Annotated in this window: 53 protein-coding genes and 4 tRNA genes (2 of these 57 only partly in view); 36 read left to right on the top strand and 21 right to left on the bottom strand. The window is 69.5% G+C overall.

The features are described from left to right. Positions 1 to 1,246, bottom strand: the 5' portion of a protein-coding gene (locus OG842_RS16450) for a sensor histidine kinase (protein WP_266730441.1). It extends 110 nt beyond the left edge of the window; the window shows 1,246 of its 1,356 coding nt (coding positions 1–1,246); it begins with the start codon at positions 1,244 to 1,246; its stop codon lies beyond the left edge, outside the window. A gap of 193 nt (positions 1,247 to 1,439) precedes the next feature. Then, entirely contained in the window at positions 1,440 to 2,675 is a 1,236-nt protein-coding gene (locus OG842_RS16445) for a sensor histidine kinase (protein ID WP_266730440.1), read from the bottom strand. 182 nt (positions 2,676 to 2,857) lie between these two features. Between OG842_RS16445 and OG842_RS16440 the strand changes: the two genes are divergently transcribed. The 12 genes from OG842_RS16440 (at position 2,858) to htpX (ending at position 14,494) form a co-directional block, all read left to right on the top strand. After that, complete coding sequence (locus OG842_RS16440; protein ID WP_266733627.1) at positions 2,858 to 3,256, top strand: NADH-quinone oxidoreductase subunit A; 399 nt, start codon at positions 2,858 to 2,860, stop codon at positions 3,254 to 3,256. Further along, positions 3,247 to 3,879, top strand: a complete 633-nt coding sequence (locus OG842_RS16435; RefSeq protein WP_266730438.1) for an NADH-quinone oxidoreductase subunit B — start codon at positions 3,247 to 3,249, stop codon at positions 3,877 to 3,879. The genes OG842_RS16440 and OG842_RS16435 overlap by 10 nt, the downstream gene beginning before the upstream one ends. After that, positions 3,876 to 5,060, top strand: a complete 1,185-nt coding sequence (locus OG842_RS16430; protein ID WP_266730437.1) for an NADH-quinone oxidoreductase subunit C — start codon at positions 3,876 to 3,878, stop codon at positions 5,058 to 5,060. Before OG842_RS16435 ends, OG842_RS16430 begins: the two co-directional genes overlap by 4 nt. Further along, entirely contained in the window at positions 5,057 to 6,025 is a 969-nt protein-coding gene (locus OG842_RS16425; protein ID WP_266730436.1) for a complex I subunit 1/NuoH family protein, read from the top strand. The genes OG842_RS16430 and OG842_RS16425 overlap by 4 nt, the downstream gene beginning before the upstream one ends. Then, complete coding sequence (locus OG842_RS16420) at positions 6,025 to 6,630, top strand: NuoI/complex I 23 kDa subunit family protein (RefSeq protein ID WP_266730435.1); 606 nt, start codon at positions 6,025 to 6,027, stop codon at positions 6,628 to 6,630. Before OG842_RS16425 ends, OG842_RS16420 begins: the two co-directional genes overlap by 1 nt. Next, on the top strand, positions 6,627 to 7,235 hold the full coding sequence (locus tag OG842_RS16415; RefSeq protein WP_401873467.1) for an NADH-quinone oxidoreductase subunit J family protein: 609 nt from the start codon (positions 6,627 to 6,629) through the stop codon (positions 7,233 to 7,235). Before OG842_RS16420 ends, OG842_RS16415 begins: the two co-directional genes overlap by 4 nt. After that, positions 7,235 to 7,645 carry an NADH-quinone oxidoreductase subunit NuoK gene (gene nuoK, locus OG842_RS16410; RefSeq protein ID WP_266730434.1) on the top strand — a complete coding sequence of 137 codons (411 nt, stop codon included), beginning with the start codon at positions 7,235 to 7,237 and terminating at the stop codon, positions 7,643 to 7,645. The genes OG842_RS16415 and nuoK overlap by 1 nt, the downstream gene beginning before the upstream one ends. Next, positions 7,642 to 9,642, top strand: a complete 2,001-nt coding sequence (locus OG842_RS16405) for an NADH-quinone oxidoreductase subunit 5 family protein (RefSeq protein ID WP_328512290.1) — start codon at positions 7,642 to 7,644, stop codon at positions 9,640 to 9,642. Before nuoK ends, OG842_RS16405 begins: the two co-directional genes overlap by 4 nt. Positions 9,643 to 9,669: 27 nt before the next feature. Then, a complete protein-coding gene (locus OG842_RS16400) occupies positions 9,670 to 11,217 on the top strand; it encodes a complex I subunit 4 family protein (RefSeq protein WP_266733625.1) in 1,548 nt (515 codons plus the stop codon). Between the two features lie 101 nt (positions 11,218 to 11,318). Continuing rightward, positions 11,319 to 12,866 carry an NADH-quinone oxidoreductase subunit N gene (locus tag OG842_RS16395; RefSeq protein WP_266733624.1) on the top strand — a complete coding sequence of 516 codons (1,548 nt, stop codon included), beginning with the start codon at positions 11,319 to 11,321 and terminating at the stop codon, positions 12,864 to 12,866. 94 nt (positions 12,867 to 12,960) lie between these two features. Continuing rightward, positions 12,961 to 13,416 carry a large conductance mechanosensitive channel protein MscL gene (locus OG842_RS16390; protein ID WP_266730430.1) on the top strand — a complete coding sequence of 152 codons (456 nt, stop codon included), beginning with the start codon at positions 12,961 to 12,963 and terminating at the stop codon, positions 13,414 to 13,416. A gap of 214 nt (positions 13,417 to 13,630) precedes the next feature. Then, a complete protein-coding gene (gene htpX, locus OG842_RS16385) occupies positions 13,631 to 14,494 on the top strand; it encodes a zinc metalloprotease HtpX (protein WP_266730428.1) in 864 nt (287 codons plus the stop codon). A gap of 50 nt (positions 14,495 to 14,544) precedes the next feature. Here the strand turns inward: htpX and OG842_RS16380 are convergent, their stop codons facing one another. After that, entirely contained in the window at positions 14,545 to 14,946 is a 402-nt protein-coding gene (locus tag OG842_RS16380; RefSeq protein ID WP_266730427.1) for a YccF domain-containing protein, read from the bottom strand. A 292-nt stretch (positions 14,947 to 15,238) separates the two neighbouring features. Between OG842_RS16380 and OG842_RS16375 the strand changes: the two genes are divergently transcribed. Continuing rightward, on the top strand, positions 15,239 to 15,511 hold the full coding sequence (locus tag OG842_RS16375) for a GlsB/YeaQ/YmgE family stress response membrane protein (RefSeq protein WP_266730426.1): 273 nt from the start codon (positions 15,239 to 15,241) through the stop codon (positions 15,509 to 15,511). Here OG842_RS16375 and OG842_RS16370 read toward each other — a convergent pair. From OG842_RS16370 to OG842_RS16360, 3 genes are all read right to left on the bottom strand, one after another. Beyond that, on the bottom strand, positions 15,472 to 16,185 hold the full coding sequence (locus OG842_RS16370; RefSeq protein WP_266730425.1) for an alpha-ketoglutarate-dependent dioxygenase AlkB family protein: 714 nt from the start codon (positions 16,183 to 16,185) through the stop codon (positions 15,472 to 15,474). The genes OG842_RS16375 and OG842_RS16370 overlap by 40 nt on opposite strands. Before the next feature lies 1 nt (position 16,186). After that, positions 16,187 to 16,687, bottom strand: coding sequence for a methylated-DNA--[protein]-cysteine S-methyltransferase (locus tag OG842_RS16365; protein WP_266730424.1), 501 nt, complete (start codon positions 16,685 to 16,687; stop codon positions 16,187 to 16,189). 160 nt (positions 16,688 to 16,847) lie between these two features. Continuing rightward, positions 16,848 to 17,336: a YajQ family cyclic di-GMP-binding protein gene (locus OG842_RS16360; protein WP_072485575.1), complete on the bottom strand. Its 489-nt coding sequence runs from the start codon at positions 17,334 to 17,336 to the stop codon at positions 16,848 to 16,850. 378 nt (positions 17,337 to 17,714) lie between these two features. On the opposite strand from OG842_RS16360, the gene OG842_RS16355 reads away from it, so the two are divergent. Both OG842_RS16355 and OG842_RS16350 read left to right on the top strand, forming a co-directional pair. Then, positions 17,715 to 17,796 (top strand) — tRNA-Tyr (locus tag OG842_RS16355). Positions 17,797 to 17,894: 98 nt separating this feature from the next. Further along, positions 17,895 to 18,344: a DUF523 domain-containing protein gene (locus OG842_RS16350; RefSeq protein WP_266730422.1), complete on the top strand. Its 450-nt coding sequence runs from the start codon at positions 17,895 to 17,897 to the stop codon at positions 18,342 to 18,344. Between the two features lie 22 nt (positions 18,345 to 18,366). Here OG842_RS16350 and OG842_RS16345 read toward each other — a convergent pair whose 3' ends face one another. Continuing rightward, complete coding sequence (locus OG842_RS16345; protein ID WP_266730421.1) at positions 18,367 to 19,023, bottom strand: SDR family oxidoreductase; 657 nt, start codon at positions 19,021 to 19,023, stop codon at positions 18,367 to 18,369. Positions 19,024 to 19,057: 34 nt separating this feature from the next. After that, on the bottom strand, positions 19,058 to 20,359 hold the full coding sequence (locus tag OG842_RS16340) for an amidohydrolase family protein (protein WP_266730419.1): 1,302 nt from the start codon (positions 20,357 to 20,359) through the stop codon (positions 19,058 to 19,060). Between the two features lie 301 nt (positions 20,360 to 20,660). On the opposite strand from OG842_RS16340, the gene OG842_RS16335 reads away from it, so the two are divergent. The 6 genes from OG842_RS16335 to OG842_RS16310 all read left to right on the top strand — a co-directional run bounded on the left by OG842_RS16335 (position 20,661) and on the right by OG842_RS16310 (position 23,344). Next, positions 20,661 to 20,733, top strand: a tRNA-Thr gene (locus OG842_RS16335). A 46-nt stretch (positions 20,734 to 20,779) separates the two neighbouring features. Further along, a tRNA-Met gene (locus tag OG842_RS16330) sits at positions 20,780 to 20,852 on the top strand. Between the two features lie 89 nt (positions 20,853 to 20,941). Beyond that, positions 20,942 to 21,106: a 50S ribosomal protein L33 gene (rpmG, locus tag OG842_RS16325; protein WP_003956487.1), complete on the top strand. Its 165-nt coding sequence runs from the start codon at positions 20,942 to 20,944 to the stop codon at positions 21,104 to 21,106. 123 nt (positions 21,107 to 21,229) lie between these two features. Beyond that, complete coding sequence (locus OG842_RS16320) at positions 21,230 to 21,682, top strand: MaoC family dehydratase N-terminal domain-containing protein (protein ID WP_266730418.1); 453 nt, start codon at positions 21,230 to 21,232, stop codon at positions 21,680 to 21,682. Continuing rightward, complete coding sequence (locus tag OG842_RS16315) at positions 21,682 to 22,110, top strand: MaoC family dehydratase (protein WP_266730417.1); 429 nt, start codon at positions 21,682 to 21,684, stop codon at positions 22,108 to 22,110. The genes OG842_RS16320 and OG842_RS16315 overlap by 1 nt, the downstream gene beginning before the upstream one ends. Before the next feature lie 178 nt (positions 22,111 to 22,288). After that, on the top strand, positions 22,289 to 23,344 hold the full coding sequence (locus tag OG842_RS16310; RefSeq protein ID WP_266730416.1) for a UDP-N-acetylmuramate dehydrogenase: 1,056 nt from the start codon (positions 22,289 to 22,291) through the stop codon (positions 23,342 to 23,344). Positions 23,345 to 23,365: 21 nt separating this feature from the next. Here OG842_RS16310 and OG842_RS16305 read toward each other — a convergent pair whose 3' ends face one another. After that, complete coding sequence (locus tag OG842_RS16305; protein ID WP_266730414.1) at positions 23,366 to 24,001, bottom strand: NAD(P)-dependent oxidoreductase; 636 nt, start codon at positions 23,999 to 24,001, stop codon at positions 23,366 to 23,368. A gap of 87 nt (positions 24,002 to 24,088) precedes the next feature. Here OG842_RS16305 and OG842_RS16300 point away from each other — a divergent pair, with 87 nt between their 5' ends. Next, complete coding sequence (locus tag OG842_RS16300) at positions 24,089 to 24,694, top strand: TetR/AcrR family transcriptional regulator (RefSeq protein ID WP_266730412.1); 606 nt, start codon at positions 24,089 to 24,091, stop codon at positions 24,692 to 24,694. A 17-nt stretch (positions 24,695 to 24,711) separates the two neighbouring features. Here OG842_RS16300 and OG842_RS16295 read toward each other — a convergent pair whose 3' ends face one another. Together OG842_RS16295 and OG842_RS16290 are read right to left on the bottom strand one after the other, a co-directional pair. Further along, positions 24,712 to 25,734 carry an adenosine deaminase gene (locus OG842_RS16295; RefSeq protein ID WP_266730411.1) on the bottom strand — a complete coding sequence of 341 codons (1,023 nt, stop codon included), beginning with the start codon at positions 25,732 to 25,734 and terminating at the stop codon, positions 24,712 to 24,714. Between the two features lie 120 nt (positions 25,735 to 25,854). Continuing rightward, the gene (locus tag OG842_RS16290; protein WP_266730410.1) at positions 25,855 to 27,081 is read right to left on the bottom strand and encodes a pyridoxal phosphate-dependent aminotransferase; all 1,227 of its coding nucleotides are present in this window, start codon (positions 27,079 to 27,081) and stop codon (positions 25,855 to 25,857) included. A 225-nt stretch (positions 27,082 to 27,306) separates the two neighbouring features. Between OG842_RS16290 and OG842_RS16285 the strand changes: the two genes are divergently transcribed. The 10 genes from OG842_RS16285 to OG842_RS16240 all read left to right on the top strand — a co-directional run bounded on the left by OG842_RS16285 (position 27,307) and on the right by OG842_RS16240 (position 40,638). After that, a tRNA-Trp gene (locus OG842_RS16285) sits at positions 27,307 to 27,379 on the top strand. A gap of 106 nt (positions 27,380 to 27,485) precedes the next feature. Then, a complete protein-coding gene (gene secE / locus OG842_RS16280; protein WP_266730408.1) occupies positions 27,486 to 27,773 on the top strand; it encodes a preprotein translocase subunit SecE in 288 nt (95 codons plus the stop codon). A 73-nt stretch (positions 27,774 to 27,846) separates the two neighbouring features. Beyond that, positions 27,847 to 28,725, top strand: a complete 879-nt coding sequence (nusG, locus tag OG842_RS16275) for a transcription termination/antitermination protein NusG (protein WP_266730407.1) — start codon at positions 27,847 to 27,849, stop codon at positions 28,723 to 28,725. A 177-nt stretch (positions 28,726 to 28,902) separates the two neighbouring features. Then, positions 28,903 to 29,337: a 50S ribosomal protein L11 gene (gene rplK, locus OG842_RS16270; protein ID WP_006126872.1), complete on the top strand. Its 435-nt coding sequence runs from the start codon at positions 28,903 to 28,905 to the stop codon at positions 29,335 to 29,337. 82 nt (positions 29,338 to 29,419) lie between these two features. Beyond that, positions 29,420 to 30,142 carry a 50S ribosomal protein L1 gene (gene rplA, locus OG842_RS16265; protein ID WP_072485562.1) on the top strand — a complete coding sequence of 241 codons (723 nt, stop codon included), beginning with the start codon at positions 29,420 to 29,422 and terminating at the stop codon, positions 30,140 to 30,142. Between the two features lie 162 nt (positions 30,143 to 30,304). Continuing rightward, entirely contained in the window at positions 30,305 to 31,204 is a 900-nt protein-coding gene (locus tag OG842_RS16260; RefSeq protein ID WP_266730406.1) for a hypothetical protein, read from the top strand. A gap of 274 nt (positions 31,205 to 31,478) precedes the next feature. Then, a complete protein-coding gene (gene rplJ, locus OG842_RS16255) occupies positions 31,479 to 32,009 on the top strand; it encodes a 50S ribosomal protein L10 (RefSeq protein WP_093540771.1) in 531 nt (176 codons plus the stop codon). 111 nt (positions 32,010 to 32,120) lie between these two features. Further along, entirely contained in the window at positions 32,121 to 32,504 is a 384-nt protein-coding gene (rplL, locus tag OG842_RS16250; RefSeq protein WP_114246089.1) for a 50S ribosomal protein L7/L12, read from the top strand. 619 nt (positions 32,505 to 33,123) lie between these two features. After that, on the top strand, positions 33,124 to 36,609 hold the full coding sequence (rpoB, locus tag OG842_RS16245; protein ID WP_266730405.1) for a DNA-directed RNA polymerase subunit beta: 3,486 nt from the start codon (positions 33,124 to 33,126) through the stop codon (positions 36,607 to 36,609). A gap of 129 nt (positions 36,610 to 36,738) precedes the next feature. Beyond that, a complete protein-coding gene (locus tag OG842_RS16240) occupies positions 36,739 to 40,638 on the top strand; it encodes a DNA-directed RNA polymerase subunit beta' (protein ID WP_266730404.1) in 3,900 nt (1,299 codons plus the stop codon). 92 nt (positions 40,639 to 40,730) lie between these two features. Here OG842_RS16240 and OG842_RS16235 read toward each other — a convergent pair whose 3' ends face one another. From OG842_RS16235 to OG842_RS16210, 6 genes are all read right to left on the bottom strand, one after another. Beyond that, positions 40,731 to 41,675, bottom strand: coding sequence for a M48 family metalloprotease (locus OG842_RS16235; RefSeq protein WP_266730403.1), 945 nt, complete (start codon positions 41,673 to 41,675; stop codon positions 40,731 to 40,733). Between the two features lie 123 nt (positions 41,676 to 41,798). Then, positions 41,799 to 42,308, bottom strand: a complete 510-nt coding sequence (locus OG842_RS16230; RefSeq protein WP_266730401.1) for a Pycsar system effector family protein — start codon at positions 42,306 to 42,308, stop codon at positions 41,799 to 41,801. Continuing rightward, positions 42,305 to 43,810 carry a hypothetical protein gene (locus tag OG842_RS16225; RefSeq protein WP_266730399.1) on the bottom strand — a complete coding sequence of 502 codons (1,506 nt, stop codon included), beginning with the start codon at positions 43,808 to 43,810 and terminating at the stop codon, positions 42,305 to 42,307. Before OG842_RS16225 ends, OG842_RS16230 begins: the two co-directional genes overlap by 4 nt. A 35-nt stretch (positions 43,811 to 43,845) precedes the next feature. Next, complete coding sequence (locus OG842_RS16220) at positions 43,846 to 46,020, bottom strand: hypothetical protein (RefSeq protein WP_266730397.1); 2,175 nt, start codon at positions 46,018 to 46,020, stop codon at positions 43,846 to 43,848. Then, a complete protein-coding gene (locus OG842_RS16215) occupies positions 46,017 to 46,799 on the bottom strand; it encodes a hypothetical protein (protein WP_266730396.1) in 783 nt (260 codons plus the stop codon). The genes OG842_RS16220 and OG842_RS16215 overlap by 4 nt, the downstream gene beginning before the upstream one ends. A gap of 153 nt (positions 46,800 to 46,952) precedes the next feature. Further along, positions 46,953 to 47,699 carry a Crp/Fnr family transcriptional regulator gene (locus tag OG842_RS16210; protein WP_328512289.1) on the bottom strand — a complete coding sequence of 249 codons (747 nt, stop codon included), beginning with the start codon at positions 47,697 to 47,699 and terminating at the stop codon, positions 46,953 to 46,955. Positions 47,700 to 48,080: 381 nt separating this feature from the next. Between OG842_RS16210 and rpsL the strand changes: the two genes are divergently transcribed. The 4 genes from rpsL to tuf all read left to right on the top strand — a co-directional run bounded on the left by rpsL (position 48,081) and on the right by tuf (position 52,444). Next, the gene (gene rpsL / locus OG842_RS16205; RefSeq protein ID WP_003948652.1) at positions 48,081 to 48,452 is read left to right on the top strand and encodes a 30S ribosomal protein S12; all 372 of its coding nucleotides are present in this window, start codon (positions 48,081 to 48,083) and stop codon (positions 48,450 to 48,452) included. 2 nt (positions 48,453 to 48,454) lie between these two features. Then, positions 48,455 to 48,925 (top strand): 30S ribosomal protein S7, encoded by a 471-nt coding sequence (gene rpsG, locus OG842_RS16200; protein ID WP_072485550.1) that lies wholly within the window; start codon positions 48,455 to 48,457, stop codon positions 48,923 to 48,925. Between the two features lie 38 nt (positions 48,926 to 48,963). Next, positions 48,964 to 51,090, top strand: a complete 2,127-nt coding sequence (fusA, locus tag OG842_RS16195) for an elongation factor G (RefSeq protein ID WP_114246098.1) — start codon at positions 48,964 to 48,966, stop codon at positions 51,088 to 51,090. Between the two features lie 160 nt (positions 51,091 to 51,250). Beyond that, a complete protein-coding gene (tuf, locus tag OG842_RS16190) occupies positions 51,251 to 52,444 on the top strand; it encodes an elongation factor Tu (RefSeq protein WP_093540766.1) in 1,194 nt (397 codons plus the stop codon). 113 nt (positions 52,445 to 52,557) lie between these two features. Here tuf and OG842_RS16185 read toward each other — a convergent pair whose 3' ends face one another. From OG842_RS16185 to OG842_RS16170, 4 genes are all read right to left on the bottom strand, one after another. Then, complete coding sequence (locus OG842_RS16185) at positions 52,558 to 54,624, bottom strand: PIG-L family deacetylase (protein ID WP_328512663.1); 2,067 nt, start codon at positions 54,622 to 54,624, stop codon at positions 52,558 to 52,560. Between the two features lie 202 nt (positions 54,625 to 54,826). After that, on the bottom strand, positions 54,827 to 55,285 hold the full coding sequence (locus OG842_RS16180) for a GNAT family N-acetyltransferase (RefSeq protein WP_328512288.1): 459 nt from the start codon (positions 55,283 to 55,285) through the stop codon (positions 54,827 to 54,829). Between the two features lie 59 nt (positions 55,286 to 55,344). After that, positions 55,345 to 56,085 (bottom strand): DISARM system phospholipase D-like protein DrmC, encoded by a 741-nt coding sequence (drmC, locus tag OG842_RS16175; protein WP_266730389.1) that lies wholly within the window; start codon positions 56,083 to 56,085, stop codon positions 55,345 to 55,347. Then, a protein-coding gene (locus OG842_RS16170) for a DUF1998 domain-containing protein (RefSeq protein ID WP_328512662.1) crosses the window boundary here: on the bottom strand, positions 56,082 to 56,158 show its 3' end. It continues 1,735 nt past the right edge of the window; 77 of the gene's 1,812 nt are visible here — the last part of the coding sequence; its start codon lies off the right edge, out of view; its stop codon occupies positions 56,082 to 56,084. Before OG842_RS16170 ends, drmC begins: the two co-directional genes overlap by 4 nt.

Here is a 56,158-nt window from a genome sequence, read left to right as displayed (position 1 = left end):
CACTGCCCGCCGCCGCGTCGGCGCCGCCGCGCCCGTCGTCGGTGACCTGGAGCATCAGCCGGTCCGCCGTCCGCCACACGTCGACCGAGGCGCGGGTCGCCCGTGCGTGCTTGCTCACGTTCTGCAACAGCTCGGAGACCGTGAAGTAGGCGATCCCCTCGATCGCCTGGGCCGGACGCCCCGGCAGGTCCACCTCGACCGTGACGGGGACGGTGCAGCGGGAGGCGATGGCGGAGAGTGCGGCGTCGAGTCCGCGGTCGGTGAGGACGGCGGGGTGGATGCCGCGGGCGAGGTCGCGGAGTTCCTGGAGGGCGACCTTGACCTCGCCGTGGGCCTCGTCGACCATGCGGGCGGCGGCTTCGGGGTCGTCGGTCAGTTTCTCCTTCGCCAGGCCCAGATCCATGGCGAGGGCGACGAGGCGGGCCTGGGCGCCGTCGTGGAGGTCGCGTTCGATGCGGCGGAGGTCGGCGGCGGCGGTGTCGACGACCACCCCGCGGTCCGACTCCAGCTCCGAGACGCGGGTCGCCAGCCGGGACGGCCCGAGCAGCCCGGCCACCAGCACCCGGTCCACGCTCGTCAGGCCCCGGATGATCCACGGCGTGACGAGGACGAGCACCAGTCCGAACGCACTGGTCAGCGCCATCTCGACGGAGGAGTCGAGCCGCACCTCGTGGCCCCGGTCGCTGTACAGCTGAATGCCGTTGCTGCCCACGTACGCCGGGAAGACCCACCGCCACAGCGGATAGGTGAACGCGGTCCACCCCCACGTCCAGAACGTCACCGAGACAACGAAGGCGAAGGTCGCCCACGGGAGGTACAGCAGCGAGTAGAGCAGGTGGCGCCAGGACGCCCCGCTCTTGAGGGCCGCACCCATCCAGGACATCAGGCCGCCGGTCCTGCCGCGTACCGGCGCCGGGGCCGCCACGTCCAGCTTCAGCAGGCCGCGCGCCCGTGCCCGCTCCAGCGCCCCGAAGCCGCGGCACATCGCCAGCGAGCCGGCCAGGATCGGCACCCCGAGGAAGGTGATCAGCATGCCGACGCCCAGCGTCGTCAGGGTGATCGAGAGGACGAACAGGACCAGGCCGATCGGGAGGCCCAGCAGCAGATAGGAGAACTCGCGCCAGGTCCTGCCCTCGACGGGCGCGCGCAGCGCGGCGGGGAAGAAGTGCTTCACCGGGGGATGGTCCCCGAAACCGGCTCCGGACCGCTGGTGGTCCCGAGTGTCCGGTCCGTATGCCGTGGCCATGGGTGCTTTCCGTTTCGGTGGTCTGCGGGTGCTGGGTGCTGCGTACCGGGCCGGGCCGGGTGGCTGGTGCTCGGTGCCTGCTCCGGCCGCTACTGCAAGGATGCTGATTCGCGGGCCGCCACACCATGAGGGGGGTATCCCTCTTCGACCGGGGGTTTTCCCCACCCCCGCGGGCCGGACCCCGCGCCCTGCTTCACTTCTGCACGCGAGTCCGCTCACGCTTCTGTTCACGAGTCCGCTCAAGCTTCTGCTCGCGCTTCTGCTCACGGTCCCGCCAGGGCAGTTCCGCCGTGACCGTCGTGGGTCCGCCGACCGGTGAGTCGAGGACGAACAGCCCGTCGACGGCGCCCAGTCGCTCGGCCAGCCCCGCCATTCCCGTACCGCCGTCCATCCGGGCCCCGCCCTTGCCGTCGTCGGTGACCTGGACCAGCAGCCGGTCCCCGGAGCGCCACACCTCGACGGACGCCGATCGCGCCGCGCTGTGCTTGCTCACGTTCTGCAACAGCTCGGAGACCGTGAAGTACGCGATCCCCTCGATCGCCTCCGCGGGACGCCCCGGCAGGTCCACACGCACGGTCACCGGGACGGTGCAGCGGGAGGCGATGGCGGAGAGTGCGGCGTCGAGTCCGCGGTCGGTGAGGACGGCGGGGTGGATGCCGCGGGCGAGGTCGCGGAGTTCCTGGAGGGCGACCTTGACCTCGCCGTGGGCCTCGTCGACCATGCGGGCGGCGGCTTCCGGGTCGTCGGTCAGCTTCTCCTTCGCCAGGCCGAGGCCCATGGCGAGGGCGACGAGGCGGGCCTGGGCGCCGTCGTGGAGGTCGCGTTCGATGCGGCGGAGGTCGGCCGCGGCGGTGTCGACGACCACCCCCCGGTCCGCCTCCAGCTCGGCGATCCGGCGCTCCAGCTCGTCGGAGGGCGAGAGCAGCCCGCGCACCATCGCCCGGTCCCCGTTGCTGAGGAGCCGGGTGATGTGGGGGAGCAGCGGCCACAGCACGATGAAGCTCACGAGCGTCACCGTGAAGGTGAGTACGCCCCACGGCAGCCGGACGAAGGAGTACAGCACCGCCCGCCAGCCCACCGGATCCTTGAGGCTCGACCACAGCCAGGAGAAGAACCCCTTCTCCCGGCGGGACAGAACCACCGGGCTCGGCTCGTCGATCCGCACCCCGAGCATCGCCCGCGCCCGGCCCCGCTCGGCCCTGCCGATCAGCCGCGCCCCGTGCAGCCCGGCGGCGAGCAGCGGCAGACCGATCACCGTGACCGCGAGTCCCACGCCGACGCCGATCATGAACACGGTGTAAACAAACCCGACCAGGGCCATGGGCAGATCGGACAGGAGATGGCCGATCTCCTTCCAGGTCCACCGGTCGGGGATGCTGCGGGCGGGCGGTGGCCGGTCGTTGTCCGGCACCAGGGGGCTCATGGTCATACGCCCCAGCCTGCCGGGCCGGACCGGCGCACGCCATGGGGCTCGTGGGTGGGGTGGAGTGGGGATAACCCCACCCTGTATCCGACACGGCTGCTTACCCTCTCTTTAACAGGGCCTAGACTCCCGTGCGTACGGATCACCGGACGGATTCGAGGGAGCGAGGAGCGGACGTGGCGGACGTGATGGACCTGCCGGAATCGACCGTTCTCGCGTCGGACTACTTCCACGGCTATTCAGTGGTCGGACTGCTCGCCGTGATCGGTGTGCTGTTCGTCGCCGTCGCCTTCGGGGCCGGCCGACTGCTGCGCCCCGTGGTCCCGACGCCGGAAAAGCTCCTGACGTACGAGTGCGGCGTGGACCCGGTGGGTGAAGGATGGGCACATACCCAGGTCCGTTATTACGTCTATGCCTTCCTGTACGTGATCTTCGCCGTCGACTCGATCTTCCTGTTTCCGTGGGCGACGGTATTCGCCGCACCCGGATACGGGGCGACCACGCTCGTCGAAATGTTCATCTTCCTCGGTTTCCTGACCGTAGGACTGCTCTACGCATGGAAGAAGGGCGTCCTCGAATGGACGTGACCAGCCCGCAGGGCGACGAGGGTTTCGAACCCCAGCCCGTGCCGACCTTCCTGCCGGAGCCCAAGCGGCTCGGCGTCCTGTCGCGCCTGGCGCCTGAGCCGATGAAGGTGGTCCTGAACTGGGGCCGCCGCTACAGCCTCTGGGTCTTCAACTTCGGGCTCGCCTGCTGCGCCATCGAATTCATCGCCGCCTCCATGGCCCGGCACGACTTCATCCGGCTCGGCGTGATCCCGTTCGCGCCCGGCCCGCGCCAGGCCGACCTCATGATCGTTTCCGGCACGGTGACCGACAAGATGGCCCCGGCCGTGAAGCGGCTGTACGAGCAGATGCCCGAGCCCAAGTACGTCATCTCCTTCGGCGCCTGCTCCAACTGCGGCGGCCCGTACTGGGACTCGTACTCCGTGACCAAGGGCGTCGACCAGATCATCCCGGTCGACGTCTACGTACCCGGCTGCCCGCCCCGGCCGGAGGCGCTCCTCCAGGGCATCCTCAAGCTCCAGGAGAAGATCGCCCGGGAGTCGCTTGGCGAGCGCTACGCGACCGGCGGCGCCCGTCCCTCCACCACCGCACTGCGCAGCGGCCTGGTCGCCGCCCCGCCGGCCCCGGGGAAGGGCGACGCATGACCACCACTCCGACTCCCGGCGAAGCCCCCGACGCCTACGACCGCCTGCCGGACGCCGCCGCCGAGCTCTTCGGCGAGGGCGCGACGGCGGAGTACGCGTACGACCTGCTGACCGTCGACGTACCCGCCACCTCCTGGATCGCCGCCCTCGAAACGGCCCGCGACCAGCTGGGCTGCACGTATTTCGACTGGCTGAGCGCGGTCGACGAACCCGGCACCGGCTTCCGGGTCTGCGCCCATGTCGCGGCCCTGGCCGAGGGCCGGGTCCGCCGGCTCCTGGTCCGTACGACCGTTCCGCACGAGGCGGCGACCCTCCCCACCGCCATCGACGTCTACGCGGGCGCGGCCTGGCACGAGCGCGAGACGCACGAGATGTTCGGCATCGGCTTCGACGGCCATCCGCACCTGGTGCCGTTGCTGCTCCCCGAGGGCTTCGAGGGCCACCCGCTGCGCAAGGACTTCGTGCTGGCGGCACGCGTCGCGAAGGCATGGCCCGGCGCGAAGGAGCCGGGCGAGTCGGAACACGGCGGACCGAAGCGGCGCACGATGCTGCCGCCCGGCGTCCCCGACCCGAACGAATGGGGCCCCCTGAAGGGCCAGCTCCCACCCGCCCCCTCCCGCCCGGCCCGCACCCCGCGCGCGGCCGGCGACCGCCCGGTACGCCGTACCCGCAGCGCGAGCGAGGGCTCGGCCGCCCAGCGCACGGCAGCGGCCCAGGCGACCCCGGTGACCGCGACGGCCCCGGACGCGGAGCCGGGAGCAGGCACGGGCACGGAGCCGACGCCCCGGGCCACGACCCCGCGCCGCACCCGCAGCGCGTCCCAGGGTTCGGCGAGCCAGCAGCCGCAGACACCGGAGCCGGAGCCGGGCGCGGAGTCCGGGACCGGGGCGCGGACGGTGCCGGAGCCCGAGGCCAGGACCGAGCCCGAGGCCAGGACCGAGCCCGCGCCAGGGGCCGCGAAGCCGGGCCCCGAGGCCGCGACCGGCGACGCCCCGTGGCACCACGCCCGCCCAGCCTTCGACGCGGGTACCGACACCGAAGCCGACGGCACCCCCGCTGCCGACGCCACCCCCGCGCCCGACTCCCCGGAGACCCGGGAGACGAGCGAAGCCCCAGAAGCCCCAGCAACCCCAGAAGCCCCAGAGACTCCCGACCACCCCGCCGGAGGCGATCCCGCGTGAACGACGTACTGGACGTCGCCCTCCGCCTCGTCATCGTCTTCGCCGTGTTCATGGTCCTCCCGCTCGTCGTCGGGCAGACCGAGCACAAGGTGATGGCCCACATGCAGGGCCGCCTCGGCCCCATGTACGCCGGCGGCTTCCACGGCTGGGCCCAGCTCGTCGCGGACGGCGTGAAATTCGCGCAGAAGGAAGACATCGTCCCGGCCCAGGCCGACCGCCGGATCTTCCAGCTCGCGCCGGCCGTCGCGCTGCTCCCCTACCTCCTCGTGCTCGTCGCCATCCCGATCGGCCCCAGCGAGGGCGCGGTCGGCCAGGTCGTCGACGCGGGCATCTTCTTCGTGCTCGCCGTCATGGGCGTCGGGGTGCTCGGCTCGCTGATGGCCGGCTGGGCCTCGGCGAACAAGTTCTCCCTTCTCGGGGGCCTGCGCACCGCCGCCCAGCTGCTCGCGTACGAGCTGCCGATGCTGCTCGCCGCCGCCTCCGTCGCAATGGCGGCCGGCACCGTCTCCCTCCCGGGCATCCTCGACGCCTTCGAGTGGTGGTGGCTGCCCTGGCAGATCGTCGGCGCACTCGTCTTCTTCGTGGCCGGACTCGCCGAGCTCCAGCGCCCGCCGTTCGACATGCCGGTCGCCGACTCGGAGATCATCTTCGGCGCGTACACCGAGTACACCGGCCTGCGCTTCGCGCTCTTCCTGCTCGCCGAGTACGCGGGCATCGTCGTGCTGTGCGGACTGACCACCGTTCTCTTCCTCGGTGGCTGGCACGGCCCGTTCGGCGCCGACGGACTCGGCTGGGTCTGGACGCTCCTCAAGACCGCGGTCCTCGCCTTCGTCGTCATCTGGCTACGGGTGTCCTACCCCCGGCTCCGCGAGGACCAGTTGCAGAAGCTCGCCTGGACCACGCTCATCCCGCTCGCTCTCGCGCAGATCGCGCTCACCGGCATCGTGAAGGTGGCGATCAGTTAATGGCCGCGTCGCCCCCGCCCTCCCGCCCCCGCATCCCCGGCTCCGGCCTGGCCAAGGGCCTGGCCGTCACCCTGCGGACGATGACGAGGAAGACGGTCACCGCGCAGTACCCGGACGTCCAGCCCGAACTGCCGCCCCGCTCCCGGGGCGTCATCGCGCTGTTCGAGGAGAACTGCACGGTCTGCATGCTCTGCGCCCGCGAGTGCCCCGACTGGTGCATCTACATCGACTCCCACAAGGAGACGGTGCCCGCCGCCACCCCGGGCGGCCGCGAGCGCAGCCGCAACGTCCTCGACCGCTTCGCGATCGACTTCTCGCTCTGCATGTACTGCGGTATCTGCATCGAGGTGTGCCCCTTCGACGCGCTCTTCTGGTCGCCCGAGTTCGAGTACGCGGAGACGGACATCCTCGAACTCACCCATGAGCGCGACAAGCTCCGCGAATGGATGTGGACGGTGCCGGAACCGCCCGCGCTCGACCCGGGCGCCGAGGAGCCGAAGGAGATCGCCGCCGCCCGCAAGACGGCGGAGAAGCTCGAAGCCCAGCGCGCCCAGGAAGCCCAGCAGAACCAGGAAGCCCAGCAGAAAGCAGAGGGGGAGGAGTGACACTCGCAGCCACCGCGGCCACCGCGGCGCACTCCGCCCATTCCGTCCTCGCCGCCCGCCCGGACGCCCCGGCCCCCTCCGGCTTCCTCTCCCCGACCGGCATCGAGATCGCCTTCGTCCTCGTCGGCATCGCCACCCTCGGCGCGGCCCTCGTCACCGTCACGACCAAGCAGTTGGTGCATGCCGCCCTCTGGCTGGTCGTGGCGCTCGGCGGGCTCGCCGTCGAGTACCTCCTGCTCACCGCGGAGTTCATCGCCTGGGTGCAGGTACTGATCTACGTCGGTTCCGTCGTCGTTCTCCTTCTCTTCGGGCTGATGCTCACCAGGGCCCCCATCGGCCGCTCCCCGGACGCCGACTCGGGCAACCGCTGGGCGGCCCTCGCCGTGGCGGTCGCCGCCGCCGGCGCGCTCGTCTGGGTCGTCGCCGACGCCTTCCGCACCACCTGGATCGACCTGGACGGACCGGCCCAGGGCTCGACCGAGGCGACCGGCTCCTTCCTGTTCCGGCACTGGGTGCTGCCCTTCGAAGCGCTCTCCGTCCTGCTGCTCGCCGCCCTCGTCGGCGCGATCGTCCTGTCCCGCAAGCGCGGTAAGGAGCAGAGCTGATGCACCTCGCCTATCCCGCCGTGCTCGCCGCCCTCCTCTTCTGCACCGGGCTGTACGGAGTGCTCGCCCGCCGCAACGCGATCCTGGTCCTGATGTCCGTCGAGCTGATGCTCAACGCCGTCAACCTCAACCTGGTCGCCTTCGACGTCTGGCTCCGCGACGCCCTGCACTCCGGCCAGGCCCTCACCCTCTTCACCATCGCCATCTCGGCGGCGGAGATCGGCATCGGCCTGGCGATCGTCCTCGCCGTGTACCGCAACCGCGGCAGCTCGGACGTCGACCGGCTCCGCGACACCGCCGAGACCGACGCCGCCGAAGCGCTCCCGGACGACGACGACACCGACACCGGCACCGAAGACCAGGCCACTGCTGCGGCAGGGAAGGCAAAGAAGGCAGAGGCCACCGCGTGACCACCACGACCCTCGCCGTCCTCGTCCCCCTCCTTCCGTTCCTGGGCGCCGCGGCCGGTCTCCTGCTCGGACGCACCGCCCCCGGCTTCGTACGGCCCCTCGCCGTACTGCCCACGCTCGCCGCCGCCGTCATCGCGGCCGTCGTCGCGGCCCGCCAGGGCGGCGGCCGGGCCGTCGACGCCGCGACCCAGCTCACCCCCACCGGCTCGGTCCCGATCGACCTCGCCCTGCACCTCGACGGCTTCGCGGTCCTCGTCGCAGTCCTGGTCGGGCTCGTCGCGAGCTGCGTGCAGATCTACTCGACCGCCTACCTGCGCGACGACCCCCGCTACCCCTCGTACGCGGCCCTCGTCTCCCTGTTCACCTCCGCGATGCTGCTCGTCGTCTACTCGGGCGACCTGATGGTGCTGCTGGTCGGCTGGGAGATCATGGGCATCTGCTCGTACTTCCTCGTCGGCCACTACTGGGAGACGCCCGAAGCCCGCGCCGCCTCCCTCAAGGCCTTCCTGGTCACCAAGCTCGGCGACGTCCCCTTCCTGATCGGTCTGTTCGCGCTCGCCGCCGACACCGGCACCTTCCGCATCAGCGGCATCCTGGGCGCCGTCGCCAACGGCGGCCTGGACCACCCCACCCTCATCGCCCTGCTGCTCCTCGCGGGCGTCGCCGGCAAGTCGGCGCAGTTCCCCCTGCACACCTGGCTGCCCGACGCGATGGCCGGCCCCACCCCCGTCTCCGCGCTCATCCACGCCGCGACGATGGTCGCCGCCGGCATCTACTTCGTGGCCCGGCTCCTCCCCGTCTTCGCCGAGTCCGGCGCGGCCCTCGTCGTACTCGCCGTGATGGCGGCGGTCACGATGATCGGCTCAGGACTCGCCGCCTTCGCCCAGGACGACATCAAGCGCGTCCTCGCCTACTCGACGATCGGCCAGCTCGGCTACATGGCCGGGGCCCTGGCCGTCGGCGACCGCGGGGCCGCCGTCTTCCACCTCCTCTCCCACGGCGCGTTCAAGGCCGTCCTCTTCCTTGCGGCCGGCGTCGTCATCCACGCCGCCGGGACCAACTCGCTGGCCGCCATGTCCCGCATGGGCGGGCTGACGAAGCGCATCCCGGACGCCTACTGGACGATGACCGTCGCCCTGCTCGCGCTCGCCGCCATTCCCCCGTTCGCCGGCTTCTTCTCCAAGGAAGCCGTCCTCGTCGCCGCCGAGCACACCGCGCTCGGGGACCGGCACGTCGCCCCGGCCGCCGCCGGCTGGACCGTACTCGTCGCCGGACTGCTCGCCGCAGTCCTCACCGCCGCGTACGCCACCCGCCTCTGGCTCCTCGCCTTCCGGGGCCGCGGTGCCGAGGCACCCGACCACGGCAGGCAGCCCGTCGCGATGACCGCCGTCCTGTGGGTACTCGCCGTCCCCACCATCGCCTTCGGGCTGACCGTCGGCACGATCACCGACTGGTTCGACGGACACGCCCTCACCCCGTCCGTGACCACCGCCGTCCTCTCCACGGGCGTCGGCCTCGTCGGCGGCCTCGTCACCTACGGCGCCTGGCGCCACACCTCGGCGCTCGCCGCCCGCACCCCCGCCGGCACCGTCGTCGCCCACCCCGACGCCGAGCCCGCCCTCGTCGAGGCCCAGGCCATGACGGCACACACCGCCGCCTACGGAGCCGACGGGGACGTCCCCGACCCGGCCGACCCCGGCCGCCTGCTGCTCGGCCCGCTCCACCGCCCGGCCGCCGCCGGCTTCCACCTCGACGCCCTGTACACGGCGCTGTTCGTCCGCCCCGTCCAGGCCGCGGCGAGCCTCGTCCGCTTCCTGGACCGCGAGGTCGTCGACACCTATGTACGAGGCTCCGGAGCCGTCGCACGCGGGCTCGGCGCCGCCGTCCGCCGCGCGCAGACCGGCAACGTGCAGACCTACCTCAGCGCACTGCTCGCCGGTTCGCTGGTCCTGGCGATCGCCGCCGTCGTCTTCGCCAACGTCAACGCCGGGTCGTGAGCCGTGATCGATATCAGTGAATCCGTGATGCAGTTCCTTCTCGCGTTCATCGTCGTCATCCCGCTCGTCGGGGCCGTGGCCGCACTGCTCCCGGCCCCGCCGGGACTGAAGGGCACCAGCCCCGACCAGGCCGTGCTCCGCCACGGCGTGACCGTGACCGGCGCGATCCTCGTCGCCGCGATCGTCCTCGCCGCGGGCTTCGACCACGACCACCCGTCGAAGATGCAGGCCACCACCGACATCAGCTGGATCCCGGCGCTCGACGTCCGCATCCATCTCGGCACCGACGGCATCTCGCTCCCCCTTCTCGTACTGACCGCGCTGCTGACCTTCCTCTGCGCGCTCTACAGCTACTTCAAGCCGCCCGCGGGCCCCTCCCCGAAGGCCTTCGTCGCTCTCCTGCTCGTCCTGGAGTCCGGCACCCTCGCGACCTTCGCCGTCCTCGACCTGCTGCTGTTCTTCCTGGCGTTCGAGATGGTGCTCATCCCGATGTACTTCCTCATCGCCCGCTGGGGCGGTGCGCAGAGGCAGGCCGCCGCCTGGAAGTTCATCCTCTACACACTGCTCGGCTCGGTCGTCATGCTGCTGGGCCTGCTCCTCATCGGACTGAAGAGCGGCACCTTCGACATGGTGGCACTCGCCACTGACAACGGCCGTGGGCTCACCTCGTCCGTGCAGGTCATCGCCGTTCTGGCGATCGGCATCGGGCTCGCCGTGAAGACCCCGATGTGGCCGCTGCACAGCTGGCTGCCGGACGCCCACACCGCGGCCCCGACCGTCGGCTCGGTCCTGCTCGCAGGCGTCCTGCTGAAGATGGGCACGTACGGATTCGTCCGCATTTTGCTTCCCATCACCCCCGACGGGATGCACACCTTCGCGCCGTACCTCGCCGCCTTCGCGGTCGTCGGCATCATCTACGGATCGCTGGCCTGCCTGGCACTGGTCCGCCCCGGCTCCAAGGGCGACCTCAAGCGCCTGATCGCGTACTCCTCCGTCGGCCACATGGGCTTCGTGCTCCTCGGCATCGCGAGCATGACACCGACCGGAGTCAACGGCGCGCTCTTCGCCAACATCGCCCACGGCCTCATCACCGGCCTGCTGTTCTTCCTGGTCGGCGCGGTCAAGGACCGGTACGGCACCGCCGACCTCGACACCCTCTCCGGGGCCACCGGGGCCGCGCTCTACGGCCGGGCACCCCGCCTCGGCGGCCTCCTCGCCTTCGCCGCCGTCGCCTCCCTGGGCCTGCCGGGCCTCGCCGGGTTCTGGGGCGAGATGCTCGCCCTGTTCGGCTCCTTCGACCCCGCCGACGGCCTCAGCCGCCCGGCCTTCCTGACCTTCATGTCGATCGCCGCGTTCGGCACCCTGCTCACCGCCGCGTACATGCTCATGGTCGTACGCCGGGTCTGCATGGGCGAGAAGCGCGAAGAGCCGCAGCTCGCCGACGTCCAGACGTACGAGTTCGCCGCCTGGACCCCGCTCGTCGCGCTCACCGTCCTCGCCGGTCTGTGGCCCGCCGCCCTCCTCGGCCTCACCGACCCGGCCGTGCAGAAGCTCCTCGCAGGAGGCAAGTCGTGACCCCAGCCGTTGTCATCCCGGGCGTCGTGACCCCAGCCGCCACCGCGGGCGCCGCCGCCCCGGACCTCGTCACCACCGCGGCCGAGAACACCACCAGCCTCATCCAGTCCGTCGACTGGCTCGCGATCGCACCCCCGGTCGTCGTCGCGGCCACGGCCCTGATCGTCCTGGTCACCGACCTCTTCCTCCCCGACCGCCGCAAGCCGCTCCTCGGCGCGCTGACCATCGCCGGGCTCGTCGCCGCCCTGGCCCTCCTCGTCCCGCTGCGCGACGGCGACCGCTCCACCTTCTGCCTCGACGCGGCTGCCACCGGACCCGGCTCCGCCGGCGCCTGCAGCTACACCGCCGACCACTTCGCCCTGGTCATCCAGGCCCTCGTGCTCGGCGGCGCACTGCTCACCGCCCTGCTCTCGCTCGGCGACACCCGCAAGCTCCCCGCCGGCGAGTTCTGGTTCCTGCTGCTGTCCTCGGCGTCCGGCGCCGCACTCCTGCCCGCCGCCCGGGACCTCGCCACCCTCGTCGTCGCCCTCGAAGTCGCCTCGCTGCCCGCGTTCGCCCTCGTCGGCATCAAGCGTGGCGACCGGCGGTCCTCCGAGGCCGCACTGAAGTTCTTCCTCTCCTCCGTCGTCGCTACCGCCGTCATGCTGCTCGGCGTCAGCTTCGTGTACGCGGCCACCGGCACCCTGCACCTCACCGAGATCGCCGCCCGGCTCGACGACGTACCCGGTCAGCTGGACACCCTCGCCAAGGCGGGCGTCGCCCTCACCCTGGTCGGCTTCGCCTTCAAGACGGCCGCCGCGCCCTTCCACTTCTGGGTTCCCGACACCTACATCGGCGCCCCCCTGCCGATCGCCGCCTACCTCTCGGTGGTCGGCAAGGCGGTCGGCTTCTCCGGCCTCATCCTCGTCACCGTGATCGCGTTCCCGGCGTACGCCGACGTCTGGGGACCGGCGCTCGCCGTCCTCGCCGCGCTCACCATGACGATCGGCAACGTCGCCGCCCTGCGCCAGAACGCAGGCCGGGCCCGCAGCGCCGTACGCCTGCTCGCCTGGTCCTCCGTCGCGCAGGCCGGCTACCTCCTGGTGCCGATCGCCGCCGCCGCGTACTCCAGCGACGAGCACATCGGCTCCACCGTCGCGTACGCCCTCATGTACGCCGTCGTGAACCTCGGGGCCTTCGCGGTCGCCGCCCTGGTCGCCCGAACCAGCCCCGGCAACCGGCTCACCGACTACCGCGGCCTGTACGCCACCCGCCCGCTCGCCGCCCTGGCGATGGCCTTCTTCCTGCTCTGCCTGGCCGGCCTGCCGCCCGGCATCATCGGCCTCTTCGCCAAGGTCACGGTCTTCTCAGCGGCCGTCGACGCCGGGCTCGGCTGGCTCGCCGTCGTCATGGCCGTCAACGTCGTGATCGCGCTCTACTACTACCTCCAGTGGACCGCGACGCTCTTCCGCGCCCCGGAGGAGGCCCCGGAGGAAACCCCGGCGGCGGTCCTCGAAGAGACCTCGACACAGGACGCCGTACGCGTCCCCACCAGGCACGGAGTCCCGGCCTCCCTCACCGTCGCCATCGCGCTCACCGCCGCGGCCGGCGTGGTGCTGTCGGGCGCTCCGCAGGCCGTCCTCCGGTTCGCCGCCGTCAGTCTCTTCTGACATACCGAAGATCGGTTTGCCCGGGACGGTCCGTACAGGGCAAGGTCTTGCCCGCACACCCCCCACACGTACGCATTCCAGAGGAGCAAGAGCGGTGCTGAACGGGTTCAAGGACTTCATCCTGCGCGGAAACGTCATCTCCATGGCCATCGGGCTGGCGGTCGGAGCGGCGTTCACCGCGGTCGTCACCGGATTCAGCACGGCCTTCATCACCCCGCTGATCGGCCTCGCCACCGGTTCCGTCGGGGATTTCAGCTCGGCGGAGTTCTCGGTCGAGGGCACCATCTTCCCGTACGGGAAGTTCCTCGCCGCCGCCATCGCGTTCCTGATCACCGCCGCCGTTCTCTACTTCTGCGTCGTCGTGCCCATGGCGAAGGTCCAGGCCCGCTTCACCAAGGCGGAGAAGCTCGACATCAAGGCCGCCACCCGCGACTGCCCCCGCTGCTACACCGAGATCCCGGCCATCGCCTCCCGCTGCGCCCACTGCACCAGCGAGATCAAGCCGGACCCCGAGGCTCTGGAGGTCGCCGGACTCCCCGCCCAGCGCTGAGTCACCCCGGGGCGGACCGGCACGCGTACAGCCACTGACCCGTACGGCCCAGAGCCTGTCCGGCCACAAGAGCCGGACAGGCCCGGCCCTGCGGCGGCGCGCACAAGGGAACTAGCTCCTCTCGCCTGGCGTTGACCGGTACGGGAGGCTCCACTGGAGGAGTGGAGACCACCAAGCAAAGGGTTCCCCTGCTGCACCACTTGGAGGGCGTACCGTGCACCGCCGGCACAATGGGCTGAGAACCGCCGTACTCCTCGGGGGCCTGTCCGCACTCATCATCGTCATCGGAAGCCTCTTCGGACGTACAGGCCTGATCGTCGCGCTCTTCGTAGCCGTCGGCACCAACGCCTACGCGTACTGGAACAGCGACAAGCTGGCGCTCCGGGCCATGCGGGCCCGCCCCGTCAGCGAATTCGAGGCGCCACAGCTCTACCGCATGGTCCGCGAGCTCTCCACAGCCGCCCGCCAGCCCATGCCCAGGCTCTACATCTCCCCGACGCAGGCCCCCAACGCCTTCGCCACCGGCCGCAACCCACGCAACGCGGCGGTCTGCTGCACCGAAGGCATCCTGCAGATCCTGAATGAGCGGGAGCTGCGCGGCGTACTGGGACACGAGCTGAGCCATGTCTACAACCGGGACATCCTGATCTCGTCCGTCGCCGGGGCGCTCGCCTCCGTCGTCATGTTCCTGGTCAACTTCGCCTGGCTGATCCCGGTGGGCCGGTCCAACGACGACGACGGACCGGGCATCTTCGGGATGCTGATGATCATGATCCTCGGCCCGATCGCGGCCTCCGTCATCCAGCTGGCCGTCAGCCGCTCCCGGGAGTACGAGGCGGACGCCTCAGGCGCCCAGCTGACCGGCGACCCGCTGGCCCTGGCCAGTGCCCTGCGCAAACTCGACGCAGGAACCAAACAGCTGCCGCTGCCCCCGGAGCCGAGGCTCGAGACCGCGAGCCACATGATGATCGCGAATCCGTTCCGCCCCGGCCAGGGCATGTCCAAGCTGTTCTCGACCCATCCGCCCATGGCGGAGCGCATCGCCCGACTGGAGCAGATGGCCGGCCCCCGCTCCTGAAGCCGCCCGTCTCCGCTCCTGAAGACGCTCGCCCCCGCGCCTGAAGCCGCTCAGCGGGCTCCGAAGGCCTCGTCGCTCGGGACGACCTCGCGGCCCAGCGGCATGAGCGAGATCGGGATCATCTTCAGGTTCGCCCAGCCGAAGGGGATACCGATGATCGACACGAACAGCGGGATGCTGGTGATCAGGTGCCCCAGCGCGAGCCACCACCCGGCGAAGACGAGCCAGATCACATTGCCGACGAAGGAGGGCGCCCCCGCGTCGGGCCGCTCCACGGTCGTCCGCCCGAACGGCCACAGCACGTAACCGGCGATCCGCAGGGAAGCGATGCCGAACGGAATCGTCACGATCAGCACGAAGCAGATGATCGCGGCGACGACGTACCCGAGGGCCATCCAGATCCCGCAGAACACCACCCACAGGATGTTCAGGATCAGCTGTATGAGCTTCATGGTCACTCGCCTTCCGGGGGTCGCCCGTCATCGCTCTGCATGGTCAGTATCAGCCCTGGTCACGGGGGAGAGCAGCCGGAGCGGGCCCGTGGAGTGACCGCCCCGCCGTCCCACGGCTTCCGCCCCGCCGTCCCGCCCGGTTGTCAGCGCCGTCATTGACCATGAACGCAGGAACGGCACCGAGCAGTTGCTCGCAGCCCGTTCACAGCCGGCTCACAGGCCGCGCGGGCAACCGCCCGACCGGCGCGAACGTCTTGGATTTCAGGAACGAGTGACGGGTAGGTTCGCACGCATGAGCATTATCGGATGGATCATTCTCGGACTGGCGGCCGGAGTCATCGCCAAGATCCTGCTTCCGGGCCGTGACCCGGGCGGCCTGATCGGCACCACCCTCATAGGGGTCGTCGGCGCTTTCCTCGGTGGCTGGATATCGTCGCGCTTCCTCGACCGCCCCATTACCAACGACTTCTTCGACCTGGCCACTTGGATCGCTGCCATCGGCGGTTCGCTGGTCCTGCTGATCGCCTACCGGCTGCTGTTCGGGAACTCCCGCGAACGCCGCTGACGCCCGTCCGTACCGAAGGTCCCCAACCCGGTCTCGCGCAGGGTCAGATTGAGCCTGCCGCGGCTCATCCCCGTCGCGGGATCGGCGGTACCGGGGCAGACCTTCGGCACGCCGTGGAAGGCGAAACGCGAGGGCCCGCCGAAGACGAACAGATCGCCGGAGGCCAATTCCACGTCCGTGTAGGGCCTTCCACGGTTCTCCGTGTTCCCGAAGCGGAATACACAGGTGTCGCCGATGCTGAGCGACACCACCGGAGCGCCGGACCGCTCCTCCTTGTCCTGGTGCATGCCCATGCGCGCCGCCGCGTCGTAGAAGTTGACGAGCGCGGTGTCCGGCGCGTACGTCCGTACCGGGCTCTCGTCCCCGTACGCCGCGATCAGCGCCTCTCGCCCCAGCTCGGCCAGCCAGTCGGGGAATGCGGCCACCCGCGCCCCGTTCACGTCGTCGGCCGTGCGCGAATACCGGTACGGCTGCCAGTGCCACCCCACGCAGACGGTCTGCACGGACATCACCCCGCCGCCCGGCAGGACCGTGTGCCGCAGCGGCACCGGACCGCGCGCCCATTCCCGGCAGGCCGCCACCAACTCCCGCTGCCGCTCCGGCGACAGCCACTCGGGCACATGCACCGCCCCCGGCGCGACGACGGTGCGGGGTCTGGGGAAGAGTCCGGACATCTCAGCGCACCGCCAGGGCGCCTTCCAGCCGCAGGAGCCGCTCCTTGCACTCCAGGCCGCCCGCGTAACCCCGCAGCGCCCCGTCCGAGCCGATCACCCGGTGGCACGGCCGCACGACCAGCAGCGGGTTGCGCCCGATCGCCGTCCCCACGGCCCGCACGCCCGCCCCCGGGGTGCCGATGCGTTCGGCGATCTGTCCGTACGAGACGGTCTCCCCGTAGGGGACGGCGTCCAGGGCGGTCCACACCCGGCGCTGGAAGTCGGTGCCCACGCCGTCCGCGTACACGATGTCGAAGCGGGTCAGCCGGCCCGCGAAGTACTCCCGCAGCTGGGCGGCGATCCCCGCGAACGCCTCCGGTGCGCGGACCCATCCGTCCCGGACGACCGCGGCGCCCTTCTGGCCGGGCAGCGAGAGCGAGGCGAGCGCCACCCCGCCGGTGGTCTCCTCGCCGACCAGCAGCAGTTCACCCAGCGGGCTGTCGACCGTTGCGTACATGGTCATGACTCGTCCCTTTCCTGCACTTCATGCCGGGATTCGACCGGATCGTCGCCCGACATGGACAAGTCTGCGTTCCCCGATCCACCACGACCAGCGGTTTTCGGACATCGCACCCCGGGTGCGGAGCGGTGCTCCCGCTCCGCACTCCGGCGAAGGGCGGGACCTACCGGTAGTTCACGAACTGCACGGCGAAGTCGAAGTCCTGGCCCTTCAGCAGCGCCTGCACGGCCTGCAGGTCGTCCCGGCTCTTCGAGCTGACCCGCAGCTCGTCGCCCTGGACCTGCGCCTTGACGCCCTTCGGGCCCTCGTCGCGAATGATCTTCGCCACCTTCTTGGCGTTCTCCTGGGAGATGCCCTCCTCGATCGTGGCGAAGATCTTGTACTCCTTGCCGGACAGCTGCGGCTCGCCCGCGTCCAGCGACTTCAGCGAGATGCCCCGCTTGATCAGCTTGGACTGGAAGATGTCGAGGATCGCCTTGACCCGCTCCTCGCCGTTCGCCTCCATCAGGATCTTCTCGCCGGACCAGGAGATCGAGGCGTTGGTGCCCTTGAAGTCGTAACGCTGCGAGATTTCCTTGGCGGCCTGGTTGAGGGCGTTGTCGACCTCCTGCCGCTCGACCTTCGAGACGATGTCGAAACTGGAGTCGGCCATGACGTGTGGCTCCTTGTATCGGGGATGCGGAAACGGGGGTGCATACGTACCGGCGGCGGGCCTGTCGGCCCCGCGGCGCCGATCAAAGCCTAAGGGCTGTCCCGTGAACCCTGGCGGGCGTGCGACGACGGCCATGGCGCCTCGCCGCGTTGTCGGAACGCCCGAATACATCCAGTATTCGGGCGCCCCCTCGCCTTGCGATGCGCCGCGTCCGACGCCGCACGCTGATCCACCAGGGATTACGGGACAATCCTTGGCCACCCGCGCCCGATCGGGCCGCTGATCAATCCGGTGGCGAAGCACCCCCGGGCATCGGGTATCGTTTACGTCGTTGCCAGGGGGCGCCGCCGAAAAGCGGTTCTCACGGCAGCAATCCCCGGCGGTGTGCCCGAGTGGCCAAAGGGAGCAGACTGTAAATCTGCCGGCTCAGCCTACCCAGGTTCGAACCCTGGCGCCGCCACAAGGTAAGGCCCCTGTCTCAGACAGGGGCCTTCTTTGTTTCTGCCGCGCGTGCTCTGCTGCGCGTCTTCTGCCGCTTCTGCCGCGAGGGGTCCTGACATGGAATCCGTACTGGTCAGCGCCTGTCTGCAGGGTGTGCCCTGCCGCTTCGACGGCCGCGGCAAGGCCTCCGCCGAGGTGACCGCGGCCATCGGCGACCGCCGCCCCGTGGCCTTCTGCCCCGAGGTCTCCGCCGGACTGCCCACCCCGCGCCGCCCCGCCGAGATCGTCGGCGGCGACGGCCATGACGTGCTGGACGGCCGGGCCCGGGTCGTCGACGACACCGGACACGACGTGACCGAGGAGTTCGTGGACGGCGCGGGACGGGCGCTGGAGGCCGCACGCCGGGCCGGGTGCACCGAGGCGCTGCTGATGGCGCGCAGCCCGTCCTGCGGGCGCGGAGCGGTCTACGACGGTACGTTCACGGGCGGGCTCCGCGAGGGCGACGGCGTCACCGCCGCGCTGCTGGAACGCCACGGCATCACCGTCCGCCCGGCACCGCGCGCCTGAGAGCCGCGCCCCCGCCCGCAGGTCAGTTGCCCGCGATGTCCTTCACCGCGACCGCCACCGGCACGTTCCCCGAGATGAGCTCCAGCGTCAGCCCCGCCGTCGCCGGGGTCTCCAGCAGCTCCAGCAGCGCCGCCGCCACGTCGTCGCGCGGCACCGGACCGCGGCCGGTCGACGCGGTCAGCAGGACCGCCCCCGTGCCCGCGTCGTTCGTCAGCATGCCGGGGCGCAGGATCGTCCAGTCGAGCCCGGTCCTGGAGCGCACGTACGCGTCCGCAGCCCCCTTGGCCCGGAGATACGCGTCGAAGACCTCGTCGCCCGGGTGGTCGGGGTCGGCGCCCATCGACGAGACCACGACGTAGCGCCGTACGCCCGCCAGCTCGGCGGCGTCGGCGAAGAGCACCGCCGCCCCGCGATCCACCGTCTCCTTGCGTTCCGCGCCGCTGTTCGGGCCCGCGCCGGCCGCGAAGACCACCGCGTCGGCACCGCGCAGCACCCGGGCCACCTCCTCCACGGAAGCGGATTCGAGATCCAGGACCACCGGCTCCGCGCCCACGGCCCGGAGGTCCTTGCCCTGGTCCGGATTGCGGATGACGCCCACCGCCTCGTCCCCGCGCGCGGCGAGCAGCCGCTCCAGCCGCAGCGCGATCTGACCATGTCCACCTGCGATGACAATGCGCATGGTTTCGACCGTACGCCGCGACGGCCCGCCGCGCTCAGGGCCCGCCGCAGGAACCGGAATCCGGCCTCCCCTGGCGGGGCAGGCCGAGGGCGACGACGGTCTCCGAGTCGCAGTACTCGCGCACCGCGCTCGTCCGCGCCACCACCCGGCCGCGATGCACCACGACCCGGCTGTAGGCCAGCGACAGCACCCCCTCCAGCTGCTCCCCGCGCACGGCGAGCAGCTCGGCCGGGAAGCCCGCCTCGACCCTGACCCCGGGCAGCCCCATCACCGTCCTGGCGGCCGAGGACACCGCCTCGTACGCCTCTGAGGCCGGCAGCCCGTGCTGCGAGGCCAGCAGGTAGGCGGCCTCCAGCGGATCACCGCGGCCCACGGGGTTCGCGACGTCCCGCAGCGCCCCGCTGCCCGCCGTGACCCGCACGCCGGCCGCCCGCAGCAGCCGTACGGGGGCGGTGCCCCGGCCTTCCATGCCGCTGCAGCCGCCCTGGGGGAGGCAGATCACCGTCACACCGGCCGCGGCCAGCTGGTCGGCGGCGCGGGCCGCGGCCTGCGCGGGAAGCCGGGAGAGGCCCGCGCACGGGCCGAGGGAGACGCCGGTCCGCAGCCCTCCGGCCATGGCGGCCAGCCGGCCGAGCCGGGCCGGATCGTCGCCGTCCGTGTGCAGGTCGACGGAGCAGCCCTGCTCGGCGGCGACCTCCAGCACCGCCTCCGCGTACCCCGTCGGGTCCGGATCGAGGTCCGGACAGCCGCCGACCGCGCCGGCCCCCATCTTCACCGCGTCGCGCAGCATGGCCAGGTTGCCGACGCCCGCGACGCCGGTGAGCAGCCGCGGCACGGCGACGGGGGTCAGGTCGGCCAGCCCGCGCAGCGAACGGCGCGCCTGCAGTACGGCTTCGAGCGGGGCGAGGCCCTGGACGTCCCCGATCCGCACGTGCGAGCGCAGCGCCGTGGCGCCGTGGCCGAGCTGCAGCAGGGCGGCCTCGGTGGCGCGGCGCCGGATGTCCTCCGGGCGGTGCGACGCCGGTCCCGGGACGCCGGGGCCCGCGCCGTCGGCGGTGAGCGCGGTGTCGCTGTGGGCGTGGGGTTCGACGGGGGCGGGGAGCAGCAGGTAGCCGCGCAGGTCCAGCCGCGGACCGGGTGCGGTCAGACTGCCCGCCGTGCCGACGGCCTCGATGCGGCCGCCGCCGAGCCGTACGTCCACGACGCGGCCGTCGGTGAGCCGGGCGCCGCAGAGCACCAGGCCGGTCCCGGCCGGGGCGGCGGTGTCGGGGCTGCCGGTCGCATCGGCCGCGTCGGCGGCCCGGTCGTCCGGCTGCCACGGCTGGCTGTCGGGCATCGCGCTCCTGGGAATGGGGACAAGATCACGCAGAGTGAGTCGAGCCTAGGGGCGTGTCCGGCCCGGTTCGAGGAGGAGCGAAATAGTCGTACCGGTGTGGCCCTGGGGACGCGTGGGGCGTGCGCGTACGGCCGTGACGGCGGTGCCCCGCGGGGAGACCGAGGCGCTGCTCAGGCGGCCGAAGGGCGGTTCCGGAGGCTGTCGGCCGAGGGATCGGCGCGGCGTCGATCAAGGGTTCCGGAGGGGGGCCCGAAACGGATTTGGGCGATCGGCGACAGACCGTGTAATGTCTTCATCGCTCGCCCCAATAGCTCAGTCGGTAGAGCGTCTCCATGGTAAGGAGAAGGTCTGCGGTTCGATTCCGCATTGGGGCTCTGGTGATCGGGAAACCCCGCTTCGGCGGGGGGACTCATTCATCAAAGCGGTGTAGCTCAGTCGGTAGAGCAAGCGGCTCATAATCGCTGTGTCACCGGTTCAAGTCCGGTCACCGCTACTTACGGTAGCCGATTGTGGGGTCGGTCCTTCGATCGGCTACTCTTTTTTGCGTTCATCCGTCCATCCGTCCGTCCAAGGAGCACTCACGTGGCTGCCACCGACGTCCGCCCGAAGATCACGCTGGCCTGCGTGGAGTGCAAGGAGCGGAACTACATCACCAAGAAGAACCGGCGTAACAACCCGGACCGTCTTGAGATGAAGAAGCACTGCCCGCGCTGCAACTCGCACACTGCGCACCGCGAAACGCGCTGAAACAGGCTCGTACACGAGGCCGTCCCCATTGGGGGCGGCCTCGTGTCGTTGTATGAAGGCTGTCCTTCGGCCTGTTCATCATTTCTTCGGCCTGTTCATCTTTCATCAGGAGGTAGCGAGCTCATGGCGCTCGACCAGTCCTTCGTGGGGCGGACCTATCCGCCCACCCCGCCGTACGAGGTCGGCCGGGAGAAGATCCGCGAGTTCGCCGAGGCGGTGGGCGACGCGAATCCGGCGTACGTCGACCCCGAGGCCGCCAAGGCGCTCGGCCACAGCGATGTGATCGCGCCGCCGACGTTCGTCTTCTCCATCACGTTCAAGGCGGCCGGGCAGGTGATCCACGACCCGCAGCTGGGCCTGGACTACAGCCGGGTGGTGCACGGCGACCAGAAGTTCTCCTATGTGCGTCCCGTACGGGCGGGGGACCGGCTGACGGTCACCTCGACGATCGAGGCCATCAAGTCGCTGGCGGGCAACGACATCCTGGACGTCCGTGGCGAGGTCCACGACGAGTCCGGTGAGCACGTCGTGACCGCGTGGACGAAGCTGGTGGCGCGCGCCGCCGAGGAGGCGTGATGACGGCGAAGATCGCATACGAGTCGGTCGAGGTCGGTACGGAGCTGCCGGCGCAGTCCTTCCCGGTGACCCGGGCGACGCTGGTGCAGTACGCGGGCGCTTCCGGCGACTTCAACCCGATCCACTGGAACGAGAAGTTCGCCCGCGAGGTCGGACTGCCGGATGTGATCGCGCACGGCATGTTCACCATGGCCGAGGCGATCCGGGTGGTCACGGACTGGGTCGGCGACCCGGGAGCGGTCGTCGAGTACGGGGTGCGGTTCACCAAGCCGGTCGTCGTGCCGAACGACGAGGACGGCGCCCTGATCGAGGTCAGCGCCAAGGTGGCCGCCCTGCTGGACGACAAGCAGGTGCGGGTGGACCTGACGGCCATGAACGAGGGCAAGAAGGTGCTGGGCATGTCCCGCGCCGTGGTGCGGCTCGGCTGAGGCCGTACCGCGCGGCAGGTATGAGGGGCACGGTCCACGGGGCCGGGCCCCTCATCCTTGCCTGTGGGCAGGTTGCGCCCGGCTTTCCGGCCGGGCGCCGGGTCCGGTCGTGGCTCTGCGGCGAGGCCGGTCCGTGCCCCGCCCGAGCGGTGGCGGCGCGGACCGTACCCTTGTCCCCGTGCAGGAACTCCATGACGCCCCCCTCGCCCCCCTGACCACCTTCCGGCTGGGCGGCCCCGCCGCCCGCCTCCTCACGGCGACGAGCGACGCCGAGGTGATCGAAGCCGTGCGCGAGGCCGACGGGAGCGGCACCCCGCTCCTCGTCATCGGCGGCGGCAGCAACCTGGTCATCGGCGACAAGGGTTTCGACGGCACCGCCCTGCGCATCGCGACCAAGGGCTTCGCACTGGACGGCACGACGCTTGAGCTCGCCGCCGGCGAGATCTGGACGGACGCCGTGGCCCGTACCGTCGAGGTCGGCCTCGCAGGCATCGAGTGCCTGGCCGGAATCCCGGGCTCCGCCGGTGCGACGCCGATTCAGAACGTCGGCGCGTACGGCCAGGAGGTCTCCTCCACCATCACGGAGGTCGTCGCCTATGACCGGCGCACCGAGGAAACGGTCACCATCCCGAATGCCGAGTGCGCGTTCTCGTACCGGCACAGTCGCTTCAAGGCCGAACCCGACCGTTTCGTGGTGCTGCGTGTCCGCTTCGAGCTGGAGGACGCGGGCGGTCTGTCCGCGCCGCTGAGGTACGCCGAGACGGCCCGCGCCATGGGCGTCGAACAGGGCGAGCGGGTGCCCGCGGCGGCCGCCCGCGAAACCGTGCTCGGGCTCCGCGCCGGCAAGGGCATGGTGCTGGATCCGGAGGACCACGACACCTGGTCGGCCGGCTCGTTCTTCACCAACCCGATCCTGGAGGAGGCGGAGTACGAGGCGTTCCTCGCCCGCGCCAGGGACCGGCTCGGCCCGGAGACGACGCCCCCCGCCTTCCCCGCGGACGGGGGACGCGTCAAGACCTCCGCGGCCTGGCTCATCGACAGGGCCGGATTCGCCAAGGGGTACGGCACGGGACCGGCCCGTATCTCCACCAAGCACACCCTCGCCCTCACCAACCGCGGCGAGGCGACCACCGAGGACCTCGTCGCACTCGCCCGCGAGGTCGTCGCCGGGGTCCGCGAGGCGTTCGGCGTCACGCTCGTCAACGAACCGGTGACGGTCGGCGTGAGCCTGTAGGACGGGCAGGTCCCGCCCCGCTCAGTACGCCACACCCACGCCCTGCTTCACCGACGCCGGGTCGTCGATCAGCGCCAGCATCGCGTGGGCCACATCGGCCCGCGCGATGGTCCGGCCGCTGCGCGGAGTGCTGCCGACGGCGGTCCGGTACTTCCCCGTCAGCGGCCCGTTGGTGAGCTTCGGCGGCCGTACGGACGTCCAGTCCGTCGCGCTGCGGGCCAGCGCGGCCTCCATCATCGTCAGGTCCGCGTAGACCTCCTTGAGGGCCGCCCCGACCGCCTTGCGGACCAGCCGGTCCAGAAGCGGGTCGCCGGCCGGCCGCGGGCCGACCGGGGCCGCGCTGACCACCAGCAGCCGCCGCACCCCCTCCGCCTCCATCGCCGCCAGCACCGATCCGGTGAGCCGCTCGGCGACCCCATCCGCCTTCCGGCCGCGCGAGCCGAGCGCCGAGAGCACCGCGTCCCGGCCCGCGACCGCCTCGCGCAGCGCCTCCGGCTCGTCCATGTGCGCCACCGTGTGCACCTGCACCTCGGAGAGCGGGACGGGCAGCCGCGCCGGGTCACGGACCACCACTGTCACCTCGTGGCCCGCCGCCGGCGCCTGGCGGACGATCTCCTGACCGACGCCGCCCGTGGCGCCGAACACCGTGATCCTCATTGCACACCCTCCCAGGGTGGGTAAGTATTCACTCACCCATAGAGTGAGTGGATACTCACCACCTGGTCAAGCTTCGTTGGAGTGCACATGGAGCAGAAGCCGGCCCGCGTCCGCATCATCGACGCCGCCCATCAGCTGATGCTCACCATCGGCCTGGCCCGCGCCACCACCAAGGAGATCGCCAGAGCCGCAGGCTGCTCCGAGGCCGCGCTCTACAAGCACTTCGCGAACAAGGAAGAGCTGTTCGTCACCGTGCTCAAGGAACGGCTGCCCAGGATCGACCCGCTGCTGAAGCAGCTCGTGGCGACCCCGGGTCCGGGGGAGCGGACCGTCGAGCAGAACCTCACCGAGATCGCCCGCCGGGCCGCGCTCTTCTACGAGCAGGTCTTCCCGATCGCCGCCTCGCTGTACGCCGAGCCCAGGCTCAAGGCGCGCCACGACGACGCGATGCGGGAGCTCGGCACCGGCCCGCACATGCCCCTCAGGGGCCTGGACGCCTATCTGCGCTCCGAACAGGCCGCCGGCCGGGTCCGGACCGACGCGGACACCTACGCGGCCGCGTCGCTGCTGCTGGGAGCCTGCGCCCAGCGGGCCTTCGCCTACGAGGCCACGGAGGACGGAGAGCCGCCGCAGACCCTCGACGAGTTCGCCGCCTCCATGGCGCGGACGCTGATGCGGGGCATCGGGGCGTAACCCGGACCCGCCCCGCGCTACCCCGCGGGCTTCGCCAGCCAGTCGTCGACGCCCGCCAGGAGCCGGTCCCGCACCGGGGCCGGCGCGGCGGAGCCCCGTACCGACTGCCGCGCCAGTTCGGCCAGCTCCTCGTCCGTGAACGCGTGATGGCGCCGCACGAGGTCGTACTGCGCGGCCAGCCGCGAACCGAAGAGCAGCGGATCGTCCGCGCCCAGCGCCATCGGTACCCCGGCCTCGAACAGTTTGCGCAGGGGTACGTCGGCGGGCTTCTCGTAGACGCCCAGCGCCACGTTGGACGCCGGGCAGACCTCGCAGGTCACCTGGCGCTCGGCCAGCGTGCGCAGCAGCCGCGGGTCCTCGGCGGCCCGTACGCCGTGCCCGATCCGGGCCGCGTCGAGATCGTCCAGGCAGTCCCGCACGCTGGAGGGGCCGGACAGCTCACCGCCGTGCGGCGCCGCCAGCAGGCCGCCCTCGCGGGCGATGGCGAAGGCCCGGTCGAAGTCCCGGGCCATCCCGCGGCGCTCGTCGTTGGAGAGCCCGAATCCGACCACGCCCCGGTCCACGTACCGCACCGCGAGCCGGGCGAGCGTCCGGGCGTCCAGCGGATGCTTCATCCGGTTCGCCGCGATCACCACCCGGATCGGCAGCCCCGTCTCGCGCGACGCGCTGTCCACCGCGTCCAGGATGATCTCGATCGCCGGGATGAGCCCGCCGAGCAGCGGCGCGTAAGAGGTGGGGTCGACCTGGATCTCCAGCCAGCCGGAGCCGTCCGCGACGTCCTCCTGGGCCGTCTCGCGGACCAGCCGCTGAATGTCCTCGGGGGCCCTGAGACAGGACCGGGCGATGTCGTAGAGCCGCTGGAAGCGGAACCATCCGCGCTCGTCCGTGGCCCGCAGACTGGGTGGCTCGCCACTGGTCAGGGCGTCCGGCAGACGCACGCCGTACTTGTCGGCGAGTTCGAGCAGGGTCGTCGGCCGCATCGACCCGGTGAAATGCAGGTGCAGGTGGGCCTTGGGCAACAGCCGTACATCACGCTCCATCCCAAGATCCTGCCGCACACCCGGGGTTCAGCGGTAGCCGCTTTCCCCATCGGGTTGCCCATAGAACAAGCAAACGACCCCCGGCGGGAGCCGGGGGTCGGTCACTGGATTCAGCAGCTGCTACGCCTTGGCCTCGCCCAGCAGCTTCTGGAGCCGCGACACGCCCTCGACGAGGTCCTCGTCGCCCAGCGCGTAGGACAGCCGCAGGTAGCCCGGCGTACCGAAGGCCTCGCCCGGTACGACCGCGACCTCGGCCTCGTCCAGGATCAGCGCCGCCAGCTCGACCGAGGTGGCCGGGCGCTTGCCGCGGATCTCCTTGCCGAGCAGCTCCTTCACCGAGGGGTACGCGTAGAACGCGCCCTCGGGCTCCGGGCACAGCACCCCGTCGATCTCGTTGAGCATCCGGACGATGGTCTGCCGACGCCGGTCGAAGGCGGTACGCATCTCGGCGACCGCGTCCAGGTTCCCGGAGACGGCGGCCAGCGCGGCGACCTGGGCCACGTTGGAGACGTTGGACGTGGCGTGCGACTGGAGGTTGGTCGCGGCCTTGACGACGTCCTTCGGGCCGACGATCCAGCCCACCCGCCAGCCGGTCATCGCGTACGTCTTGGCGACGCCGTTGACCACGATGCACTTGTCACGCAGCTCGGGCACGATCGCGGGCAGCGAGGTGAACTTCGCGTCGCCGTAGACCAGGTGCTCGTAGATCTCGTCGGTCAGCACCCACAGGCCGTGCTCGACGGCCCAGCGGCCGATCGCCTCGGCGTCGGCCTCGCTGTACACGGCACCGGTCGGGTTCGAGGGCGAGACGAACAGGACGACCTTCGTGCGCTCGGTGCGCGCCGCCTCCAGCTGCTCGACGGAGACCCGGTAGCCGGTGGTCTCGTCGGCCACGACCTCCACCGGGACACCGCCGGCCAGCCGGATCGACTCGGGGTAGGTGGTCCAGTACGGGGCGGGGACGATGACCTCGTCGCCCGGGTCGAGGATCGCGGCGAACGCCTCGTAGATGGCCTGCTTGCCGCCGTTGGTCACCAGGATCTGCGAGGCGTCGACCTCGTAGCCGGAGTCGCGCAGCGTCTTCTCCGCGATGGCGGCCTTGAGCTCCGGGAGCCCTCCTGCCGGGGTGTAGCGGTGGTACTTCGGGTTGCGGCAGGCCTCGACCGCGGCCTCGACGATGTAGCCGGGGGTCGGGAAGTCGGGCTCACCGGCACCGAAGCCGATCACCGGACGGCCGGCGGCCTTGAGGGCCTTGGCCTTGGCGTCGACGGCGAGGGTGGCGGATTCGGAGATGGCACCGATGCGGGCGGAGACCCGGCGCTCGGAGGGGGAAGTTGCAGCGCTCATGGCCCCCATGGTTCCAGACCGTGATCCCAGTCGGCACAGCGGTTTCAGGGACCGGACACGACTCGGACAGCATGCGGACAACATGCGATCAGGAGCGGTCGGGAGCTATCTGTTCGACGCCGGGCCGCTGAACACGTACACTCACCTGTCGTTGGCCTTCACCAGCCGCACCGTTCCTGCACCCGGAGCATCCGGGGAGATGCGGTAGGTTGGTGGAAACCACAAAGGGTCGTAGCTCAATTGGTAGAGCACTGGTCTCCAAAACCAGCGGTTGGGGGTTCAAGTCCCTCCGGCCCTGCTACACACTCCTTCGCCAGGATGTGTGCGCATGTACGTACTTCAATGCACCGCCGTGCGGCTCCACCGGGCGCGGCACGGCCATGACCCGGAATCAGGTGAGAAGCGTGACGGACGCCGTGGGCTCCATCGACATGCCTGATGCCGAGGATGAAGTACCCGAGTCGAGGAAGAAGACCCGGAAGGGCGGCAAGCGCGGAAAGAAGGGCCCTCTGGGCCGCCTCGCGCTGTTCTACCGCCAGATCGTCGCCGAGCTGCGCAAGGTCGTCTGGCCGACTCGCAGCCAGCTGACGACATACACCAGTGTGGTGATTGTCTTCGTCGTCGTCATGATCGGTCTGGTTACCGTGATTGACTTCGGATTCCAGCGGGTCATCAAGTACGTCTTCGGCTGATCCCGCGGAGGGCGCCTCATGGGCGCCCCTTTCGCATGTTCCACCCATTTGTATCCAGGAAGAAGCAGCCACCGTGTCTGACCCGAACCTGAACGACGCCGTCGAGCCGACGGCGGGCGCCTTCGAGTCCGCCGAGGACGAGCTCGACATCGTCGAGGCGGCGGACGCCGAGGAGCCGGACCAGGCCGAAGCTGCCGACGACGCCGCAGGTGAGCCCGCCGAGCAGGCCGCCCTGCACGTCGAGGACGAAGAGGACGAGGAAGAGGCCGCGGAGGCCGACGCCGAATCCGAGAGCGACGAGGACGACGAGGAAGAGGCCGAGCCGGCCGAGCCCGTCGACGCCGTCACCGCCCTGCGCGACGAACTGCGCGGCCTTCCCGGCGAGTGGTACGTCATCCACACGTACGCCGGTTACGAGAAGCGTGTGAAGGCCAACCTGGAGCAGCGCGCCGTCTCGCTCAACGTCGAGGACTTCATCTACCAGGCCGAAGTGCCCGAGGAAGAGATCGTCCAGATCAAGAACGGCGAGCGCAAGAACGTCCGCCAGAACAAGCTCCCGGGCTACGTCCTGGTGCGCATGGACCTGACGAACGAGTCCTGGGGCGTCGTCCGCAACACGCCCGGTGTCACCGGCTTCGTGGGCAACGCCTACGACCCTTACCCGCTGACCCTGGACGAGATCGTCAAGATGCTCGCCCCGGAGGCCGAGGAGAAGGCCGCCCGCGAGGCCGCCGAGGCCGAGGGCAAGCCGGCTCCGGCCCGCAAGGTCGAGGTCCAGGTGCTCGACTTCGAGGTCGGCGACTCGGTCACCGTCACCGACGGGCCGTTCGCGACGCTGCAGGCGACGATCAACGAGATCAACGCCGACTCGAAGAAGGTCAAGGGCCTCGTCGAGATCTTCGGCCGCGAGACCCCGGTCGAGCTGAGCTTCGACCAGATCCAGAAGAACTAGCGGCTTCCCGCCAGTTTCTGGACACATGCCTACCGAGCAGGTCAGACCGGCTGAGAAGCCCGTCTGACCTGCTCGGTTTTTGGTCGCGCAGCCATACCCGTTATCGTTGTGCGGTATGCCTCCATCCGGATGATCCGGAAGGCGGCGAAACACTCTCACTAGGACCCGGAGAGAGCAATGCCTCCCAAGAAGAAGAAGGTCACGGGGCTTATCAAGCTCCAGATCAACGCTGGTGCGGCCAACCCGGCCCCGCCGGTCGGCCCCGCGCTCGGCCAGCACGGCGTCAACATCATGGAATTCTGCAAGGCCTACAACGCCGCGACCGAGTCGCAGCGTGGCATGGTCGTGCCGGTGGAGATCACGGTCTACGAGGACCGTTCCTTCACCTTCGTGACCAAGACTCCGCCGGCCGCGAAGCTGATCCTCAAGGCTGCGGGCGTGGAGAAGGGCTCCGGCGAGCCGCACAAGACCAAGGTCGCCAAGCTGACGGCTGCCCAGGTCCGTGAGATCGCCACGACGAAGCTCCCCGACCTGAACGCCAACGACCTCGACGCCGCGTCGAAGATCATCGCTGGCACCGCCCGTTCCATGGGCATCACGGTCGAAGGCTGATTCAGCCCCTCACATCCCCAGTGGTAGGGCCAAGCGCTGGCCCGCACCACGACTCCACACCCTGAAACCAACAGGAGTAGAAGTGAAGCGCAGCAAGAACCTCCGCGCTGCGGACGCCAAGGTCGACCGGTCGCGCAACTACGCGCCGCTCGAGGCCGTCCGTCTCGCCAAGGACACCGCCTCCACCAAGTTCGACGGCACCGTCGAGGTCGCGTTCTGCCTGGGTGTCGACCCGCGCAAGGCCGACCAGATGGTCCGTGGCACCGTGAACCTCCCGCACGGCACCGGCAAGACCGCCCGGGTCCTGGTCTTCGCGACCGGTGACCGTGCTGCGGCCGCGGAAGCCGCGGGCGCCGACATCGTCGGCGCCGACGAGCTCATCGACGAGGTGGCGAAGGGCCGTCTGGACTTCGACGCCGTCGTCGCCACCCCGGACCTCATGGGCAAGGTCGGCCGCCTCGGCCGGGTGCTCGGTCCGCGTGGTCTGATGCCGAACCCGAAGACCGGCACCGTCACCCCCGATGTCGCGAAGGCTGTCAACGACATCAAGGGCGGCAAGATCGAGTTCCGCGTCGACAAGCACTCGAACCTGCACTTCATCATCGGCAAGGTCTCGTTCGACGACACCAAGCTGGTGGAGAACTACGCAGCGGCGCTGGAGGAGATCCTCCGTCTGAAGCCGTCCGCCGCCAAGGGCCGCTACATCAAGAAGGCCACCCTGGCCACCACGATGGGCCCCGGCATCCCGCTGGACGCCAACCGCACCCGTAACCTCCTCGTCGAGGAGGACCCGGCCGCCGTCTGAGCCCCAGCGCTCGGCAGCAAGCCGCGTCACGTGTGACATTGACGGGCCCCGCAACCTTTCGAGGTGCGGGGCCCGTCCTTGTATCCGTATTGCCGGAGGCTGTGTCGGACCTGTGCGTTAGCGTGAGGCCCCGACAGAGCCGAACGAGGGGTGGAAGCTGACATGAGGACCAGTACCGTGCGACGCGTGTGTCTGTCGGTGGCAGCGGCAGCGGCGCTGACGTCGGTCGCGGCCTGCAGCGGATCGGACAGCGGCAAGAGCGACAAGCAGGGCAGCGGCGTCGTCAAGGCCGACCCGATCGCCGCGCTGCGCGCCGTGGAGAAGAAGACCGGTGGGGAGAGCTCGGCGAAGGTCGAGGGCACCACGCAGATGGGCACCACGATGTCCATGGAGCAGAGCGGCACCATCGACTGGACCGACGGTCTCACCGGCGCCATGGAGATCACGTACACCGGCGGCAGCATGGCGGACGCCATGAAGCAGTCCGGTGGCACCGGTACGATGCAGGCCCGCTACTTCAAGGACGGCTACGTCGTCAACATGGGCGACGGCTTCGCGAAGCAGACCGGCGGCAAGCACTGGATCCACTACGGCTACGCCGACCTCGCCAAGATGGCGGGCGCCTCCGGCGAGGCGATGAAGCAGCAGATGCAGAACACCACCCCCGACCAGGGCGTGAAGTCGCTGCTCGCCTCCGGGGACGTGAAGAAGGTCGGCAAGGAGGACGTCCGCGGCGTCTCCACCACGCACTACTCCGGGACCATCGACGTCGCCGCTCTGACCGCGAAGAACTCCGAGCTCGACGCCGCCCAGCTGAAGCAGCTGAAGCAGCAGCTGAGCGACGCCGGCATCACCACGGAGACGGTGGACATCTGGGTCGACGACAACGACCTGCTGGTCAAGAAGAGCGAGCGCGGCCAGATGAAGACCGGCGAGCTCAACTCCACGGTGTACTACAGCGATTACGGGACGAAGGTCTCCGTCGAGCAGCCGCCGGCCACCGACACGGTGGACTTCGCCGAGCTCCTCAAGCAGCAGGGGGCGGGTTCGGGCGCGTCCTGAACCTCCCGTGCCGCCCTGGGCGGGACGGATTTGCTCGGCGCGACTCCGGTCGCGTACTCTCCTACAGAAGCCAAAGACCGCTGGTCGTTGCTGTGCTCTCGCAAGAGGGGACAGCGACCGAAGGATCCGTTTAGCACGGGCGACCTGCGCAGGTGACTGTGGAAAGCTCCCGGATTTGTTCGGTCGAGCTACGCCCTGGCGCCTGCGCCGGGGCGTTTCGTCTTTCCCGGCCCCTTCTGAGCGGTCCTCATCACCCGGAAGGAGGCCGACGCTCATGGCAAGGCCCGACAAGGCTGCCGCGGTAGCCGAGCTCGCGGACCAGTTCCGCAGCTCGAACGCCGCTGTGCTGACCGAGTACCGGGGTCTCACCGTGGCGCAGCTCAAGACGCTGCGTCGTTCGCTCGGTGAGAACGCCCAGTACGCCGTGGTGAAGAACACGCTGACCAAGATTGCGGCCAACGAGGCCGGGATCACGTCGCTGGACGACCAGTTCACTGGTCCGACGGCGGTTGCCTTCATCACCGGTGACCCGGTGGAGTCGGCGAAGGGTCTTCGTGACTTCGCCAAGGAGAACCCGAACCTGATCATCAAGGGCGGTGTCCTTGATGGCAAGGCGCTGTCCGCCGATGAGATCAAGAAGCTTGCGGACCTCGAGTCCCGCGAGGTTCTGCTCAGCAAGCTGGCCGGTGCCTTCAAGGGCAAGCAGTCTCAGGCTGCTTCGCTCTTCCAGGCGCTGCCGTCGAAGTTCGTCCGCACCGCGGAGGCGCTTCGCGTCAAGCTCGAAGAGCAGGGCGGTGCCGAGTAACTCGGCTCGCGCAATGATCGTCGCCCACTAGGGAGACGGTCGCAGCGGGCCGAACGTACGCCCGCCTACATGTACATCCGGCACCTGCCGAATTAGTGGAAGGACGCCATCATGGCGAAGCTGTCCCAGGACGACCTGCTCGCGCAGTTCGAAGAGATGACCCTCATCGAGCTCTCCGAGTTCGTGAAGGCCTTCGAGGAGAAGTTCGACGTCACCGCCGCCGCGGCCGTCGCCGTCGCCGGTCCGGCCGGCCCGGGCGCCGTTGCCGAGGCCGTCGAGGAGAAGGACGAGTTCGACGTCATCCTCACCGGCGCCGGCGAGAAGAAGATCCAGGTCATCAAGGTCGTGCGTGAGCTGACCTCGCTGGGTCTGAAGGAGGCCAAGGACCTCGTCGACGGCACCCCGAAGCCGGTCCTCGAGAAGGTCGCCAAGGAGGCCGCCGAGAAGGCTGCCGAGTCCCTCAAGGCCGCCGGCGCTTCCGTCGAGGTCAAGTGACTCAGGGAGTCTGCTGACTCCTTCTGACGCCTCCTGCCGTACGGCACGGACGTCATCACACGAAGGGCGATCACCCATCCGGGTGGTCGCCCTTCGGCGTACCCGAGGCGGCTGCCTTGCTCTTCCGGCGGCGACGAGTATGGTGATCTTCGCCGTTGCCTCTCCGGAGCGGCCGACCGGCGCCGGGAAGCGGTCGGGTGCGGACCTCGGGGCGTTGTCCCCGCAGGGGGGCCTTGACGAACCGCACGCGGCGCGCAATTCTCAGGACGCGTCGTCACATCGATCCGAATCCGAGGCATGGATCGTGGGCGAAGCGGGCAGTAAAGAAGAGCGCAGCACGCGCAAGGGCTAGCCATAGGTGTTGAGAACAGCTGTTGAGAGCAACGTGGGTCTCTGAGAACCCCGACTGGACATCAGTGTGCCGTTTGGCTACACTGACCCTTTGCGCTGCCTGTTAGCTGCCTCCTGCCCGTCACCAGGGGCATGCCCTCGCTTGAGCACCGATGACTGATCGTCTCTGACCTGGCCTTATTCGGTCGAATCAGGAACCGACTGTCATCGTGTCCGGCTTGGGACCGGTACGCGCGTAGTGAGTCCGAGCCCTCGGAAGGACCCCCTCTTGGCCGCCTCGCGCAACGCCTCGACCGCGAATACGAACAACGGTGCCAGCACCGCCCCGCTGCGCATCTCCTTTGCAAAGATCAAGGAGCCCCTCGAGGTTCCGAACCTCCTCGCGCTGCAGACCGAGAGCTTTGACTGGCTCCTCGGCAATGCCGCATGGAAGGCTCGCGTCGAGGCTGCTCTGGACAGTGGGCAGAACGTCCCGACCAAGTCCGGCCTGGAAGAGATCTTCGAGGAGATCTCGCCGATCGAGGACTTCTCCGGGTCGATGTCGCTGACTTTCCGCGACCACCGCTTCGAGCCCCCGAAGAACTCGATCGACGAGTGCAAGGAGCGCGACTTCACGTTCGCCGCCCCGCTCTTCGTCACCGCCGAGTTCACCAACAACGAGACCGGCGAGATCAAGTCCCAGACGGTCTTCATGGGCGACTTCCCGCTCATGACCAACAAGGGCACCTTCGTCATCAACGGCACCGAGCGTGTCGTCGTGTCGCAGCTGGTCCGCTCGCCGGGTGTCTACTTCGACTCCTCCATCGACAAGACGTCCGACAAGGACATCTTCTCCGCCAAGATCATCCCGTCCCGGGGTGCCTGGCTGGAGATGGAGATCGACAAGCGCGACATGGTCGGTGTCCGCATCGACCGCAAGCGCAAGCAGTCCGTCACCGTTCTCCTGAAGGCTCTCGGCTGGACGACCGAGCAGATCCTGGAGGAGTTCGGCGAGTACGAGTCCATGCGCGCCACCCTGGAGAAGGACCACACCCAGGGCCAGGACGACGCGCTGCTCGACATCTACCGCAAGCTGCGTCCGGGTGAGCCGCCCACCCGTGAGGCCGCTCAGACGCTGCTCGAGAACCTCTACTTCAACCCGAAGCGCTACGACCTCGCGAAGGTCGGCCGCTACAAGGTGAACAAGAAGCTCGGCGCCGACGAGCCGCTCGACGCCGGTGTGCTCACCAGCGACGACGTCATCGCGACGATCAAGTACCTGGTCAAGCTGCACGCCGGTGAGACCGAGACGGTCGGCGAGTCCGGCCGCTCGATCATGGTCGAGACCGACGACATCGACCACTTCGGCAACCGTCGTATCCGTAACGTCGGCGAGCTCATCCAGAACCAGGTCCGTACGGGTCTCGCCCGTATGGAGCGCGTCGTGCGCGAGCGCATGACCACCCAGGACGTCGAGGCGATCACGCCGCAGACCCTGATCAACATCCGGCCGGTCGTCGCCTCCATCAAGGAGTTCTTCGGCACCAGCCAGCTGTCCCAGTTCATGGACCAGAACAACCCGCTGTCGGGCCTGACGCACAAGCGTCGTCTCAACGCCCTCGGCCCGGGTGGTCTCTCCCGTGAGCGGGCCGGCTTCGAAGTCCGTGACGTGCACCCCTCGCACTACGGCCGCATGTGCCCGATCGAGACGCCCGAAGGCCCGAACATCGGTCTGATCGGCTCGCTGGCCTCCTACGGCCGGATCAACGCGTTCGGTTTCATCGAGACGCCGTACCGCAAGGTCGTCGAGGGCCAGGTCACCGACGAGGTCGACTACCTGACCGCCGACGAGGAGGACCGCTTCGTCATCGCGCAGGCCAACGCGCCGCTGAGCGACGAGCTCCGCTTCGTCGAGAACCGCGTGCTGGTCCGCCGCCGTGGCGGCGAGGTCGACTACGTGCCCGGCACGGACGTCGACTACATGGACGTCTCGCCGCGCCAGATGGTGTCCGTCGCGACCGCGATGATCCCCTTCCTGGAGCACGACGACGCCAACCGTGCCCTCATGGGCGCGAACATGATGCGTCAGGCGGTGCCGCTGATTAAGTCGGAGGCCCCGCTCGTCGGCACCGGCATGGAGTACCGCTGCGCCACCGACGCCGGCGACGTGCTCAAGGCCGAGAAGGACGGTGTGGTCCAGGAGGTCTCCGCGGACTACATCACCGTGACCAACGACGACGGCACGTACACCACGTACCGCATCGCCAAGTTCATGCGCTCCAACCAGGGCACCTCGGTCAACCAGAAGGTTGTCGTCTCCGAGGGCGACCGGGTCGTCGCCGACCAGGTCCTCGCCGACGGTCCGGCCACCGAGAACGGTGAGATGGCCCTCGGCAAGAACCTGCTCGTGGCGTTCATGCCGTGGGAGGGTCACAACTACGAGGACGCGATCATCCTGTCGCAGCGCCTCGTGCAGGACGACGTCCTCTCCTCGATCCACATCGAGGAGCACGAGGTCGACGCCCGTGACACCAAGCTCGGCCCGGAGGAGATCACCCGGGACATCCCGAACGTCTCCGAGGAGGTCCTCGCCGACCTCGACGAGCGCGGCATCATCCGTATCGGTGCCGAGGTCGTCGCCGGTGACATCCTCGTCGGCAAGGTCACGCCCAAGGGTGAGACCGAGCTGACCCCCGAGGAGCGCCTGCTCCGCGCGATCTTCGGTGAGAAGGCGCGCGAGGTGCGCGACACCTCGCTGAAGGTGCCGCACGGTGAGATCGGCAAGGTCATCGGCGTCCGCGTCTTCGACCGCGAAGAGGGTGACGAGCTGCCGCCGGGCGTGAACCAGCTGGTCCGCGTCTACGTCGCGCAGAAGCGCAAGATCACCGACGGTGACAAGCTCGCCGGCCGTCACGGCAACAAGGGCGTCATCTCGAAGATCCTGCCGATCGAGGACATGCCGTTCCTGGAGGACGGCACCCCGGTCGACATCATCCTCAACCCGCTGGGTGTCCCGTCCCGAATGAACCCGGGACAGGTCCTGGAGATCCACCTCGGCTGGCTCGCCAGCCGCGGCTGGGACGTCTCCGGCCTCGGTGACGAGTGGGCCAAGCGCCTGCAGGCCATCGGCGCCGACCAGGTCGCCCCCGGCACCAACGTCGCCACCCCCGTCTTCGACGGTGCGCGCGAGGACGAGATCTCCGGTCTCTTCGAGGCCACGATCCCGAACCGCGACGGCGACCGCCTGGTGCAGCCCTCCGGCAAGGCCAAGCTGTTCGACGGCCGCTCCGGCGAGCCGTTCCCGGACCCGGTCTCGGTCGGCTACATGTACATCCTCAAGCTGCACCACCTCGTCGACGACAAGCTGCACGCTCGTTCGACGGGTCCGTACTCCATGATCACCCAGCAGCCGCTGGGTGGTAAGGCTCAGTTCGGTGGTCAGCGATTCGGTGAGATGGAGGTGTGGGCCCTTGAGGCATACGGCGCCGCATACGCCCTCCAGGAGCTCCTGACGATCAAGTCCGACGACGTGACCGGCCGCGTGAAGGTCTACGAGGCCATCGTCAAGGGCGAGAACATCCCCGAGCCCGGGATCCCCGAGTCCTTCAAGGTGCTCATCAAGGAAATGCAGTCGCTCTGCCTCAACGTGGAGGTGCTGTCCTCGGACGGCATGTCCATCGAGATGCGCGACACGGACGAGGACGTCTTCCGCGCGGCGGAGGAGCTCGGTATCGACCTGTCCCGGCGCGAGCCGAGCAGCGTCGAAGAGGTCTGACGGGTTGGCCGGCCGGATCCCAGTGATCCGGCCGGCTCTCCCCGGACCCGTTCAGACCATTGCTGAAGTGCCCCGATTTCTCGCCTGACGCGAGGGGGCTCGAACCCCCGAAAGAGGGATTGACGACAAGTGCTCGACGTCAACTTCTTCGACGAGCTGCGGATCGGCCTTGCCACCGCGGACGACATCCGGACCTGGTCCCACGGCGAAGTGAAGAAGCCGGAGACCATCAACTACCGCACGCTCAAGCCCGAAAAGGACGGACTCTTCTGCGAGAAGATCTTCGGTCCGACCCGGGACTGGGAGTGCTACTGCGGCAAGTACAAGCGTGTCCGCTTCAAGGGCATCATCTGTGAGCGCTGTGGCGTCGAGGTCACGCGCGCCAAGGTGCGCCGTGAGCGCATGGGCCACATCGAGCTTGCCGCTCCCGTCACCCACATCTGGTACTTCAAGGGCGTCCCGTCGCGCCTGGGCTACCTCCTCGACCTCGCGCCGAAGGACCTCGAAAAGGTCATCTACTTCGCCGCGTACATGATCACGTTCGTGGACGAGGAGCGCCGTACGCGCGACCTGCCCTCGCTGGAGGCGCACGTCTCCGTCGAGCGTCAGCAGATCGAGAACCGCCGCGACGCCGACCTCGAAGCCCGCGCCAAGAAGCTCGAGACCGACCTGGCCGAGCTGGAGGCCGAGGGCGCCAAGGCCGACGTGCGCCGCAAGGTGCGCGAAGGTGCCGAGCGCGAGATGAAGCAGCTGCGCGACCGTGCGCAGCGCGAGATCGACCGCCTCGACGAGGTGTGGAGCCGCTTCAAGAACCTCAAGGTCCAGGACCTGGAGGGCGACGAGCTGCTCTACCGCGAGCTGCGTGACCGCTTCGGCACGTACTTCGACGGCTGCATGGGCGCCGCCGCCCTGCAGAAGCGCCTCGAGTCGTTCGACCTCGACGAGGAGGCCGAGCGCCTCCGCGAGATCATCCGTACCGGCAAGGGCCAGAAGAAGACCCGTGCGCTCAAGCGCCTCAAGGTCGTCTCCGCGTTCCTGCAGACCAGCAACAAGCCCAAGGGCATGGTGCTCGACTGCGTGCCGGTCATCCCGCCGGACCTGCGTCCGATGGTGCAGCTGGACGGTGGCCGCTTCGCGACCTCCGACCTGAACGACCTGTACCGCCGTGTGATCAACCGCAACAACCGCCTGAAGCGCCTTCTCGACCTCGGTGCCCCCGAGATCATCGTGAACAACGAGAAGCGCATGCTCCAGGAGGCCGTGGACGCCCTCTTCGACAACGGTCGTCGTGGTCGCCCGGTCACCGGTCCCGGCAACCGCCCGCTCAAGTCCCTCAGCGACATGCTGAAGGGCAAGCAGGGTCGATTCCGTCAGAACCTTCTCGGTAAGCGTGTGGACTACTCCGCGCGTTCCGTGATCGTCGTCGGCCCGCAGCTCAAGCTGCACCAGTGCGGTCTGCCGAAGGCCATGGCGCTGGAGCTCTTCAAGCCGTTCGTGATGAAGCGCCTGGTCGACCTGAACCACGCGCAGAACATCAAGTCGGCCAAGCGCATGGTCGAGCGCGGCCGCACGGTCGTGTACGACGTCCTGGAAGAGGTCATCGCCGAGCACCCGGTTCTCCTGAACCGTGCGCCGACGCTGCACCGCCTCGGCATCCAGGCCTTCGAGCCGCAGCTGGTCGAAGGCAAGGCCATCCAGATCCACCCGCTCGTCTGCACCGCGTTCAACGCGGACTTCGACGGTGACCAGATGGCCGTCCACCTGCCGCTCTCCGCGGAGGCGCAGGCCGAGGCCCGCATCCTGATGCTGTCCTCGAACAACATCCTGAAGCCGGCCGACGGCCGTCCCGTCACCATGCCGACCCAGGACATGGTGCTGGGCCTGTTCTTCCTCACCACGGACGAGGAGGAGCGCAAGGTCATCGGCCAGGGCCGTTCCTTCGGCTCCACGGCCGAGGCGATCATGGCCTTCGACGCCCGCGAGCTGTCGCTCCAGGCGAAGGTCGACATCCGCTTCCCGGTGGGCACCATCCCGCCGCGCGGCTGGGTGCCGCCGGTCGCCGAGGAAGGCGAGCAGGAGTACCAGCAGGGCGACACGTTCCGGCTGCGTACGTCCCTGGGCCGCGCGCTCTTCAACGAGCTGCTGCCCGAGGACTACCCGTTCGTCGACTACTCGGTCGGCAAGAAGCAGCTCTCCGAGATCGTCAACGACCTCGCCGAGCGCTACCCCAAGGTCATCGTGGCGGCGACGCTCGACAACCTGAAGGCGGCGGGCTTCCACTGGGCGACCCGTTCCGGTGTCACCGTGGCCATCTCCGACGTCGTGGTCCCCGAGGCCAAGAAGGAGATCGTCGCCGGTTACGAGGCGCAGGACGAGAAGGTCCAGAAGCAGTACGAGCGCGGTCTGATCACCAAGGACGAGCGCACGCAGGAGCTCATCGCGATCTGGACCAAGGCGACCAACGAGGTTGCCGAGGCGATGAACGCGAACTTCCCCAAGACGAACCCCATCTTCATGATGGTTGACTCGGGTGCCCGAGGAAACATGATGCAGATGCGTCAGATCGCCGGTATGCGTGGTCTGGTGTCCAACGCCAAGAACGAGACGATCCCGCGTCCCATCAAGGCGTCCTTCCGTGAGGGCCTCACCGTTCTGGAGTACTTCATCTCCACGCACGGTGCCCGTAAGGGTCTGGCGGACACCGCCCTGCGTACCGCCGACTCGGGTTACCTGACCCGTCGTCTGGTGGACGTCTCGCAGGACGTGATCATCCGCGAGGAGGACTGTGGCACCGACCGCGGCCTCAAGCTGAAGATTGCCGTCAAGGGTGCGGACGGTGTGCTCCGCAAGACGGAGGACGTCGAGACCTCGGTCTACGCCCGCATGCTCGCCGAGGACGTCGTCGTCGACGGCAAGGTCATCGCGCCTGCCAACGTCGACCTCGGTGACGTCCTGATCGACGCCCTGGTGGGCGCCGGCGTCGAGGAGGTCAAGACCCGTTCGGTCCTGACCTGTGAGTCCGCGGTCGGCACCTGTGCCTTCTGCTACGGACGCTCGCTCGCCACCGGCAAGCTGGTCGACATCGGTGAGGCGGTCGGCATCATCGCCGCCCAGTCCATCGGTGAGCCCGGTACCCAGCTGACGATGCGTACCTTCCACACCGGTGGTGTGGCCGGTGACGACATCACCCAGGGTCTGCCCCGTGTCGTCGAGCTCTTCGAAGCCCGTACGCCCAAGGGTGTCGCCCCGATCTCGGAGTCCGCGGGCCGGGTCCGGATCGAGGAGACCGAGAAGACCAAGAAGATCGTGGTCACGCCGGACGACGGCAGCGACGAGATCCCCTTCCCGATCTCGAAGCGCGCCCGTCTGCTCGTCGGCGAGGGCGACCACGTCGAGGTGGGCCAGAAGCTCACCGTGGGTGCCACCAACCCGCACGACGTGCTGCGCATCCTCGGCCAGCGTGCGGTCCAGGTCCACCTGGTCGGCGAGGTCCAGAAGGTCTACAACTCGCAGGGCGTGTCGATCCACGACAAGCACATCGAGATCATCATCCGGCAGATGCTGCGCCGCGTGACGATCATCGAGTCCGGCGACGCGGAGCTGCTGCCGGGCGAGCTCGTCGAGCGCTCGAAGTTCGAGACCGAGAACCGTCGTGTGGTCACCGAGGGCGGTCACCCCGCCTCCGGCCGTCCGCAGCTGATGGGTATCACCAAGGCCTCGCTGGCGACGGAATCCTGGCTGTCGGCCGCCTCCTTCCAGGAGACGACCCGAGTCCTGACGGATGCGGCGATCAACGCCAAGTCCGACAGCCTCATCGGCCTCAAGGAGAACGTCATCATCGGTAAGCTCATCCCGGCCGGTACGGGTCTGTCCCGCTACCGCAACATCCGGGTCGAGCCGACCGAGGAGGCCAAGGCCGCGATGTACTCGGCCGTCGGCTATGACGACATCGACTACTCGCCGTTCGGCACGGGCTCCGGCCAGGCCGTTCCGCTGGAGGACTACGACTACGGTCCGTACAACCAGTAAGCGAGTCGCTTGACCGACCGGAGGGCGGTCACCCCGTTTCGTACGGGGTGGCCGCCCTCCGGCGTTTTCCGGTGTGCGGGGGCGGGGCGCGGCTACAGGTAGTTCCGCAGACGGTGCAGCCGGGTCGGGTAATCGGGGTGGGTGGAGAGCAGCCTGGCAGGTGTCGAATCGCGCTCCGCCCGCTCTTCCGCGGCGGCGAGCGTCATCTGCCGCGCCCGGGTCTCGCCCGTGTGCATCATCTCCAGCACCTCGGCCAGTTCCGGCGCGAATCCGAGTGCGGCGGCGTGGCGGTCGGCCCGCAGTTCGGCACGGCGTCCCACCGCTGCCGACAGGTACGGGAGCACCAGAAGCAACGGAAACCCGTACAGGAAGGCGGCCGCGGTGGAGGCGAGCCCGCCGATCGCAAGGAGCAGGACGCCGACGGCCAGGTAGACGGCACACCGGGCAGGCGTGACGACGGAGCGGGCCATCGCACGCAGGGCGCGCCACAGAGCCCGGCCCGGCAGCCCGTACCACTGGCTCAGCAGCGACGACCACGCGTGACCGCCGGTGTGGTGACCCAGTTCATGGGCGAGTACGGCGGCCAGTTGGCCGCTCGGCAGCTGTTCCAGTGCGAACCGGGTGACCCCCACGATGTGGCCCGCGGCGGCGTACGCGTTGAGGTCGTCGCTCTCCTCGACCCAGAGCTGATACAGCGCTCCGTCGATCCCGGCGATGGCCGTCACCTCCCGCCAGACCGGCTCCAGCCGGGCGGCCTCCTGGGGCATCGGGCGGCGGAGCCCGAGCAGGTAGCGGGCGAGGAGATCCTCCGTGGGCCGGTGGAAGACCAGGGCACCGGAAGCCAGCCAGAGCACGGCCGGTATCCAGAACGGCAAGCCGAGGCAGCCGTCCAGGATCGTGCTCACGAGCAGCACCACGAGCGCGCTCGTCAGGAAGGCGGGCAGGGCCAGCGCCAGCTGTCCGAGTGAGGTGATGTCGACACGCCGCTGGTGCGCCGTGTAGTACACACGTCGGCCCGGTCCGTGCTCGTAGATCAAGTCATCAGGTGGGTGTGGTGCTGAGGCGTTCAGGTGTGGGCCCGAGGGCGGCACGGGCCCGTCGCCCGGGTCCTGGGGCCGAGCCGGCGGTGGAGTCATGATCATCCTTTGGCAGGAGGAGTGTCAGCCGAGGAGGAGCGAGGCGGGGAGCAGGAAGGTGCCGATGGAGTAGGCGAGCAGCCCCGCACGTATCCACTGGTGTTTGCAGACGGCGATCCGGCTGGTTTCGGTCAGGGCCGTGACGAGTGCCGTGGTCCGGGCGCTCTCGGTGGTGTCGAGCGCTTCCGGTAATTGGTTCTGCCGGGCGGCGCGCCGGATGTCCCCGAAGTAGGTGAGCGGGGCCCCGGGAATCCAGGTACTGCCGCGGTAGCGCGGGAGTACGGCCATCAGCATGGAGAGCAGCGCGGTCGCCAGCCCGCCGGTGCCTGTCCACCACAGGGCCGTGCCGGGAGCGGAGAGCGCGCTCGGCCGCCACTCGCTGCCCGCCAGCCAGCCGCTGATCACGCCTGCGGTCATGCCGAGCGCGGCGACCAGTACGGACGCCTTGCTGTCGGCCCGTGCGATCTCGGACCGCAGATCGAGGAGGAGCCGCGTCCCGGCATCGGTGTTCCGGACCGGTGATCCGTCGGTCATGTGACGTGGTCCTCCTGGCCCGGCGCTCCTGCCACGTCCGTGGCCCGGGGCGTGTCCGATGTGCTCTGCGGATTCGCAGCCTCGGCCGCGTCGGTCGTCCCGTCCCGGTCAGCCGTTCCGACGGCCTCCGCCGTCGTGTCCGCGTACACGTCCTTCGCACCGGCCGACGGTGTGGCGGCGCCCGCCGGTCCCAGAGGTGCGCTGCCATAGCCAGGCGGCGGCTGCCAGCCCTGGAAGGGAACCGACGGAGCGGCCGCCTCCGGATCCGCCCCGCGGACGGGCGTCCCGCCGAGCCGGTGCTCCCGCACGCCGTCGGCCGGATCGAAGCCCGGCCGGGACGTGCCCCGGACGACCGCTTCCGGCACCGCTCTCGGTGCGTCCTGCGGCATCGACACGGTCAGCCGGCCTTCAGCCGTGCTCTGCGCGGTGACCCCGGGAAGGTGCTGGTTCAGTACGTCGATCAATGCCTGGAGGGCCCTCTTCTTCGGCGCCTCCAGCTCGTGGTTCTCCGCGCTGTCGCCCTTCAGCAGCTCGCCCGCCAGCTCCATCTGCGCCTTGATCATGTGCAGTTGGTCCTGGCGCAGGCTGGCCACCACGGTCTTGGTGTCTTCGGGATGGTCGGCCAGGTGCAGCGCCCAGGCGCGGACCCCGCCCTGTTCCAAGTGCTTTTCGTAGAAGGAGATCTTCTCCGCGTTCACCTGCTGCAGCTCCATCTGGCGACGGGCCCGGTCGACCGCCTCCGTGTGCTGCCGCTTCTGCTGTTGCAGCCTCAGCTCGTGCTGAAGCTCCTCGAATTCGGTCGCGCGGCCCCACTGCAGCGCGTCCTGCTCCCTGACGCGCCGGTCGATCGCGGCATCGTGCTCCCGGCCGCGCCGCTCGGTGTGGACCTGCTCGGTGGCCGCATGGTCGATGGCCCTCATGCGCCGCACGTGGTCGATGACCCCCTGATCACCGCGCAGCCGTACGGTCCAGGTCACCGCGAGTCCCGCCCGGGTGCCGAGTGCGCCCTGTGCGCGCACTTCCCTCAGCAGCGCCTCCTCGGCCTCCGCGCTCCGGGAGGCGGGGTAGCGGCGGGTGACCGACCGGGCCGACTGCTCCAGTTCGCCGATCAGCAGCCGTGGTACGTCACGGTGCCGGCTCGCCACGAACAGCGCGGGATCGACGACCTGCCACGACAGCTCGACGACCACAGCGAACTCGAAGGCGTCGTCGTCGCTCGGCAGGCCGATCACCTCGCGCACGGGATGAACACCCATGTCGACCTCGTACACCGAGGTGTATCGCTTCGCGGCGGCTCCGGCCCGGGTGGGGCGGAGCGGCGGGAGGTAGGTGTCGTACGAGCCGTCCGGGGCCGAGAAGACCAGGGCGTGGTCGATGCGGGTGAGCGGGCGGCGGGCGAATCCGAACCGGGACAGCTGCCGGACCGTGACCACCGGGTCGGTCAACCGTGTTGCGCGGTCGGCCCGTTGGTCCCAGTCGGGTGCTCGGCGGAATTCGGGCATGGGCACTCTCCTGTTGCTGTGTGTGGGATCGCAGGTCAGGGATGAGGCAGGGCGGCCAGTAGCCGGCCTGCCACGGGCGGGGGATCGGTGCCGTCCTCGCCGGGCATCGTCCGCAGGAGATGGCTGAGCCGCTGGTGCTCCGACGACGTGGTGGCGAGCGAGGGCAGCAGGGCGGCGAGCGCCCATTCCGTGCCGGGGTCGTGGTCCGCCGACAGCACCCAGCGGCGCAGTACGTCCAGGGCGTCCCGGGTGTGGCCTCGGCTCCCCAGAGCGGTGCGCCACAGTTCGACGATGGCGGTGGCGGCCGGTGTCCGCGCTGCTGACGCCCGTGCGTACCAGGACAGAACCCGCGGCTGCCCGTGGCGTTCGTCCTGCTCGCTCCGACGGCAGGCGCTGATGAAGCCACCGAGTGCGAGTTCGGTCGCCGGACGGTCGTCGTGCAGCGTCTTGAGCAGCCCCGCGAGCACGTCGTCGCCCGCTGATGACAGCAGCAACAGTTCTACGGATTCGGCGAGTTGCCCCGAGAGATCCGCGTCGGGCTCCGGCTGTCCTGCCTGGTGCCGGGCTGCCGCGCGAAGCGCCGCCAGGGTCTCGAAGGGGCGTTCCGGCCCGATCAGTCCATGGGCGCGGATGGCCACCCAGCGCAGCGGCGACTCGTCGCTCTCGCACCAGGCGTCGAGGATGCGCGGCACGTTGGGAGTGCCCAGCACGTGGGTGAGCGTGAGCGCGTTGACGGCGACGAGGCGGTGCCGGTAGAGGTGCGAGGAGGCCCACGGCTCGATGACCAGCGCCATGGCGGACGGCAGATCGGTATGGGCGAGCACGGCGACGGTGGAGGCGGCGCGGGTCCGCACGAACGGCCGTCCGTCCCCGGCCAGCTGTTGCAGCCAGTGCACGAGCGCGGGCCGTGCCGAGGGGTGCCCGGTCCATATCTCGCGCAGCAGCACGAGAGGGGCCCGCTCGTCCAGGTAGGCGGCCTTCACCTGTCGGACCGGACCCCACTCGGTGGGCTCCTCGGCCTCGAACCGCCGGGCACGGGCGAGCTGGAGCCGCTTGCCGATGTGCGTGCCGAAGACCGGGACGGTGGCGGACCGCCTCCCGCTCTCGATTTCGTGGAGGAAGACGTAGAGCAGATCGCTCAGCTCCGCTGTCAGGGCGTACGGGCCCTCGTCGAAGGCGGCCAGGGCGACGAGGAACGCCTTGTCCCGCAGGTGCAGTACGGTCCCGTCGTCCTCGAACCACTCCTGGACCTGGTTCTCCAACGCGACCAGTGAGAAGGCCCCGAGCTTCGCGGCATCGGCCTCCCCGGTCTCGTACCTTGCCAGGAGCCGGGCGAACTCGGCGGCCTCGCGCGGCTGATGGCTGCGTTCGAGGAACGCGGTCACGGCGGGCAGGGCCAGCAGCTCCGACACGCGGTCCTCGCCCACCAGCACCCCCAGGTGCGCGGCGAGGACATCACCCGGCGGGGGAGCCTGCCAGCTCACCACCGGTACGTCCTCCAGCAGGGCCGTCGGCCCCACGGTGATCACCAGATACGCGTCCTCGCCCAGCTCCTTGCGGGCAGCCAGCAGATCCGCCTCCCGCAGCGGCCGGCCCGGCTCGGTGATCAGATCGCACAGGACATGGCCGGTGGTCCGGCCGTCGCGCGTCTCGCCGCCCCCGAGACCGGCCGTGAGCTGCCCGGGGGTGGTGTCCCGGCCGATCGCCCGGACCGGATCCGCGCGGAGCCGGTGCAGCAGCATGAGCGCGGCGGTCCGCCGACCCGCGAAGTACGGGCCCGAGACCACCAGGACATGCTCCTCGCGCAGCCGGTCGGCCAACGCCTCGAAGTCGGCGCACGCGGGCACGAAACAGGCCGACAGCTCCTCCAGGGTGGACTGCGAGATCTCGCCCGAGGCGTGGAGTGCGGAGGACGCGCCGAACTGGTAGATGATCTCGGTCCTGTCGAGCAGGATGTCCCCGTAGAAGGTGCCGCCGCCGATGCCGTGGTTGGTCCCGCCGAAGACACCTCCGCCGACCTGGGCGCCGTCCCCGAATCCGATGGTCCGCGGGGTGTGGTTCTCCAGGTCCCGCCGGGCCGCCCAGGCGGGCTGCGGCTGGTCGGTCTCCTCGGTCGCCTCCCCGTCGGCCTGGCGGCCGTCCGGCGCCTCGGAGGACTGGTCTCCGCCTGCCGGGGGCTGGGGGCCGTGCGGCTGTTCCTCGGCGCTCAACGGGTCTCCCCCCGGCCTCCGCCGCCGAGGTGGACGTCCCCGGAGAAGGTGCCGCCGCCGATGCCGTGGTTGGTCCCGCCGAAGACACCTCCGTTGACCGTGGCGCCGCCGAAGTCGAAGGCCCGGGCCGGTTGCTGCGGGGTGGCCGGGGCGATGCCGGAGTCCGAGGGGGCGTCAGCCTTCCCGCTCGCGGGGTGCGGACGCTCACTCGCAAGCGGGCCGTGCAGCCACGCGGCGAGCGGACCGTTCTTGCTGTCCACCGTGACGGAGCGAAACTCCTCGGCCGGTACGCCGGTGTGGCTGTGCCGCACGACGCCCCGGTAGACCGGATCGGACACGCACAGCGCGAAGTCGTCCGGGCGTTCCCGCAGCGCCGTCCTCAGCAACTCCGCGTCCAGCAGCCTGCACGCGTGGTTGAGATCGCTGCCGACCCATCCGTCGAGCCGGTCCACGGCGACGTACCCCGAAGCGACCACTCCACGAAGCCGCATCCGGGCCGAGGCGGAGGCACGCCGGTTCTGGCTGCGCAACTGGGCCGGGACCTCGGTCAGCAGCGCCCGCAGCAGGGCGATCACCGAGCAGTTGGCGTCGATCAACTCCATCACGGAGTCGCCGCGGTCCGCCCGCCTGCGCCGGGTCTCGTCGATCCCTGCGGCGAGCAGTGCCCGGTCGGTGAGGTCGTAGAGCATGCGGCGCAGATACGCCTGCTCGACATCGTCCCGCTCGCTGTATTTCTCGATGTCGAGCAGCAGGATCGTGCTGTTCACGGGATCGTTCATGGGGTGCCTCTCGCTCGGGTCTCCGTGGGCCGAAGGCACGAGCGTGAGGCTGATGGGACTGTGGTGGTGAGGGCGGATGACTCACTTCGAGTGTGACCGTGTGCACAGAGTCAGCTGCGACCGCTTTCCCTCCGCGGAGTGCACGGAGCCTCTCTACGGAGAGAACGGGGCTTCGTGGCGGACGACCGGTCGGGCGGAGTCCTGCGCCCGTGCGATCCGGCGGAGCGCGTCCGGCCGCACGATCACCATCGCCCGTCGCCCCGTCAGCACGATGCCCCGTTCACGCAGGTCCTTCAGCAGCCGCTGGACCATTTCCCTGGAGGCACCGACCGCCCCGGCCAGTTCCTGTTTGCTGAGCGGTATGTCGAGTTCGATGCCTTCGTCCGTACGGCAGCCGTGGGTGTGTGCCAGATCCAGCAGCAGAACGGCGAAGCGCTCCCGTACCGTCATCGCCGCGAACTCCAGGCTGCGCCGGTCCGCAGCGCGCGTACGGTCGGCGGTCAACGCCAGGAGCGTGAGCGAGACCCTGGCGGAGCCTGTCACGAACGCGCGGAACTTCTCGTGCGCCACGACCACGGCCCGCACGGGGGAGAGCGCGGTCACCGTCGCCGAGCGTGGCCGGCCGGTCAACGCGGCCGATTCGCCCACGATGTCGCCGGGACCGCGCAGCGCATGCAACGCCTCGTAACCGTTCGGCGCGGATGTGGTGACCTTCGTCCAGCCGTTGACGATCAGCAGGACGTACGCGGACGGCTCGTCCTGCCTGAGCAGAGGGGCCCGGGAGGCGAAACCGAGTTCGCGGCCCAGTCCGAGCAGGGACACCCGGTCCTCGCGCTCCAGGCGGGCCAGGAAGGGCACCCGGTCGTCGAGCCCGTCGCCATCGGGTACGTACGCCGCCATCCCGCCCCCCGATCGTCCACCGCGCGGTTCAATGTACTGAGAACGCGCATTACCGGACCGACAAGGTTGTTTTCCTGCCGCGCATCCCAGGACGGCTGTCTCAATTCCGTTGGCCGTGAGCTGCGGAAGTCCGGCGCGTCGCGGCGGACAGCATTTGTTTTGACCGGAGTCGGTGAGGTAGGTACGCTCAGACCTTGTGCCTGGGGTGTGCCTGGGCTCGTGTGCGTGTCCTCAACCGCATGGCGAGTCCGTCAGTGGCCACCGCAATCTGCGCTCCTTCTGCCTTGCGGCAGGAGCTTGCAGTATTCGACACACCCGACCGCGTGGGTCGGTGACGTTCCAGGTTAGTTTCACGAACGGCACACAGAAACCGGAGAAGTAGTGCCTACGATCCAGCAGCTGGTCCGGAAGGGCCGGCAGGACAAGGTCGAGAAGAACAAGACGCCCGCGCTCGAGGGTTCGCCCCAGCGCCGTGGCGTCTGCACGCGTGTGTTCACGACCACCCCGAAGAAGCCGAACTCGGCCCTCCGTAAGGTCGCGCGTGTGCGTCTGACCTCCGGTATCGAGGTCACGGCCTACATCCCGGGTGAGGGACACAACCTGCAGGAGCACTCCATCGTGCTCGTGCGTGGTGGCCGTGTGAAGGACCTGCCGGGTGTTCGTTACAAGATCATCCGCGGCTCGCTCGACACCCAGGGTGTCAAGAACCGCAAGCAGGCCCGCAGCCGCTACGGCGCCAAGAAGGAGAAGTAAGAATGCCTCGTAAGGGCCCCGCCCCGAAGCGCCCGGTCATCATCGACCCGGTCTACAACTCTCCTCTTGTCACCTCGCTGATCAACAAGATCCTGCTGGACGGCAAGCGTTCCACCGCCGAGCGGATCGTGTACGGCGCCATGGAGGGCCTCCGCGAGAAGACCGGCAACGACCCGGTCATCACGCTGAAGCGCGCGCTTGAGAACGTCAAGCCCTCGCTCGAGGTCAAGTCCCGCCGTGTCGGTGGCGCCACCTACCAGGTGCCGATCGAGGTCAAGCCCGGTCGCGCCTCCACCCTCGCGCTGCGCTGGCTCGTGGGCTACTCCCGCGCCCGCCGCGAGAAGACCATGACCGAGCGCCTCATGAACGAGCTGCTCGACGCCTCCAACGGTCTTGGCGCTGCCGTCAAGAAGCGTGAGGACACCCACAAGATGGCCGAGTCCAACAAGGCCTTCGCGCACTACCGCTGGTAGTCGCTACCCACATCGAGACCGAGAGAAGATTGAGCCTTATGGCCACCACTTCGCTTGACCTGGCCAAGGTCCGCAACATCGGGATCATGGCCCACATCGACGCGGGCAAGACGACCACCACTGAGCGGATCCTCTTCTACACCGGCGTTTCGTACAAGATCGGTGAAGTCCACGACGGCGCTGCCACGATGGACTGGATGGAGCAGGAGCAGGAGCGCGGCATCACGATCACGTCCGCCGCGACGACCTGCCACTGGCCGCTCAATGATGTTGACCACACCATCAACATCATCGACACCCCGGGTCACGTCGACTTCACCGTCGAGGTGGAGCGTTCGCTCCGCGTCCTCGACGGCGCCGTCACCGTGTTCGACGGTGTCGCCGGTGTCGAGCCGCAGTCCGAGACCGTATGGCGTCAGGCGGACCGCTACGGCGTGCCGCGTATCTGCTTCGTCAACAAGCTCGACCGCACCGGTGCCGACTTCTTCCGCTGCGTCCAGATGATCACGGACCGCCTCGGCGCGACCCCGATCGTCATGCAGCTCCCGATCGGTGCCGAGGCCGACTTCACGGGTGTCGTCGACCTCGTGACGATGAAGGCGTTCGTCTACCCCGTCGAGGCGACCAAGGGCGAGGCGTACGACATCGTCGACATCCCCGCGAACCTCGTGGAGAAGGCCGAGGAGTACCGCGGCAAGCTCCTCGAGGCCTCCGCGGAGAACGACGAGGCGCTCATGGAGCTCTACCTGGAGGGCGAAGAGCCTTCCGTGGAGCAGCTCTACGAGGGCATCCGTCGCATCACCATCAACTCGGGCAAGGGCGGCGAGACGACCGTCACCCCCGTGTTCTGCGGCACCGCGTTCAAGAACAAGGGCGTTCAGCCCCTGCTCGACGCCGTCGTGCGCTACCTCCCCTCCCCCCTGGACGTCGAGGCCATCGAGGGCCACGGCGTCAAGGACCCGGAGGAGGTCGTCAAGCGCAAGCCGTCCGACGACGAGCCGCTCGCGGCCCTCGCGTTCAAGATCATGAGCGACCCGCACCTCGGCAAGCTCACCTTCGTCCGGGTCTACTCGGGCCGCCTGGAGTCCGGCACCTCGGTGCTGAACTCCGTCAAGGGCAAGAAGGAGCGCATCGGCAAGATCTACCGTATGCACGCGAACAAGCGTGAGGAGATCGAGTCGGTGGGCGCCGGCGACATCATCGCCGTCATGGGCCTGAAGCAGACCACCACCGGTGAGACGCTGTGTGACGACAAGAACCCGGTCATCCTGGAGTCCATGGACTTCCCGGCGCCGGTCATTCAGGTCGCCATCGAGCCCAAGTCCAAGGGTGACCAGGAGAAGCTGGGTGTCGCCATCCAGCGCCTCTCCGAGGAGGACCCGTCCTTCCAGGTGCACTCCGACGAGGAGACCGGCCAGACCATCATCGGTGGTATGGGCGAGCTTCACCTCGAGGTGCTCGTCGACCGCATGAAGCGCGAATTCCGCGTCGAGGCGAACGTCGGCAAGCCCCAGGTCGCGTACCGCGAGACGATCCGCAAGGCCGTCGAGCGCATCGACTACACCCACAAGAAGCAGACCGGTGGTACCGGTCAGTTCGCCAAGGTGCAGATCGCGATCGAGCCCATCGAGGGCGGCGAGGCCTCGTACGAGTTCGTCAACAAGGTCACCGGTGGCCGCATCCCCCGTGAGTACATCCCCTCGGTGGACGCGGGTGCTCAGGAAGCCATGCAGTTCGGCATCCTGGCCGGCTACGAGATGGTCGGCGTCCGCGTCATCCTTCTCGACGGTGGCTACCACGAGGTCGACTCCTCCGAGCTGGCGTTCAAGATCGCCGGTTCGCAGGCGTTCAAGGAGGGTGCCCGCAAGGCGTCCCCCGTGCTCCTCGAGCCGATGATGGCCATCGAGGTGACCACGCCCGAGGACTACATGGGCGATGTCATCGGTGACATCAACTCCCGCCGTGGCCAGATCCAGGCCATGGAGGAGCGCAGCGGCGCTCGCGTCGTGAAGGGCCTCGTGCCCCTCTCGGAGATGTTCGGCTACGTCGGAGACCTCCGCAGCAAGACCTCGGGTCGCGCAAGCTACTCGATGCAGTTCGACTCCTACGCCGAGGTTCCGCGGAACGTCGCCGAGGAGATCATCGCGAAGGCCAAGGGCGAGTAACTCTCCCGAGCTCACGCTTTAGGCTTGTCACCGGAGCCTGGTGGGGCATTCCTCGCAGAGCGAAAGCAATGTGTTGAATGCCCCCGGCCCCGGCATCCCAGCAAAGATCACCTGGCGCCGATGAAGCAAGGCGTACAGAACCACTCCACAGGAGGACCCAGTGGCGAAGGCGAAGTTCGAGCGGACTAAGCCGCACGTCAACATCGGCACCATCGGTCACATTGACCACGGTAAGACGACCCTCACGGCCGCCATTACCAAGGTGCTGCACGACGCGTACCCGGACCTGAACGAGGCCTCGGCCTTCGACCAGATCGACAAGGCTCCCGAGGAGCGCCAGCGCGGTATCACGATCTCGATCGCGCACGTCGAGTACCAGACGGAGTCGCGTCACTACGCGCACGTCGACTGCCCGGGTCACGCGGACTACATCAAGAACATGATCACGGGTGCCGCGCAGATGGACGGCGCCATCCTCGTGGTCGCCGCCACCGACGGCCCGATGCCGCAGACCAAGGAGCACGTGCTCCTGGCCCGCCAGGTCGGCGTTCCGTACATCGTCGTCGCCCTGAACAAGGCCGACATGGTGGACGACGAGGAGATCCTGGAGCTCGTCGAGCTCGAGGTCCGTGAGCTCCTCTCCGAGTACGAGTTCCCGGGCGACGACCTGCCGGTCGTCAAGGTCTCGGCGCTCAAGGCGCTCGAGGGCGACAAGGAGTGGGGCCAGACCGTCCTCGACCTGATGAAGGCCGTCGACGAGAACATCCCGCAGCCCGAGCGTGACGTCGACAAGCCGTTCCTGATGCCGATCGAGGACGTCTTCACGATCACCGGTCGTGGCACCGTCGTCACCGGTCGTATCGAGCGTGGCGTCCTCAAGGTCAACGAGACCGTCGACATCGTCGGTATCAAGACCGAGAAGACCACCACCACGGTCACCGGCATCGAGATGTTCCGCAAGCTGCTCGACGAGGGTCAGGCCGGTGAGAACGTCGGTCTGCTCCTCCGTGGCATCAAGCGCGAGGACGTCGAGCGCGGCCAGGTCATCATCAAGCCCGGTTCGGTCACGCCGCACACCGAGTTCGAGGCCCAGGCCTACATCCTGTCGAAGGACGAGGGTGGCCGTCACACCCCGTTCTTCAACAACTACCGCCCGCAGTTCTACTTCCGTACCACGGACGTGACCGGCGTCGTGACCCTCCCCGAGGGCACCGAGATGGTCATGCCGGGCGACAACACCGTCATGAGCGTCGCGCTGATCCAGCCCGTCGCCATGGAGGAGGGCCTGAAGTTCGCCATCCGTGAGGGTGGCCGGACCGTGGGCGCCGGCCAGGTCACCAAGATCGTCAAGTAATTACCTGACTGTCTGACCTGGTTGCTCCGCACAGAGCACCGAGAAGGGCCCCGGCCCGCCGCGTAAGCGGTGGACCGGGGCCCTTCTTCATGTCCGGGCGGGGCCCGCTCGGATCAGGGGCGCCAGATCCAGGGCAGGGCGTCGGGCCCCACGGCCACCGCCGCCGCCCGGCCGTCCGGCCCGACGTGCGGGACCGGCCCGTCCAGCGCCACCGGCCCGTGCCGATGTACGAAGAGCCCTGCGGGCGTACGGAGCTGGACGTGGCCCTCGTCGGTGCGGCCGAGCAGCACCGGGGCGGCCGGTGACCCGGTGGCGGCCACCGGCCCGTACCCGCCGAAGCCCGCCCGGTCCGGGATCAGGCGGCCGAAGCCGTCGATGCCGGTCTCGTCGGCCGTCTCGCCGGTCCGTACGGTCGTCAGGGCGGCCTTCGCCGCCGCGCGGTAGAACAGGTCGATGCTGCCGTCCGCCCCCGGCAGCGCGGCCGGTCCGTCCCCGGGCACCGGCACCCCGGTGATCTGGGTGCGCGCGGTCACCGCATCGCCCGGCGCGTCCTGCGTCCAGTGGTGCACCGCGAACCGGCCCGCCGCGAAGACATGGGCACACCCCTCGGAGTCCACCACGGCGCTCAGCCCGTCCTGGATCTCGCCGCCGCCGATGTCCCGCCACCCGCTCCACCGGCCGTCCGTGTCCCGTACCCGGGTGCTGAGGCCCTGCCCGGCGTTCCGGACGAAGAGGTGCACCCGCCCGTCGGGGGCGGCGACCGCGACCGGGACCCCGATCCGGCGCCCGTCGTCGTGGCTGCGCTCCGGGTTGCCCAGCCCCTGCCAGGCGCGGAAGGCACCGCCGGGGGAGCGCTGTTCCAGTACGACTATCTCGCGTTCGTTGTCCGCGCCGTGGCCGCCGAGCGCCGAGAACCGCAGCCCGAACAGCAGCTGGCGCCCGTCCGGCAGTGCCGCGCTGCCCAGCACCGGTGCGAGCGGGCCGCCGCCGAGGTCGTCCGGCGCGTCCCACACCCCGCTGCCCGGCGCGCTCTCGCGCCGCCGCACCGCCCGCAGGCCCAGCACCGCGTAGCCGACGAGCCGGCCGTCCGGTTCGGCGGCGACGACGGGGCGGGGGCCCGGGTAGCGGTAGTGGGTGGAGCGCACCCAGCCCTTGCGGTTGGTCAGCGGCCGGTTGCCGCCCACGTTGTAGTCCCCGCAGCCCGCCGGATTGCCGCACCGCCAGTCGGCCGAGCCTCCGTACAGCACCAGGTGCGAGGCCTTCTCGGCCAGCACGGCGGGCGGCAGGTTCTTCGGCCAGTGCCGGTTGTAGTAGCCCCGGAACGCCGTGACGGCGAACCCCGGCACCTCGCCGCCGCTCCGGGTGGCCCGCGCCACCCACCGGATCATCGATGCCCAGGTGAACAGCGCGGTGGCGGTGTGGTCGGGGTGGTCGGAGTAGCCCTGCTGCTCGCTGTCCCGGCGCCGGACGGTCTCGCTGCTGTGCTGGATGTCGGGGTCCGGGTCCATGGTGTGCAGGGCGCTCGGCCGGTACCGCTCGAACAGCCCGACCAGGACGTCGATCAGCCCGTCGTAGGTGTACGAACCCACCTTCTTGAGCGGTGAGCCCTCGGCGACGACGGTCGGCAGGACCAGCCGCCGGTCCTGCCAGAGGCTGGGCAGCCCGAGCCGCCCGTACGTGGTGTGCATGGCGGTGTTGATGAAGATCAGCTCGACCTTGCGGCCCTGGTGGGCGAGGGCGTTGCGCTCGGCGCGGTGGCCGCCGTCCAGCTCGATGACGGACTTCTGCCACGGGGTGAACGGGCCGAGGCCGAGCAGGGTCGCGTACGCCTGGCGGAGCCCCTGGTGACGTGAGGAGGAGTACGCGGGCTTGTCGGGCGTGGGCAGCGGGCGGCCCGGGATGTGGTTGATGCCGGTGGCCTCACCGGCCGTCAGGTACACACAGACCAGCGGGGTCCCGGCGTCGAGCGCCTGCTGGGCGTCCGGGTTCATGAAGTACAGGTCGTCGTCCGGGTGGGCGAGGATCTGCATCATCAGCGCCAGGGGCGAGGTGCTGATCGGCAGTCCGGGCATCGGGTCCGCGGCCGGATCGCGGCGGCGGGGCGGCGAGGGCGCCGTACAGGCGGTGAGGGCGGCCAGTCCGGTCGCGCCGACCGCGGCCATCAGGGTGCGTCGCGGCATTCCCGGGCGGGATGCGCGCGAGGCGGGTCTTTCCGTCACACCGTGCTCCGTCCACTTCCCCCGCAGCGGACGGCCGGGCTGCCCTGCGCTGCGTACCGAATCCATGCAGGTCGCGGCAGGTGACGAGCCGCTGCTGCGGGGGGATAGACGGAGATTCCCGGAGGCGGGTTGCCTGGATATCCGATGATGTGACCCGGACAGCTCAACGCACGGGTGTACGCACCATGAACACATCGATCGGGTCCTGGCGCTCCTCGGTGAACCCGTGCCGTTCGTAGAGCGCGCGGGCGGCGCTGCCCTGGAGCACGTCCAGCCGCACGGTCGCGCCCGCCTCGTCGGCCCGCGCGAGCAGCGAGCGGAGCACCGCGGTGCCTGTGCCGCGCCCCTGGAGCGCGGGGGAGAGGTAGAAGTTCTCCAGCCACAGCCCGCCGTCGGCCGGGCGCAGGGTGACGCAGCCGGCGAGCTCGCCGTCCACGACCACCACCGAGGTGTGCTGCGGTACGTAACCGTCCCGCAGCCGCTGCCGTACGCGGTGCTCGTCGTAACGCCCGAGTCGCTCCAGGTCGGGGCGCATCACCACGGCCCTGAGTTCGGCCAGGGCCTCGATGTCCTCGGGCAGGGCGGGGCGCAGGGTCCAGGGCGCGGTGGTACGTGCGGGCATGGCCGGAGTCTGTCAGAGGCTGAATGCTGGGGCCGACTCGGGGCACTGACCGGGCAGGCTCAGGATCTGCGGAGAAGTCCCTCCGGGCCGGTCAGCCAGCGCAGGTGGTCGACCAGCCTGCCCACCGCCCGTGAGTCACGCAGGATGACACCGATCTCGATGTTGCGGCTGAGGCCGCGACCTGTGAGGTTCGCGCTGCCCAGCAGTGCCGTGTGGCGGTCTGCGGCGATGACCTTCGCGTGAAGACTCGTGCGGTCGGTGCCGCCGGCACGGTGCCAGATCCGGACTTGATCTCCGAGCGGACCGAAGGCGCGTGCTGCCGCAGTCGATTCTTCCAGGAGCAGATCGATGCGGACGTTCCGCTCGGAGGCTGCGCGGAGTTCCGTCACGATCTCGGTGATGCCGTAGGCCGCGAAGCTTGCTATGAGCAGGGATTCGCGGGCGGAACGTATGACGTCGACGGCGATGCCGCTCGTCAGGCGGACCGGGACCGCTGGGCTTGTCGGACCGCTCACCACGAGCTCAGCAGGTGGGTCCGTGTTTTCCTCGGCTGCGGCTGCCGTGGCCAGGGAAAGAGCGAGAGCTGACCCGGGCAGTTGAGGTGACTCGTCCCGCCATGCCTTGCGGAGCGTGCTCAACTGGACCGAGAGGCCGGCTGCCGGATGGTTGGCGGACCAGCGGTCGAGCAGTGGGCTGTCCGGTCCCTCAGCCGCGTTGAGGTGATGCAGGAGATCGGCCAGCCGCTCGGCCGGGAGGCGTCGGCCGAGGGCTGCGAGAAGGGCCGGCAGCCGGTCGGTCATGCGAGGAACGCACCGAGATCGCCGGCCAGTGTCTCGACGAGCAGCGCACGGTCCAGGTAGTGATTGCCACGCT

It is taken from the genome of Streptomyces sp. NBC_00376 (genome assembly GCF_036077095.1).
Classification (GTDB): domain Bacteria; phylum Actinomycetota; class Actinomycetes; order Streptomycetales; family Streptomycetaceae; genus Streptomyces.
Note: the sequence above shows the minus strand (reverse complement) of the source record. Positions and strands in the feature narration are given on the sequence as shown.

Coding starts and splice junctions, on each gene's coding strand:
- OG842_RS16375 (WP_266730426.1), top strand. CDS start 15,239: ATGAGCATTATCGGATGGATCATTCTCGGACTGGCGGCCGGAGTCATC.
- OG842_RS16440 (WP_266733627.1), top strand. CDS start 2,858: ATGGACCTGCCGGAATCGACCGTTCTCGCGTCGGACTACTTCCACGGC.
- OG842_RS16340 (WP_266730419.1), bottom strand. CDS start 20,359: ATGCCCGACAGCCAGCCGTGGCAGCCGGACGACCGGGCCGCCGACGCG.
- OG842_RS16225 (WP_266730399.1), bottom strand. CDS start 43,810: ATGCCCGAATTCCGCCGAGCACCCGACTGGGACCAACGGGCCGACCGC.
- fusA (WP_114246098.1), top strand. CDS start 48,964: ATGGCCACCACTTCGCTTGACCTGGCCAAGGTCCGCAACATCGGGATC.
- drmC (WP_266730389.1), bottom strand. CDS start 56,085: ATGACCGACCGGCTGCCGGCCCTTCTCGCAGCCCTCGGCCGACGCCTC.
- OG842_RS16260 (WP_266730406.1), top strand. CDS start 30,305: ATGAGGACCAGTACCGTGCGACGCGTGTGTCTGTCGGTGGCAGCGGCA.
- OG842_RS16370 (WP_266730425.1), bottom strand. CDS start 16,185: ATGTCCGGACTCTTCCCCAGACCCCGCACCGTCGTCGCGCCGGGGGCG.
- OG842_RS16430 (WP_266730437.1), top strand. CDS start 3,876: ATGACCACCACTCCGACTCCCGGCGAAGCCCCCGACGCCTACGACCGC.
- nuoK (WP_266730434.1), top strand. CDS start 7,235: ATGCACCTCGCCTATCCCGCCGTGCTCGCCGCCCTCCTCTTCTGCACC.
- OG842_RS16300 (WP_266730412.1), top strand. CDS start 24,089: ATGGAGCAGAAGCCGGCCCGCGTCCGCATCATCGACGCCGCCCATCAG.
- OG842_RS16180 (WP_328512288.1), bottom strand. CDS start 55,285: ATGCCCGCACGTACCACCGCGCCCTGGACCCTGCGCCCCGCCCTGCCC.
- OG842_RS16435 (WP_266730438.1), top strand. CDS start 3,247: ATGGACGTGACCAGCCCGCAGGGCGACGAGGGTTTCGAACCCCAGCCC.
- OG842_RS16420 (WP_266730435.1), top strand. CDS start 6,025: ATGGCCGCGTCGCCCCCGCCCTCCCGCCCCCGCATCCCCGGCTCCGGC.
- OG842_RS16360 (WP_072485575.1), bottom strand. CDS start 17,336: ATGGCCGACTCCAGTTTCGACATCGTCTCGAAGGTCGAGCGGCAGGAG.
- OG842_RS16380 (WP_266730427.1), bottom strand. CDS start 14,946: ATGAAGCTCATACAGCTGATCCTGAACATCCTGTGGGTGGTGTTCTGC.
- OG842_RS16320 (WP_266730418.1), top strand. CDS start 21,230: ATGGCGCTCGACCAGTCCTTCGTGGGGCGGACCTATCCGCCCACCCCG.
- OG842_RS16315 (WP_266730417.1), top strand. CDS start 21,682: ATGACGGCGAAGATCGCATACGAGTCGGTCGAGGTCGGTACGGAGCTG.
- rplK (WP_006126872.1), top strand. CDS start 28,903: ATGCCTCCCAAGAAGAAGAAGGTCACGGGGCTTATCAAGCTCCAGATC.
- OG842_RS16305 (WP_266730414.1), bottom strand. CDS start 24,001: ATGAGGATCACGGTGTTCGGCGCCACGGGCGGCGTCGGTCAGGAGATC.
- rplL (WP_114246089.1), top strand. CDS start 32,121: ATGGCGAAGCTGTCCCAGGACGACCTGCTCGCGCAGTTCGAAGAGATG.
- OG842_RS16290 (WP_266730410.1), bottom strand. CDS start 27,081: ATGAGCGCTGCAACTTCCCCCTCCGAGCGCCGGGTCTCCGCCCGCATC.
- OG842_RS16185 (WP_328512663.1), bottom strand. CDS start 54,624: ATGCCGCGACGCACCCTGATGGCCGCGGTCGGCGCGACCGGACTGGCC.
- OG842_RS16295 (WP_266730411.1), bottom strand. CDS start 25,734: ATGGAGCGTGATGTACGGCTGTTGCCCAAGGCCCACCTGCACCTGCAT.
- OG842_RS16215 (WP_266730396.1), bottom strand. CDS start 46,799: ATGAACGATCCCGTGAACAGCACGATCCTGCTGCTCGACATCGAGAAA.
- rplJ (WP_093540771.1), top strand. CDS start 31,479: ATGGCAAGGCCCGACAAGGCTGCCGCGGTAGCCGAGCTCGCGGACCAG.
- OG842_RS16365 (WP_266730424.1), bottom strand. CDS start 16,687: ATGACCATGTACGCAACGGTCGACAGCCCGCTGGGTGAACTGCTGCTG.
- OG842_RS16230 (WP_266730401.1), bottom strand. CDS start 42,308: ATGACCGACGGATCACCGGTCCGGAACACCGATGCCGGGACGCGGCTC.
- OG842_RS16445 (WP_266730440.1), bottom strand. CDS start 2,675: ATGACCATGAGCCCCCTGGTGCCGGACAACGACCGGCCACCGCCCGCC.
- OG842_RS16350 (WP_266730422.1), top strand. CDS start 17,895: ATGGAATCCGTACTGGTCAGCGCCTGTCTGCAGGGTGTGCCCTGCCGC.
- OG842_RS16400 (WP_266733625.1), top strand. CDS start 9,670: ATGCAGTTCCTTCTCGCGTTCATCGTCGTCATCCCGCTCGTCGGGGCC.
- OG842_RS16345 (WP_266730421.1), bottom strand. CDS start 19,023: ATGCGCATTGTCATCGCAGGTGGACATGGTCAGATCGCGCTGCGGCTG.
- rpsG (WP_072485550.1), top strand. CDS start 48,455: ATGCCTCGTAAGGGCCCCGCCCCGAAGCGCCCGGTCATCATCGACCCG.
- OG842_RS16210 (WP_328512289.1), bottom strand. CDS start 47,699: ATGGCGGCGTACGTACCCGATGGCGACGGGCTCGACGACCGGGTGCCC.